Below are 57671 nucleotides of genomic sequence, written 5' to 3'. Positions count from 1 at the left end.
CAGTCCAGCGCCTGAATCTTCATGCCCGCCATCAGCTGTGCCCCTCGTAGCGGTACCTGTTGCGCCCCATGAGCAGCAGGAACAGTGGTGCGCCGAGAATCCCGGTGACGACGCCGAGCGGTATCTCCTGCGGTGCGGCCGCGACCCGGGACAACACGTCCACCCACAGGAGGAACACCGCCCCGGTCGCGGCGGCGATGGGCAGCAACCGGATGTGCAGGGAACCGACCATGAGTCGGGCCAGATGCGGGATCACGAGGCCGACGAAACCGATCCCCCCGGAGACCGCGACCATCGCCCCGACCAGGAGCGCCTGGATGAAGAACAGTGCCTGACGGAGCAGCCCCACCCGTACCCCGAGCGCGGCGGCGGTGTCCGGTCCGGCGGCGAGGGCGTCGAGCCGGGAGGACAGCGACATGAGGACCACGACACCCACGACGACGACACCGAGGGGCAGGACCACGCGGTTCCACTGGGCGCCTGCGACGGAACCGAGCATCCAGAACATCACCGACTGCGCCGCCCGGGATTCCGGGGAACGGAACACCAGGAAGCTCGCGATCGCGGAGAACGCCGACGACAGCACCACGCCGGAGAGGATCAGCCGCAGGGGCGTGATGCCGCCCTGGATCACGGTGACGGCGTACACCGTGGCGGTCGCCCCGAGCGCACCGACGAGGGCACCACCGGACAGCGCCCACACGCCGAAGGAACTGAACATCCCGAGGGTGATCACCGCGGTGGCCCCGACGCTCGCACCCGCGGACACACCCAGCAGGTAGGGGTCGGCGAGGGGGTTGCGCACGAGGGTCTGCATGGCGACCCCCGAGACCGCGAGCCCGGCGCCGACGATCAGGGCGAGGATCCCCCGGGGTGCACGGAGCTGCCAGACGACGGCGTCGACGGCCGGATCGGGTCCGACGCCTCCACCGAGATGCGCGCGGACCACGGTCCACACCTCGTCACGGCTGTACTCGACGGACCCGAAGGTCAGGGAGATGACGAAGCTGACGGCTCCGGCGGTGAGCAGGAGGACGAGAAGAACCGGCGTCTTCAGATGTACGGACACACGGCCCCCTCACCGGGGCGCCTGCGGCTGGTGTGGCGTGAAAGACCCACGACGACGCTCCTCACCCGGAGCACCCGGGCGATCGGGGTCCGCCGGATCGCGCGGCACGGACCTCTGGACTCGCTGAGCCGGCAGGTATTCGGACTCGGGGATCACGGCCCCACGGAACCGGCCTTCCCGGCGGTCCGGACCGCCAGTGACCCCGACGCCCCTTCGGGACCGTCGGTCATGTTCCGTGGAACTACCCTCTCACCGCTGCGCGCCAGTTCCGGATTCACACCGGATTCCCTCTTCGATCGCGGGCGTCACCGCCCGACCGGCTCACTGGAAGAATCCCCGAAATCCTAACAGGGGTGGCCCCTGACCGCAGCAGATTCACTTGCGTCGCCCCCGCTCGAGCGCGCACGTTCTAAGGTGTGGGGCATGGACATGACACTGAAGAAGGCCGAAGACGTCAACACAGCGGCGGTGGTCACCACCGGACTCATCGGTGGGTGGCTCACCGCCCGCGAAACCGGGATCCGCCCACTCGGAGGGGTACTGCTCGGTGCCGCCGGTATCTGGGCGGCACGCAGCTGGACCGCGAAGAAGGGCCCGCTCACGGCTGCGGCGCTCACCGCACTCTACGTCGGCGCGTTCGGCGCCTCACATCCGCTGGCCAAGAAGATCGGCTCCTGGCCTGCGGTTCTCACGGTGACCGGTGCCGCAGCGGCCACCGCGTACGCCGTGAGCGACCGGGACTAGGGGCCGTCGGCCGATTTCCCGCGGACACGAAAAGTGGGCCCGCCCCGGACACTCCGGGCGGGCCCACTTTTCGTCTGCCGGTGTAGGTTACCCGCGTCCGGCCTCGAACGCGGCGCCGACGCGGTAGAGCCGGTCATCGGCGAACGCCGGGGCCATGATCTGGAGGCCGACCGGCAATCCGGTGTCCGCGGCGGTGGCGGAGGGCAGCGACATGCCGCACACACCGGCGAGATTCAGCGGCAGCGTGCACAGGTCGAAGTTGTACATCGCCATCGGGTCGGAGACCTTCTCCCCCAGCTTGAACGCCGTGGTCGGCGTCGTCGGGGAGATCAGCACGTCGCAGCGCTCATAGGCGCGGGTGAAGTCCCGGGCGATGAGCGAGCGCACCCGCTGCGCCTGCAGATAATAGGCGTCGTAGTAGCCGACGGACAGGGCGTAGGTTCCGAGCAGGATCCTGCGCTTGACCTCGGGGCCGAATCCTGCGGCGCGGGACAGCGACATGACCTCCTCGGCGGAGCGCTGACCGTCATCGCCCTCACGGAGGCCGTAACGCATACCGTCGAAACGGGCGAGGTTGGAGGACACCTCGCACGGGAGAATCAGGTAGTAGGCTCCGAGTGCCTCATCGAAGTGCGGGCAGTCGACCTCGACGATCTCCGCCCCCTGGCTCTTCAGCTGTTCGACGGCAGCATGGAAGGAGTCGAGGACACCGGGCTGGAAGCCCTCGCGGTCGAACTGCTTGACCAGGCCGATCCGCACGCCGCTCAGATCCCCGGAGGCACCGGCGCGGGCGGCACCGACGACATCGGCGACGGGTCGGTTGACACTGGTCGCGTCGAAGGGGTCGTGTCCGGCGATGACCTCGTGCAGCAGCGCGGTGTCGAGGACGGTGCGGGCCGTCGGGCCGCCCTGGTCCAGGGAGGACGCACAGGCCACGAGCCCGTAGCGGGACACGGTGCCGTAGGTCGGCTTCACACCGACGGTGTCGGTGAGCGCCGCCGGCTGGCGGATCGAACCGCCGGTGTCGGTGCCGATGGCGAGCGGTGCCTCACCGGAGGCGAGGGCTGCGGCGCTGCCGCCACCGGAACCGCCGGCGGTACGCTCCGGGTCCCAGGGGTTGCGGGTCGGGCCGTAGGCGGAGTTCTCGGTGGAGGAACCCATGGCGAACTCGTCCATGTTGGTCTTGCCGAGGATCGGGATGCCCGCGGCACGGATCCGTCCCGTGACCGTGGCGTCGTAGGGGCTCATGTAGCCCTCGAGCATCTTAGAACCGCAGGTGGTCGGCGCGTCGGTCGTCGTGAAGACGTCCTTGAGTGCGAGCGGGACACCGGCCAGTGCGGACGCCGGTTCCTCGCCCGCGTCGAGGGCGCGGTCCACCTCGGCGGCGGCGGCCAGGGCCGCCTCCTCACCGACGTGGAGGAAGGCGTGGATCTCACCGTCGACGGCACTGATGCGGTCGAGATGGGCCCTGGTCACCTCAACGGAGGTGACCTCACGGGAGTGGATCTTCCCCGCGAGCTCAGCGGCGGACAGTGTGGTCAGTTCATCGCCGGAGGCGGTGTAGCGCAGATCGGTTGTCATCTAGTCTTCCTCCCCGAGGATGTGCGGAACCCGGAAACGCTGCTCTTCGACGGCGGGCGCCTGATCGAGCGCCTGCTCGGCGGAGAGGGTCGGCAGAACGGCGTCCTCGCGCATCGGGGTCTGGATGGCGTGCGGGTGGCTCATCGGCTCGACGTCCGAGGCGTCGACGCTCCGGACCGCACTGACGTTGGCGATGATGTCGTCGATCTGTTCGACGAAGGCGTCGAGCTCTTCGTCTGTGAGGGCCAACCGGGACAGTTTGCCGAGGTGTGCCACCTCTTCACGGGAAATCTGGGACACGTCTGTGCTTCCTCTTTTCGCGTCATTGTCACGTCGGAACGCACCTTCCCGGATCAGCCCCACCGCCGGTCGGTGACCGGACGGGGTGACGGGGTCGGTGCGTCACGTTGTCTGTGTTTCCACCACTTTAACGCACCGCACGGTGACGCCCGCCGGTCAGGCACCCGGGGGCGGGGAACGCACCACCGTCGGCCACGGTCGACCCCGGCCGGTACCGGTGCCGCCGTCCCCGGACGTCATCTTCCGGGGGCGGTGTCCCACGACGAGGCGAGTTCACGGATTGTCCGGACGACGACATCGACGGCCGGAGCGAGCGGCTCCCGTCCCCTGCTGACGAGCCGGACGTCCCGCTCCCGCCCCCTGAGGCGGAGCACCGAGACACCCGGGTCCCGGTGTGCGGCGAGAGCCAGGTCCGGGAGCAGCGCGACTCCGTGTCCGGCCGCGACGAGGGCCTGGACCGCGACGTAGTCGTCACTGGAGTACCCGGTTTCCGGGGTGAACCCGATCTCCTCGCAGAGCCCCATCAGGTGGACCCGGCAGCTCGGGCACCCGGTGTGCCACCGCCGGTCGGCGAACTCCGCGAGGTCCGCGGGAAGGATCGACGTCGTCCCGGCGGGTAGCGCCGCAGGCAGCGGGTCACCGGCGGGCAGGACGAGGTTGAGGTTCTCCCGGAACAGGACGGTACCGGGTTCGGCGGGGCCGGCACAGTAGGTGAAGGTGAGCGCGAGATCGGCGGTGCCCTCGGCGAGTGCCGTCGCGGCGGCCGGGGGTTCGGCCGCGGTGACCCCGAGGAGAAGACCCGGGAACCGCTCCGCCAACCGGGTGAGCACACCGGGGATCAGGGTCGCCGTCGCGGAGGGGAAGGACGCCAGACGGACGGTGCCGCTCTCCATCCGGTTCATCGCCGCGAGGTCCCGGTCCAGACGGTCGAGTTCCGCCAGTACACCCCGCCCCCGGCGCGCCAGCTCCTCCCCTTCGGCGGTGAGCACGAGGGTACGTCCCCGGCGGGTCACCAGGGTGGAGCCCGTCTCCGCCGCCAGACGGTGCAGATGGTGGGTGGCCGTGGGTTGGCTCATCCAGAGGGCCTTCGCCGCGCGGGTCAGTGTCCCGTGTTCGGCGAAGGCGACGAGCACCCGGAGTCTCCCGACATCGATCATCACCCCAATATAGATCTTGTCGATGCTTATCAGGTAAACAATCGTTTGGACACATGATTCACTTCCGCCGACACTGGAACCATGCTCCACTTCGACGACATCCTCACGGCACACCGGCACTACACGGACCTCCTCCCCGAGACCCCGGCGTTCAGCTACCCCACCCTCGACGCAGCCTGCGGAGGGGCGGTGACGGTCGTGGTCAAACACGAGAACACGCAGCCGACCGGCGCCTTCAAGATACGCGGGGGGATCTCCTACTTCGCCGCACAGGCGGAGAAGGGGACCCTGTCTCCCCGGGGGGTCGTCACCGCGTCGACGGGAAACCACGCGCAGTCGATCGCGTGGAGCGCCGCCCGACACGGTGTCGACGCGCTCATCGTCGTCCCCGAGTCCACCCCGGAGACGAAGGTCGCGGCGATCGGCGCCTGGGGTGCACGGGTCATCCGACACGGTGCGACGATGTCGGATTCCCTCGCCCACGCCCGTGACGACCACCCCGACAGGACGTTCATCAGCCCGGACCACCCCGACATCATCGCGGGACACGGCGGCATCTACCTGGAGCTGCTGCGGCGGCACCCGGATCTGGAGGTGATCTACGTTCCGGTCGGCAGTGGCACCGGTGCCTGCGGGGCGCTCACCGTCCGCGACGCCCTCGCACCGGGGTGCCGGATCGTCGGTGTGCAGTCGGCCCAGGCTCCGGCCGCACACCGGGCGTGGTCCACCGGTGAACCGGCGACCGTCACCCCGGCGACGCGGGCGGCGGGACTGGCCACCGGGTCCAGTTTCCGGGACACGCAGGAGATCATGCGCGGTCTGGATGACTTCATCCTCGTCGACGACAGCGGGATCGACGAGGCCCGGGCACTGCTGGCCACGACGGCCCACACGCTGGCGGAGGGGGCGGGAGCTGCGGCCCTCGCCGGACTGCTCGCCGACCAACGGGCCGGAAAACTCGTTTCCCGACGCTGTGCGGTGCCGGTGACCGGGGGAAACGCCGACCCTGATGAGCTGGCGTCACTCGTCCGCTGACACGCACGGGAACTTCGGGGGCCCCTCGGGCGTTGTCCGGGTGAACCGGTGCCCGCCGCACCGGACCACCGGCACCGTGCCGGTGTCCCCCGATTCCTCCCGGCGGCACCCTCCCCCACCGGGGAGAACGACGACAACCCGCGAAAGGTCACCTGCCGACGATGTCCTACCTCCTCCGCGTGATCCTGCCCGACATCCCGGGAAGTCTCGGCCAACTGGCGGAGGCACTCGGCCTGGTGGAGGGGAACATCCAGTCCGTCGATGTGGTGTCCACGTTCCCGGACGGAACCGCGATGGACGACATCGTCGTCTCCCTCCCCCCGACGCTGCTCCCGGACTCGTTGATCAGTGCCGCCGAGCAGGTCGAGGGGGTCCAGGTCGACTCGATCCGACCGTTCTCCGGGACGGTCGACCGACGCGGCCAGATCGAGATGCTCGCTCTGGTGGCCCGGCACCGCAGGAACGTCAACCGCGCGATGACGGAACTGGTCACCGTCCTTCCCCGGACGATGACGTCAGGCTGGGGTGTCGTGGTGGAGACGGAACCGCGACTGGACCGGATCGCCGCGTCCCAGGCGGCACCGGAGGACGACGGATCGAATCCCGTGGCCGACATCGGTGCCGCCCGGATCCTCGACCCCGACCGGGACACCTGGATCCCCGAGTCCTGGACCCTGCTGGATTCGGCTCTGGCCGCGACCCCGATCCGGGGTACGAACCTGGCGCTGGTCGTCGGGCGTCCCGGCGGCCCCGATTTCCTCGCCAGCGAGGTCGAGCACCTGGGGCACCTGGGGGACATCATCGGTTCGATCCTGAAATAGGGGGACGCGCCCCCAAGGGCTCAGTCGCCGGTGGAGACCGCCTGCGGGCCGCCCTCCAGGAGCCTGTCGAATCCGGCTTCATCGAGGATCCTCAGGCCCAGTTCCCTGGCTTTCGTCTCCTTCGACCCGGCGTTCTCCCCGACGACCACGAAATCGGTCTTCTTCGACACCGAACCGGAGGCCTTTCCTCCCCTGGAGATGATGGCCTCCTTCGCACTGTCCCGCGTGTGGTTCTCGAGTGAACCCGTGACGACGACGGTCACCCCCTCCAGCGTCTGCTCCGGAAGATCGTCCGTGGAGTCCTCCATGGTGACCCCGGCGGCCGCCCAGGCGTCCACGATGGCACGGTGCCAGTCGACCTCGAACCATCCGAGGAAACTCCGGGCGATGACCTCACCCACGCCCTCGGTTTCGGCGAGTGCGGTGACATCCGCCGCGCGCATGGCGTCGAGCGAACGGAACCGGCCTGCGAGTGCCCGCGCGGCCGTCGGTCCGACGTGCCGGATGGACAGGGCCACCAGTACGCGCCACAGCTCGACCCTTTCCGCGGCCTCCCGCAGATTGTTGAGCAGTTTCTTCCCCTGGGCGTTCACCTTCCCAGTCTTCGTGGTGTAGACCGACGATCGCGCCAGTGATCCCTCGGTGAGCGCGAAGATACCGGCCTCGTCGGTGAGGATCCCGCTGCGGATGAGATCGATCGCCCCTTTCTCCCCGAGTGCCTCGATGTCGAACGCCCCCCGGCCTGCGAGATACGTCAGCCGGGCGGACAGCTGGCCCGGGCAGCTGCGGGCGTTGGGACAGCGCCAGTCGGCGTCCTCGGCGCGGGTCGGGGCGAGCCGGGTCCCGCATTCGGGGCAGAGTGTGGGGAACACGAAGGTGCGCTCGGTTCCGTCGCGTTTCTCGACGACCGGGCCGAGGACCTCGGGGATGACCTCCCCGGCCTTCCGGATGACCACGGTGTCACCGATCAGCACCCCCTTGCGGCGTACCTCCGTCTGGTTGTGGAGGGTCGCCATGGAGACCGTGGACCCGGCGACGAAGACGGGTTCCATCACGGCGAAGGGCGTGACCCGCCCGGTGCGTCCGACACCGACCTGGATGTCGACCAGTCGGGTCGTGACCTCCTCCGGAGGGTACTTGTAGGCGATCGCCCAGCGGGGCGCACGTGAGGTGGATCCGAGGGCGCGCTGCGCGGCGAGATCATCGACCTTGATGACCACGCCGTCCATCTCGTGGGTGGCGTCGTGGCGGTGTTCCGCCCAGTACCGGACCCGCTCGTGGACCTCGGCCACGGACCCGACGGCCGTCGTGTAGGGCGAGACCGGCAGACCCCAGTCCGCGAGCGCGAGATAGGCGTCGTGCTGCGACCGTGGGGTGAACCCCTCCACCGCCCCGATACCGTGGCAGATCATCCGCAGCCGGCGTTTACGGACGTCATCGGTGTTCTTCTGCCGCAGGGAACCCGCCGCGGCGTTGCGGGGATTGGCGAAGGGCTTACCGCCTTCGGCGATCCGGCGGGCGTTCACCTCGGCGAAGTCCCCGATGGCGATGAACACCTCACCCCGCACCTCCAGGAGATCCGGGACAGGGTAGCCGGGGGTTCCGGTGAGTTCGTGCGGGATGTCGTCGATGACCCGGGCGTTGGCGGTGATGTCCTCGCCGATCCGGCCGTCGCCCCGGGTCGCGGCCCGCTCCAGGCGCCCCCGCCGGTAGACGAGATCGATGGAGAGTCCGTCGATCTTGAGCTCGGTGAGGTACCTGGTTGCGGGTGTCCGGGTCAGCCAGTCATCGAGTTCCCCGGTGTCGAAGACGTTGTCGAGGCTCAGCATCCGCTCCGGGTGCTCGACGTTGGCGAAGCTGGATGTCTCAGGTACCGGTGCCCCGACCTCCATCGTGGGACTGTCCGGCACGGCGAGTCCGGGGTGCTCGGCCTCGAGCCGCTGCAACTCCCGGAAGAGGGCGTCGAAGTCCGCGTCGGGAATGGAGGGCCGGTCGTTGTAGTAGAGGTCCCGGTGGTGGCGGACCTTCTCCGCGAGTTCGGACCACCGTCTCCGGAGCTCGGTGTCGTCACCGTCCGCCGTGGAGCCGGACCGTTCTTCGGCAATGCTGTCGCTCTGAGTCACGGCTGCCAGTCTAACGGCCCGTCGGAACTCCCCGCCGCCCCATCGGTCACGCGCTGACGGTGTCTTGTCTAGGGTTGTGGCATGACGAACTTCGATCCCTCCGCGATGCTGTCCTTCGATCTGGAGACCACATCGGCGAACCCCGTCGAGGCCCGCATCGTCACCTCCGCGATGGTGCACATCAAGGGCGGGAACGTCGATCCCGTCGAGCTGCTGGCCGACCCCGGGGTGGAGATCCCGGCGCAGGCCTCGGAGATCCACGGGATCACCACGGAATACGCCCGGGAGCACGGGCGTCCGCACGACGAGGTTCTCGCGGAGACCGTCGAACGTATCCGCAGGGGCTGGGCGGAGGGTCTGACCCTGATCGTCTTCAACGCCGCCTACGATCTGACGGTGCTGCGCACCCTCACCGGTGACTTCACCGTCACCGGTCCGGTGTTCGACCCGTACGTGATCGACCGGGCGAAGGACCCCTACCGGAAGGGCCGCCGAACGCTCGGTTCCCTGTGTGAGCACTACAAGGTCCGGCTGGACAACGCGCACGAGGCCACGTCCGATGCGGTGGCGGCGGCACGCGTCGCCTGGATGCAGGCACGGAAGTGGCCGGAACTGGTGTCGATGGACTCGGATGAGCTGATGGAGAACCAGGCCGTCTGGCACCACACCTCCCAGACCAGTCTCCGCCGCTACTTCGAGGGACGCGGACGGGACGCCTCGGACATCAGTACCTCCTGGCCGATGCGGGGCTGATCCCCGCCCGTCAGAGACGCGTCCCGATGTGGAGGGTGTCCCACACCCCCGCCAGCAGCGCACCGGCGTCGGTTGACCCGACGGCGGGTCCGGCGTCGATGACCGCGCCACAGTCACGGGCACGGTCCACGGCGGCGTCGGAGATCCTGCGGGCGTCCGCCTCCGGATAGCGGAACATGCGGGAGAACATGTCGTACGTCCCACGCCGGAGCAGGTCGGTGGTGACCCACCCGGTGAACATCGCGTCGGCCCGCATCTGGGCGCAGTCCGTTCCCCTGAGCTGCATCACGGCGTCATCGGCGCTACGCAGGCCGTGGGCGGGCGCGGTGTCTGCTGCGGCGGTACCGGTGGTGGCGGTGAACCCCACGACAGCGGCCACCGCGATCACGGGGATACGACGGAAAGCTCTCATGTTCGTCCTTCGTGTGGTGCGTCGGTTCACCCCGGACGGCCGGGGTGACGGATGCCTCCAGTCTAGGGGGTGCCCCCGGCATCTCTCCGTACCGCCCCGGCGCCGGCGTGTGGCGGGGATGAGGCCGGGGCGTCCCGCACGGACACCGGCGGAGAGTGACGGTCGGCGTCGACACCGCCACCGGTGATCCCGTTCCGCTCCCACCGTTCCGGGACACGCGGCCACCCCCATCCCCCACAAAATTATGGGTTGGCTCCGGCTTCCCCGGGTGCCACGATCAAGGGGGGATCGACGGAAACCTCCGGATCCCCGGTGCACCGACCAGACCCATCCATCCACCGACGTCGGAAAAGAGCAGTCAGGGGACACCTGACCGCCACCGTTCGACGTCCCGCACGACGGGGAAGAGACCATGACCCAGATGCTAGGCGACACCCGCGAGACCGCTTCCCCGGTACCCCGGCTGACTGGGAGGGAGATCGAGGTCGCCCGGGTCTGGTTCACGTCGCGGTCGAAGGCGGTCGCGGCTGACATCCTCACCATCCGCGAGGACACCGTCCGCAGCCACATCACCAACGTGCGGAACAAGTATCACGCGTTGGGCAGGGATGCACGGACGAAACCGGCGATGAGGGCCCGGATGTCCGAGGACGGGTTCCTGGACGTCACCGCCTAGAGGTCCCCGGCGTCCCGGTTCAGCATCGAGGACACGGTCCTCGACATCGCCAGTGCCCGCGCCGCCACGGCACCCGGCACCCGGGACAGGCCCGCCCGGGGATGGACGTCAACCACGGTGGTCAACAGATTTCGCGGAAGCCCCAGTTCATCCCAGAGCCGGGCCAGATCGACGGCGGTGTCCCGCGAGCGCTCGTTCAGGTCCGCGGAAGCAGGGAGCGCGGCCGGGTCGACCGGGACCGCACCGAGCCCCACCCTGGTGCCCTCCGACACGGCGGCCCCGAGACCGTCCAGCTGCGCGCGCCCGACGATGTGGCCGGTGTCGACGAGGACGGTGTCCGCACCGCAGACCCCCGCCACGTCCCACGGTGGCGGCGAGGCGGTGAGATTGAGCAGTACCTCCCGCACACCGGAGTCCCGCAGTGAATCGGCCAATTCACGCAGACGTTCCCCGGCCTCGGGGGCCGGGACGGGACGGATGATCTCGTAGTCCGAGGTTCCCGGGAGGTCGCCCCCGCACACCGCACCGATCAGTGGTTCATCCACCTGCACCGCGACCTCCGAACCGAACCGCCCACGGATGTCCGCGACATGACCGAGAACACCGTGGAGCAGCGCCCCGGAGATGTCCCGCAGCGCACCCCGGTCCGTGATCGCCCGGTGTCCGTCGGGCAGCTCGATGGCCGCAGCCAGTGTCCACGGACCCGCGACCTGGATCTTCAGTTCCCCCGTCCCCCGCCCGGACCACATCTCACCGCACACGTCCAGATCGGACTCGATACCGTCCACGGCACGTCGTGTGAGCAGCTGGGGTCGGGCGCACAGTCGCCAGCCGCGCGGCCCCGGCTCGATGTTCAGCCCCTCGAGGAGTGCCCCGGTCCGACCGATCGCGTCGGCGCCGACCCCACGGCACGGCAGCTCGGGGAACGCCGGGAAATCCCCGGTCTCCCCCATCACGATCTCGGCCGCCGCGGCGATGTCCGTACCGGGCATGGGACCGAGTCCGAACCCCCGACCGCCGGTCATCCGGCCGACTCCGTCCGGCAGATCGTGCCCGAGCCGATGACGATGTCCCCACCGGGGTCCGGGAGGTAGAGCACGGCCGCCTGCCCGCGCGCCACACCGGACAGCGGGGTACGCAGCGTGAGTTCCATGCCGTCGCCCGCGACATCGACGCGGGCACGACAGGGCACGACCCCACCGTGTGCCCGCACCTGCACCTCGCAGTCGAATTCCCCGGTCATGCCGGGGTGCAGGACCTTCAGCCGGTCGGCGTGGATCACCGAGACCGCGAGCTTCTCCCGGGGGCCGACCGTCACGGTCCCGGTCGCGGCATCGATGTCGGTGACGTATCTCGGGCGGCCGTCCGCCGCGGGTTCACCGAGCTTGAGTCCCTTACGCTGACCGATCGTGAACCCGTGGACCCCCTCATGGTCACGGAGTTCCCGCCCGGTCTCGTCCACGACCATGCCCGGCCGCAGTCCGATGTGGCGTCCGAGGAAGGCCTGTGTGTCACCGTCGGGGATGAAGCAGATGTCGTAGGAGTCAGGCTTCTTCGCCACCGCGAACCCCATCTCGGCGGCCTCGGCCCGGATCTCCGGTTTGACGGTGTCCCCCACCGGGAACATGCAGCGGCTGATCTCCCCGGCCCCGAGGACACCGAGGACGTAGGACTGGTCCTTGTTCGGGTCGACCGCCCGCCGCAGATAACCGTCCCCGCCGTCGCACGGTTGGGTCAGTCTGGCGTAGTGCCCCGTCGCCACCGCATCGAAACCGAGCGCGACACCACGTTCCAGCAGGGCGGTGAACTTGATCTTCTCGTTGCACCGGAGGCAGGGGTTCGGGGTCTCACCGTGTGCGTAGGAGTCGATGAAGTCGTCGATGACCTCGGCGCGGAACCGCTCGGAGAAGTCCCAGACGTAGAAGGGGATGCCGAGTGCGTCACAGACGCGCCGGGCGTCGGCGGAGTCCTCCAGCGAGCAGCAGCCGCGGGCGGACTCTCGGACGGTCTGCGGATCCCGGGACAGGGCGAGGTGAACTCCGGTGACGTCGTGCCCGGCGGCCTTCGCCCGCGCCGCGGCGACGGCGGAATCGACGCCGCCGCTCATCGCCGCAAGTACTCGCATCGTCACAGTCCTCCAGTGCTTCCCGGTTTCCGTTCACGGCCCTCGGCCACGCTCCCCGCGTGGCGAACCGTGCCCCAGGGTAGCGGGCGGTGGGGGGATCATCCCAACCGGGTGAGACTCACCGACCGCAGGACGGTTCCACCGTCCCCTGGACCGTCGCGGCGAGCACGGTGGTGTCCCCGGGGAGCACGACCGTACCGAGTTCCACGGCGCATTCCGGGTCCGTCGGATCGAACATCGTCGCCGTCACGGGGGCACCGGCGGACACCCCGTCCGACCACGCCACGCCGACGGGTCGGGTCACACCACCACCGGTGACCGTCGCACCGGCGATACCGGTGAAGCCGGCGGTCGCGGTGTGGAACCCGGGCTCCGGGGTGAAGGTGTAGCTCTCGACGAGCCCGTCCCCGCTGATGCCGTAGACCGCCCCGTCGGAGGTGGTGCCCTCCCCGACGTTGACGTCCGGGCCCTCTGCCGCGGGCCTGGGGGTGTCGATGGTCGTCCGGCTCGCCTCACCGCCTTCGACGGTCACGGCGGTGCCGTCACCGGCGACCCAGCTGACCGTGTCTCCGCACCCGGCGTGCCCCCACACCGGTGCCGGGCCGGCGGGCAGGACGTCCGCTTCCGGACCCGTCGACGCCGAGGCGTTGATCCTCGACACCGCGACGTCGACCCCCAGTTCGCCACCGTCGAAACTGGCGGCGGGTGATTTGGCCTCCAACCAGGAGACGTGTCCGTCGTCGCACCTCGTCAGCCCGACCGGAACCGAGTTCGAGAACGTGCTGGAGGTCTCCCCGTCGACGGTGACATCGACGATGAGGTGCCGGTCCGGGTGTTCACCGTCACCGACCGCGTAGGCGAAGGTGGCGCCGCGGCCGTCCGGGGAGCTGACCGCGTGTGTGATGAAACCCGTGGCGTCCCCCTCGGCGTGTGCCGTGTCGCGGAGGTCGGGACCGAAGACCGTGACCCCGGAGGAGTCTCCGACCGCGACCGAACCGTCGGCCAGCCTGACGACCGCGGGCCGGACGGACCCCGGGGCGGAGGCCAGGGTGGTGACGGTTCCGTCGGGGCCGACGACCCCGGTCTCGGTCGAGTTCCCCGTCCCGGTGACCAGGATCAGCCGGGAATCATCCGCACCCGGTTCCCCGGATCCGTCACCGGGTGCAGCTGCGGAGGTGTCCACCGTCGTGGTGTCCGTCCGGGATGCACCGGTGTCGACGTCTCCCGTGGAGCACGCAGCCACGAATGCCAGTGGCAGGGTGGCTGTCGTGAGGAGTCGGAGGAGGTTTCGTCTGCTGCTCGGGACTGACACTGGTGGTCTCCGTTCGTCGGGGTGTTGAACGGGACCATGCTACAACCACGGCCGGCGCCACTCACGCCATTCCGGCGATCCGCGCCCGGGAGACGACGTCGGTGATGACCTCCAGCACCCGGTCGACGTCGGCGTCCGTGGTCGTCGGGCCGAGCGTGAAACGGACGGCACCACGGGCGTCATGCTCACTGACGCCCATCGCCAGCAGCACGTCGCTCGCCCGGTTGACCCCGGCGGAACAGGCGGAACCGGTGGAACACGCTATTCCGGCGTTGTCGAGCAGCATGATGAGACTGTCGCCCTCCGCACCGGGGAACGAGAGATGGAGGTGTCCGGGCAGGCGGTGTGCGTCCGCACCGTGCACCAGGACGTCATCGACACGGTCGAGGATCCCGGCCTGCAGTCGGTCACGCAGGTCGGTGATCCGGGGGGTGGACCCCGGTATCTCGGCGACCGCCTCGGTGAGGGCTGCGGCCGTCGCGACCGCCCCGGCGACGTTCGCGGTTCCCGGCCGGATGCCGCGTTCCTGGCCCCCGCCGAACAGGACGGGAGTGGGGGCGGGTGAACGTTTCGCGATGAGCAGCCCCACGCCCCGGGGGCCACCGAACTTGTGGGCACCGGCGGCGAGGGTGGTCGCTCCGAGCGCGACGAAGTCCACGGGCAGATGGCCGACGACCTGGGTCGCGTCCACGTGCACCGGGGTCCCGGCGGTCGCTGCACGGGCGCAGATCCCGGCCACGGGCTGGATCGCGCCGGTTTCGTTGTTCGCCCACATGCAGGTGACCAGGGAGGCCCTGGCGTCGAGGACGGGGCCCGGGACGGTCACGCCGTCGGCGCCGACGGGGAGCAGGTCGATTTCCGCACCGGCGGCGGCCAGGGCGGTGACGGTCTCGGCGACGGCGGGGTGCTCGATCGGGGTGGAGATGATCCGCCCCCGACCACCGGCGCGCCAGAGTCCCTGCACGGCGATGTTGCAGCTCTCCGTGCCGGAACCGGTGAAGATGACCTCCACCGGTTCACAGCCGAGCGCTGCGGCGATCTGTTCCCTCGCTTCCTCGAGGGCCGCCCGCGCGAGACGCCCGGAGGCGTACTGTCCACCGGGGTTGAGCAGCCGGGCGGTGTCCGCCCAGGCGTCGACGGCGCACCGGCGGATCGGTGCGGTCGCCGCGTGGTCGAGGTAGTGCGGGGATTCCGGCACGGATCAGCCCCTCCTGCGGCGCGCGATCTCCTCGGTGAGTGCCGGGGCGATCGTGAACAGGTCGCCGACGACGCCGAGATCGGCGATCTCGAACAGGGGTGCGTCCTCGTCGTTGTTGACGACGACGATGGTCTTCGATGTCTGCATGCCGGCCTTGTGCTGGATCGCACCGGAGATACCGAGGCCGATGTAGAGGTCCGGGGAGACGGACACACCCGTCTGGCCGATCTGGTACTGGCCGCCGTACCAGTCGTGGTCGATGGCGTCACGCGTGGCACCGACGGCTCCGCCGAACGCGTCGGCGAGGGGTTCGACGATGTCGGTGAAGCCCTCGGCGGATCCGACGCCACGACCACCTGCGACGACGATCTTCGCCTGGGCGAGGGCGGGCCGCTCGCCACGTTCGGCGGGGGTGAATCCGGTGACACGGACGTCCTTCTCCCCCGCCCCGGGGAGTTCGAGGCTCACGAGTTCACCAGCACCGGGACGCGGTTCCGCGTCGACGGCTCCGGCACGCACGGCGTAGACGGGGCATTCGCCGCCGACTGCGGCGGTGACGGAGATCGTGTCACCGAAGATGGACTGCTGTGCGGTGCGGTCGGCGTTCACCCCGACGACGTCGCACAGGACCCCGGAACCCAGGCGTACGGCGAGGCGGGCGGCGATCTCGTCACCGGCGGGTGACGAGGGGACGAGGACGGGGGCGGGGTTCGAGGAGGCGAGGATGGACAGAGCGTCGACCGCGGGCAGGACGAGACGCTCACCGACATCCGCCCCCTCGGCGGCGACGATCTGATCGGCTCCGGCGGCGGCCAGCGCCTCGGCGAGTGGCGCCGAGGTTCCCGGGGCACCGACGACGACGGCACTCACGGCGCCGAACGCCCGGGCTGCGGTGATGAGTTCTGCGGTGACTTCATCGAGCACGCCGTCGGTGTGCTCGACCAGTACGTATGCGTGGGACATTGCGGGTTCTACTCCTGGGTTGCGTGGATCTGCGTGGCGGCGTGCGACTAGATGAGGTTGCGGGACTCGAGGAAGTCGGCGATGGCGACGGCGGCCCGGCCGTTGTCGCGGATGATCTCGCCCTGCCCGCGCTCGGGACGTTCGGTGGCGGCGGTGACGGCGGTCGCCGCGTGGGAGCCCCCCACCTGTTCCGGGGAGGCTGCGGTGTCCGCCAGGGACAGGCGGGTGATCTGAGCCTTCTTCGCGGCCATGATGCCCTTGAAGTTGGGGAACCTCGGTCGGTCCGCCTGATCGGTGACGGAGATGACCGCCGGCAGCGCGGCGGCGAGCTCGAACTCGCCCTTCGGGGTCTCCCGGACACCGGTGACGGTCCCCTCGGCGGCGTTGACCGTGGCGCTGCGCAGGTGGGTGAGCGCCGGGATGGTGCGGTACTCGGAGAGGATGCCCGCCATGCCCCCCATCAGTCCGTCGGAGGAACGGTTGCCGGTGACGATCAGCTTGAGTTCGTCCAGTCCGAGGGCGGACATCGCGGCGTCGATTCCGCAGGTGAGCGACCAGGCGGTCCCGGGCAGGTCCGAGCCCGCGATCCCCTCGTCGGACAGCAGCACCGCGTCATCCACCCCCATGGCGAGAGCCTTGCGCAGCGCCTCCTCCGCCCGACCGGTACCCGCGGTGAGGGCGACGACCCGCCAGCCGGCCTCGGCGTCGGTTTCACGGATCTTCAGGGCCTGTTCGACGGCGTACTCGTTGATCTCGTCGATGACCTCGTCGACGTTGTCGCGGTCGAGGGTGAAGTCCCCGGACAGTTTCTTCTGTGACCAGGTGTCGGGGACGTGCTTGACCAGTACCACGATCGTGGGCATGCGGTGTGGGCCTTCCTTGTTGGCGGCTGTGACGGACTCATGGTCGCCCGTGGGTCACCCCTCCGGTGGTGGCGGGGGCATCACGGACTCCAGGCTGGCCGCCAGTCTAGCCTTCCGCGGCACCTCCGTCGCCACCGGGCGAACACTGTGTCAGCTGCGGTCAACACCATCGGTGCGGGGTCCGCAGACCAGGGCGACGCCGGCGGAACCGATCCGGGTGACGACCACGGTCATCGGCCGTTCACCGGCCTGTTTGAGGTCACGGCGGAGTCTGTCCGGGTCGATGTCGACACCCCGTACGAGTATCTCCAGAGACCCGCACCCGTGTTTCCGGAGAGCTGCCTTCAGCTTCTTCAGCGGCACCTTTTCGATGAATCGAAATCCTGTTGTCCCGACCGGGACACGGTCCCCGGTGAGGTGCGCGATCCGGTCATCGAGCATCCAGAGCCCCTCGCGGAGCGCGTAGTGCCGGACCAGTCCCGCCCGGACCACGGCCCCGTCGGGATCGATGATGTAGCGGCCGGGTGGCCCGGCGATGCTCTCCTCCCCCGCGCCGCCGCCGTCCCGGTCCGTGATCCGGTCGATCCGGGGGCCACCGCGACCGGTGGTGGAGATCATCACCGCTTCTCGTCGTTCGCCGGCACCGAGTTCCGGCGAGTAGAGACAGGCCTCCTTGACACCGCCGTCGACGCTGACGAGACTGACCGGCCCCTCCCAGTCGCTGAAGTCCAGGCCCGGAGCACATTTCACGGCGACGGGCGTACCTTCGTGCGCACCGATGAGATCCGGTAGCGGCGGGAGCAGCCGGTCGGGACGGGTGATGCGGCGCCCTCCGGCACGACGCGCGGGATCCGCGACGACGACATCGACGGCGCCGGGTCTCAGGGGTGGCGTGAGAGCGTCGGCGACCGCCACCGCCGCTCCGGTGTTGATGCGCGCCATCCGCGCCCGGACGGGGTCGAGGTCGGAGCCGGTGACGGTGAGCCCGGCGTCGGCGAGTACCGGGAGTTCGGTACCGATGGAGCAGGTCACGTCGTGGACGTGTGCGCCGGTGCCGAGGTGTGAGGCGATGCGGTGCGCACGGACCTCGGCGACGGCGGGTGCGGTCGCCTGTTGTGCCGAATCCCCGCACATGAGCCAGTCCGACGGGAGCTTGCCGACGCTCGCCCGGCGTGCGGCGGCGAGTTCGGAGACGGCCCGTGCGTGGTCACCGAACTGTTTCCGCAGTGCCTGTGTGTCGGCGATGAGACTGGTCCGGGTCAGTGCGAGTCCCGCGGTCGCCCCGGCGATCTCCGCGCGGTGGTCCCGGAGGAAATCGACCTCCCCTCGTGTGTACGCCATCTACCTGCGGTGGCTCCCCCGCCCGGCGCGGGGTGCCCGCCGGGCGAAGTAGCGGCCGTCGATCCGGTCGATCCGGATGGGCTGGTGGAAGGCGCGGGTGAGATTCTCGCTCGTCAGCACGTCGTCGATGAGGCCCTGGGCCACGACGGACCCTTCGTCGAGGAGCATGGCGTGGGTGAAGCCGTCGGGGATCTCCTCGACGTGGTGGGTGATCATGACGATGGCGGGTGCGTCGGGGTCGAGGGCCAGCCGGCCCAGGTGGCCGACGAGATCCTCCCGACCACCGAGGTCCAACCCGGCCCCGGGCTCGTCCAGGAGCAGGAGTTCGGGGTTCGTCATGAGCGCGCGGGCGATGAGGACACGCTTGCGCTCCCCTTCGGAGAGGGTTCCCCAGGTCCGCCCCTGGAGGTGGTAGGCACCGACCTGTTCGAGGATGTCCCGCGCCTGATCGAGGTCGGTTTCGTCGTATTCCTCCCGCCACCGACCGAGGATGGCGTAGCCGGCGGAGACCACGAGGTCCCCGACCTCCTCGTTCGCGGGGATACGGCTGCCGAGAGCCGCGGAGGACACCCCGATCATGGCCCGCAGATCGCGCATGTCGGTGCGCCCGATCCGTTCACCCATGATGAACGCCGTACCACCGGAGGGGTACTCCTCTGCGGCGGCCATGCGGATGAGGGTGGTCTTACCGGCGCCGTTGGGGCCGATGATGACCCACCGTTCATCCAGTTCGACCTGCCAGTTGACGCCGCCGACGAGCGTCGCCCCGTCACGGACGAAGGACACGTCGCGGAAGTCGATGAGGAGGTCCGGGTCGGTTTCGGTCTCATTCACAGTCACCCCTCCATCATGACCCATCGACCGCCGCGGTGGTGACTGCCACGGCGGTGGCGGCCGATCCGCCCCGTGCCCTTCCCGGTGTCGGGGCGACCGTGGCCCCCTTTCCCGGTGAACGACCGGGATTCGGTGGCCGGGAGCCCGGTGTGCCGGGGTTTCCTCCGTTAGAGTGGGGGCTGTACGGGTGCCGTTCCCGGATCAGGGGACGCCACCGTCCAGCACCGGACAGGACCGACCGGAAACACGAATGAGGAAACAGTGACGAATCGCCTTGGCCTAGATGATGTCCGCCCCGTGATCTCCGGGGGACGCCACCCCACGAAGGCTGTGGTGGGTGAGGTGGTGCCGATCTCGGGCCTGGCGTGGCGCGAGGGACACGACGCACTCTCCGCCACCCTCAATGTCCGTGGGCCGGAGGACTCCCCCGCGTTCCGGCGCACCGTCAAGATTCCCATGCGCCGCAGCCCGCATGACGAGGACCAGGTCAACGGGGTCGTCATCCCGGATGCCCCGGGCCTGTGGACGTTCCGCATCGATGTCTGGTCGGACCCGGTCGCCACGTGGCGTCATGCCGTGACCTCCAAGATCGACGCCGGGCAGACCCGGGCGGAACTCGCCAACGATCTCGAGACCGGTGCCCGGCTCTTCCTGCGTGCGGCCGAGGGGGTGCCGAAGAAACACCGCCCCGAGGTGGCGTCCGTGGCGGAGAGTCTCCGCCGGGAGGATCTCGGCCCCGCGGAGGCGGTCGCCCCGGCGTTCACCGCCGACATCGTCGCACTGCTCGACGAGCACCCGGTACGGGAACTGCTCACCCGGGGCATTCCCCGCAAGATCAGGGTGGAGCGGCCCAGAGCGCTGTTCAGTTCCTGGTACGAGTTCTTCCCCCGTTCGACCGGTGGCGTCGACACGGACGGCCGCCCGGTGCACGGCACCTTCGCCACCGCGACCGCCGAACTGGACCGCGTCGCCGCCATGGGCTTCGACACCGTCTATTTCCCGCCCATCCATCCGATCGGTGAGATCAACCGCAAGGGACGCAACAACACCCTGACCCCCGGGCCGGAGGACGTCGGTTCACCGTGGGCGATCGGGTCCACCGCCGGAGGCCACGACGCGGTGCACCCCGCACTGGGAACCATCGATGACTTCGACGCGCTCGTGTCCCGCGCGGGTGAACTCGGGCTCGAGATCGCACTCGATCTCGCCCTCCAGTGCGCACCCGACCACCCCTGGGCCGCCGAACACCCCGAGTGGTTCACCGTGCTGCCCGACGGCACGATCGCCTACGCCGAGAACCCGCCGAAGAAGTACCAGGACATCTACCCCCTCAACTTCGACAATGACCCCGAGGGACTCTACAACGAGATTCTCCGTGTCGTGTTGTTCTGGGTGGACCACGGCATCACCACGTTCCGTGTGGACAACCCGCACACCAAGCCCGCGAACTTCTGGGAGTGGCTCATCGGCACCGTCCACGAGAAACACCCGGACGTCATCTTCCTCGCGGAGGCCTTCACCCGTCGCCCCCGCCTGTACGGTCTCGCCAAAGCCGGATTCAGCCAGTCGTACACCTACTTCACCTGGCAGACCACCAAACACGAGCTCACCGAGTTCGGTCGGGAAATCTCCCGGATGGCGGACGTCTGCCGCCCCAATCTCTTCGTCAACACGCCGGACATCCTGCACGCGTCCCTGCAGTACGGCGGACGCGGAATGTTCGCGCTGCGCGCCGTACTCGCATCGACCATGTCCCCGCTGTGGGGCGTGTACTCGGGATACGAACTCTACGAGCACCGGGCGCTCAAGCCCGGCAGCGAGGAGTACCTCGACAGCGAGAAGTTCGAGCTCCGTCCCCGGGACTACGCCGCGGCCGACGCCAGCGGCGACTCCCTCTCCGTGTTCCTCGGGACCCTCAACCGGGTCCGCCGCGAACACCCGGCCCTGCAGCAGCTGCGGGTCCTCGATTTCCACACCACCGACTCGGACCAGGTGATCGCCTACTCCAAGGTGGACCCGACGACCGGTGACACGGTGCTGGTCGTCGTCAACCTCGACCCGTACAACGCCGTCGAGACGACGGTCCACCTGGACCTCGAACGGCTCGGCATGGACCCGGGCGCGATGTTCGACGTCCACGACGAGATCAGCGGCGCCGACTACCTCTGGGGCGAACACAACTACGTCCGTCTCGAACCGTGGAACAACGTCGCGCACATCCTCATCCTGCCGACGGTGACCCCCGGGCGCCGGGAACAACTCGCCTGGCGCCGGATCGACCGCTACCGGGCTTAACCCCAACCCCGGGACACGCGCCCCGCACCGACGACGACGGCGGCCGTGCCCCGGGGCGACGACACGCAGACCCGCGCCACAGTCAACCCCACGAAGGACACCACCATGAACTCCCCGAACGTCCCCGAACGACTCCTCATCGCCGACGGCGACTGGCGGCTCCTCGCCGCCTGCCGCCACCACGACCCGCACGGGATCTACGGCTGGCACCACACCGAGTCGGGGTCGGTGGTCCGGACCCGCCAGATCGGTGCCGACCGGGTCCAGCTGCACGTGGAGGGACGCCAGCCCGTCGACATGCAACCCGTCGGCGACGACGTCTACGTGGCCGCACTCCCCGACACCAGCTCCGTCGCCTACGAACTGATCATCACCTGGCCCGGGGGAACCACGGTGACCAGGGCCGACGGCTACTGCTTCCTCCCCACCCTCGGCGAGACCGACATACACCTGATCAACGAAGGGCGCCACGAACGCCTCTGGGAGGTCCTCGGTGCGCGGGTCCGCCGCTACGACACCGTCCTCGGCACCGTCACCGGCACGTCCTTCGCGGTGTGGGCCCCGAACGCGGCCGGCGTCGCCGTCATCGGCGACTTCAACGGCTGGAATCCCTCCCAGACCCCGATGCGCGCCCTCGGGTCCTCCGGGGTGTGGGAGGTCTTCGTCCCGGGGGTGTGCGCCGGCGAAGTGTACAAGTTCGCGATCCACACCCACGACGGCACGCGCCTCGACAAGGCCGACCCGATGGCACGCCTCACCGAGGCGCCACCCGCCACCGGTTCCATCGTCGCCGAATCCGACTACCGGTGGCGGGACACCGACTGGCTGGCCCACCGTGACCGCACCGACTGGAACGCCTCCCCGATGAGCATCTACGAGGTTCATCTGGGGTCCTGGAAGTACGGACTGACCTACGCCGAACTCGCCGATGAGCTCGTCGACTACGTCGCCGACATGGGCTACACCCACGTCGAGTTCATGCCCGTCGCCGAGCACCCCTTCGGTGGTTCCTGGGGCTACCAGGTCACCGGCTACTACGCCCCCTCCTCACGCTGGGGTACGGCGGACGAGTTCCGCGCACTCGTCGACGCCTTCCACGCCCGCGGCATCGGGGTCCTCGTCGACTGGGTCCCCGCCCACTTCCCCAAGGACGAATGGGCCCTCGCCCGATTCGACGGCCAGCCGCTCTACGAACACCCCGACTGGCGTCGCGGTGAACAACTCGACTGGGGCACCTGTGTCTTCGACTTCGGCCGCCCCGAGGTCCGCAACTTCCTGGTGGCCAACGCCCTCTACTGGCTCGAGGAATTCCACATCGACGGCCTGCGGGTCGACGCCGTCGCCTCGATGCTCTACCTCGACTACTCCCGTAAGGAGGGCGAGTGGCTGCCGAACGTCCACGGCGGACGCGAACACCTCGAGGCCGTGCAGTTCCTCCAGGAGATGAACGCGACGGTGCACCGCCACCACCCGGGTGCACTGACCATCGCCGAGGAGTCGACCTCCTGGCCGGGGGTGACCGCCCCCACCACCGAGGGCGGGCTCGGGTTCTCCATGAAATGGAACATGGGCTGGATGAACGACACCCTGCGCTACTTCGGGGAGGACCCGATCAACCGCAGCTGGCACCACAACGAGATCACGTTCTCCCTGGTGTACGCCTTCTCCGAGAAGTTCATCCTGCCGATCAGCCACGACGAGGTCGTCCACGGCAAGGGCTCCCTGTGGGAGCGGATGCCCGGTGATTCCTGGAACAAGGCCGCCGGCGCCCGGACGCTGCTCGCCTACATGTGGGCGCACCCGGGTAAGCAGCTGCTGTTCCAGGGACTCGAATGGGCACAGACCTCCGAGTGGTCCGAGAGCCGCTCCCTCGACTGGGGCGATCTCTTCGGGTGGGAGGGCGAGTACCACACCGGTGTCCGTGACCTCGTGCGGGACATGAATCACCGCTACGTCGACGAGCCGGCCCTCTACACCCGGGACTTCACCGGCGACGGGTTCGACTGGGTCAAGGCCGACGACGCGGAGAACAACATTCTCGCGTTCCTCCGTCACGGTGCGGGCGGGGAGAAACTGCTCTGCGTCAGCAATCTCGGGGGCGGCAGTCAGCCGTCCTACACCTTCGGTCTGCCCCTCGGCGGTGCCTGGGAACTCGTCCTCAACACCGATTCCGGTGACTACGCCGGTGCCGGCAATGATCTTCAGCGTGTCGTGCACGCCGACGACTACGGGTGGGACGGTCAGCCGCACTCCGTACGCCTGCACGTCCCGGCGATGTCGACCCAGTGGTACCGCCACCGCGACTGATCAACCGGCTCCACCACATGACGCGGTGCCCCGTGCGGTCCCCTGATGACAGGGGTCGCACGGGGCACCGTTTCGTTGACCGGCCGGTCAGAACAGGGCGCTGGCCATTCGGCCCCGCGCGGCGATCACCCGGGGATCGTCGGTGGCGAACAGGGCGAAGAGCTCCAGCAGTCTCTCCTTCACCGCGGCCCTCCGGTCGCCCTGGCTCGACGCGAGCAGTGTGATGAGCCGGTTGAAGGCCGGCTCCGGGTCCCCTGCCGCAACCGCCGCGTCCGCAGCGGCGAAAGCCTTGTCGACGTCCGTGGGATCTGCGTCGGCCTCGGCGACCGCGTCCACTGCGGGATCCGCCTCCGACAGCCGCTTGAGGAGGCGGGCGTTGTCGCGGGCGAGCTTCGCGTCGGTGTTGGCGGGTTCCCTCGCGAGGATGCCGTCGTAGACGGCGATGGCCGCATCGAAGTCACCCTCCGCCATGGCATCCTCGGCGGGGGCGAAGCGGGGATCCCCGGGAACCTCATCCCCGGGTTCCCCGGAATCGGCCTGCTGCGGCAGTCCCTGGAGCTTCCCCGCGCAGGCCCCCACCACGGCCGCGGTCCACTCCTGCAAAGCGGACTGTGGCTGCCCGCCCTGGAAGTCCGCGAGTGGTCGTCCACCGGCGAGAGCGACCACGGTCGGCAGCGCCGTCACACCGAAGATCTGCGCCAGTTCGGGGGCTGACTGTGCGTCGACGTACCCGAACAACCAGTCGTGGCCGGCGGCGGCCGCGAGGTCCGTCAGATCGCTTCGGAGCTGACGGGATGACTCAACCTCGTCCGAGCCGATGAGCAGGACGACCGGGACCTGCATGGACCGTTCAATGACCTCGGACTCGATGTTCGACCGGGTGACGGTGAAGGAGGTGGGTACCCCTCCCCCGGCGTTCCCTCCCCGGGACTGCGCCTGCGCCCGGGCTTCCGCCCGGGCCTTGATCTCGCCCAGATCCACGGCTCCGGCGGTGAAACGTTCGGGAGTGGTCATAGTCCGTTCTCCTTTTCCTCGGCTGCGGCCAGGCGCCGGTTGACGGCGTCGACCTTGGCGGTCAGCTGCCCAGTGTAGCCGGGCCGGATGTCGGCCTTGAGAACCAGCCCGACCCGCGGAGAGACGGCGACGACGGCCTCGGTGGCGCGCTTGACCACGTCCATGACTTCGTCCCACTCACCCTCGATGAGGGTGAACATGGCGTTGGTCTCGTTGGGCAGGCCGGAGGCGCGGACGACGCGGACGGCCTCGGCGACGGCGTCGGCCATCTCGGCGTTGGCACCGGGGGTCTCGGTGGGGGCGACTGAGAATGCGACGATCATGCAACACAGACTACCGAAAGACGTTCGGCGTTCCGTTCAACCCGCTCCCGCCCGCGGTTGGCGGGGTAAAATCAGTGAGCATGAACCACTCCATCGACATTCCCCACGAATACGTCACCTGCCTCGACCACGTCGGCATCGCGGTCCCCGATCTCGATGCGGCCGTCGAGTTCTACCGGAGTGCCTTCGGCTGGGTGAACCTCCACCAGGAGACGAACGAGGAGCAGGGCGTCGTCGAGGCGATGGTCGGCCCCGCCGACACCGACGCCACCGCCCCGACGGCCGGGGTGATCCAGCTGCTCGCGCCCCTGAACGAAGACTCGACCATCGCGACGTTCCTGGAGAAGAAGGGGCCGGGGCTCCAGCAGATGTGTCTGCGCACCGACAACATGGACGCGCTGTGTGAACATCTCCGGGGTCTCGGGGTCCGTCTCCTCTACCCGGAGCCGAAACGCGGCACCGGTGGAGCCAGGATCAATTTCGTGCACCCCAGGGACGCCGGTGGTGTCCTGCTCGAACTGACGGAGCCCGTCGCGGCGGACTAGCGCCTGTCCCAGCAGTGACGGTGCCAGTGCCTCCGGTCATCGGCACCCCGTCCGAAGTCTTTCGGCCATGCGACGATGTGGGCGACGCCCGGAGGAATGTTCTGGTTGCACCCGGGGCACACGTAGAACTTCGTGGCGCGTCCCGCCCCGATCCTCCGCACGAGGTGCGGGGCACCACCGGTGTACGACGGTCCGGGCATCTCCTGGGTGCCGTAGTAGACCGCGCCGTCGCGGGGCAGAGGGGCCACCGTCGGTTCACTCCGCCGCCCACCGGAACGGCGACCGCCTCTGGAACGGTTGCGGCGCGGCATCAGAACAGACGGAGTTCAGCTGACTCCGTGCCCCGGAGCGCCTGATAGTCGAGGACGACACACCTGATCCCCCGGTCCTCGGCCAGGGTACGTGCCTGGGGTTTGATCTGCTGTGCGGCGAAGACCCCCTGAACCGGGGCGAGAAGCTCATCCCGGTTCAACAGGTCGAGGTATCGTGTCAGCTGCTCGACGCCGTCGATCTCCCCCCGTCGTTTGATCTCCACGGCGACGGCGGCCCCGTCGGCGTCACGGCACAGGATGTCGACCGGTCCGATCGCGGTGGGGTACTCCCTGCGGACGAGTGTGTAGCCGTCACCGAGAGTGGTGATCTGTTCGGCGAGAAGTTCCTGGAGATGCGCCTCGACACCGTCCTTGATCAACCCCGGATCCTGACCGAACTCATGGGTGACGTCGGAATGGATCTTCTCGATGGTGATCCGGAGTTGCTCCCCCTTGGAGTTCTCCACGATCCAGAGGGTGTTGCGGGGTGCGTCAGCCTCGGGGTCCACCTCCCCACCGCCACCGGTGCCGCCCTCGATCTCCACCTCCACGTTCTCCTCGCGGAGGGTGCAGGGTGGCGTCATCCAGTTCAGGGGCTTGTAGGCGCGGTCGTCGGCGTGCACCGACACGGAACCGTCGGCCTTGACGAGCAGCAGCCTGTCGGCGGACGGGAGGTGCGCCTCCAGCCGTCCGACGTAATCAACGGAACAACGGGCAATGACAAGTCGCATTCCACGAAGTCTAGCGTGTCCGTCCCCGGTGACCGGACGGTACCCGTCTAGCGGTCGAGCGGCCGGAAACGCCGTTCCTGCCGGGCGCTGGGCGCGGATTCGATCCAGGCGGTCAGCGCGGTCTCGCTCTGGGCGTCGAGCGCGAGTTCGTAGCGCCGGTCCCTGACGGCCAGTTCCACGATCCGGACGCCCGCCGGCATGAAGGCCGTTTCCGCGGCACCGGGTTCCCTGCGACCCGTGACCTCCGCACCGGTACGCGGGAAACGGAGATCCGGGGCCGGAGCGACGGACCTGAGCTTGTAGAACTCGATGCCGTCCCCCGAGTAGCGCAGCGCCCCGTGCCGCCAGCCGTGCGCACCGTCGGCGGGCAGGCGTCTGAGGAGAATCCCGGATCCGGTGGCCCGTACGCGCAGAAAGCGCCAGCCCGCGAGCACGACGAACACACACAATGACGTGGACAGTCCGTACCAGAGAAACTCCACCGATCACTCCCTCATCATCAAGGTACGGCGGCGCGTCGTCGGTTCAGGCCAGCGACGCTGACACCCGGCGCACCGCTTTTCTGTGATCCTACTCCTGGCACGTCTGATCAACGAACTTATTGCAACGGGGGTCCCCAACTCCGCGAAACTGCTGGTGAGCGGGGCTGAATTGGTGCTTCGTCCGGCTCAGCCACCGTGGTCTGGGTGATACGACAGCAAAATGGATCGCCGATGCCCGTGACGACGACGTGCCCCGAGAGGAAACCGTGGTGGTTCCTCCCGGGGCACGTCGTCGTGGGGAGATGAGCCGGTGGCTCGGAGCCTCCCGGGCTCAGCCTTCCTGACTCCGTCGGACGGCGCGCAGTCCGGCTTCAGCGCGTGCCCTGGAGTCCCGGTCGCCCTCGTTGAGGGCGGCCTCCGCGGCGGCGGTGTCGACCTCGGACGCCCATTCGGCGTGGTCCGCGAGGATGGTGACCTTGTCCTTGGACACGGAGATGAATCCACCCTGGACGGCGGCGACCAGACGGTCCCCCTCGGCCGGGCGGATGGTCACGACACCGTTCTCGATCAGCTGACCGAGCATCGGCTCGTGACCGGCGAGTACGCCGATCTCACCCTCGGTGGTCTGGGCCGTGACGATCGTGGCGTTGCCGGACCACAACTTACGTTCCACGGCGACCAGTTCAGCGGCGATTTCAGCCATGAGACCCGCCCTTCTACTTTTCGTTCATCTTCTGGTACGCGGCCTCGACGTCGTCCAGCCCGCCCAGGCCGTTGAACGCCTGCTCCGGGTAGTGGTCGAAGTCGCCCCGGCAGATGCGCTCGAAGGCCACGATGGTGTCCTCCAGCGGCACGTAGGAACCGGGGATACCGGTGAACTTCTCCGCGACGAAGAAGTTCTGGCCGAGGAAGCGTTCCAGACGACGGGCGCGCTGGACGGTGATCTTGTCCTCCTCGGACAGCTCGTCCATACCGAGGATGGCGATGATGTCCTGGAGTTCCTTGTTCTTCTGCAGGATGTTGATCACGCGCTGCGCGACGTTGTAGTGGCGCTCACCGACGATACCGGGCTCGAGGATCCGTGACGTGGAGGTCAGCGGGTTCACGGCCGGGTAGATGCCCTTCGAGGCGATCGAGCGGTCGAGCTCGGTGGTCGCGTCGAGGTGGGCGAAGGTGGTCGCCGGAGCCGGGTCGGTGTAGTCGTCCGCGGGCACGTAGACGGCCTGCAGGGACGTGATCGAGCGGCCCTTCGTCGAGGTGATGCGCTCCTGGAGCACACCCATCTCGTCAGCCAGGGTGGGCTGGTAGCCCACGGCGGAGGGCATACGACCCAGCAGGGTCGAGACCTCGGAACCGGCCTGGGTGAAACGGAAGATGTTGTCGATGAACAGCAGCACGTCCTGGTGCTGGACGTCACGGAAGTACTCCGCCATCGTCAGACCGGACAGCGCGACGCGCATGCGGACTCCCGGCGGCTCGTCCATCTGGCCGAAGACGAGTGCGGTGTCCTGGAGAACCCCCATCTCCTCCATCTCGAGGAAGAGGTCGGTGCCCTCACGGGTACGCTCACCGACACCCGCGAACACGGACGTACCGGAGAACTCACGCGCGATACGGGTGATCATCTCCTGGATGAGAACGGTCTTACCGACACCGGCGCCGCCGAACAGGCCGATCTTTCCGCCCTTGACGTACGGGGTCAGCAGGTCGATGACCTTGATGCCGGTCTCGAGGATCTCGGTCTTGCCCTCGAGCTGGTCGAAGGGCGGCGGGTCGCGGTGGATGCCCCACTGCTCGCCGTCACGGCCGAGGCCGGGCTCGTCGAGGCAGTCGCCGAGGGCGTTGAAGACGTGGCCCTTGACGACGTCGCCGACGGGCACGGAGATCGGACGACCGAGGTCGGTGACCTCCTGGCCACGGACGAGACCGTCCGTGGGAGCCATCGAGATGGTGCGCAGGAGGTTGTCACCCAGGTACTGGGCGACCTCGAGCGTGATGGTCTTGGCGACTGCCTCGAGCTTGATCTCGACAGTCAGTGCGTTGTACAGGGCCGGAAGCTCGCCGCGCGGGAATTCCACGTCGACGACCGGACCGATGACGCGCACGACACGGCCGGCGGTGGACGCCTGCTGTGTGTTCTGCTCCTGGAGAGCTGTAGTCATAATCTAGTCACTTTCTCCGCTTTCGGCGAGCGCTCCCGCGCCACCGACGATCTCTGTGATTTCCTGGGTGATCTGTGCCTGACGGGCCTGGTTGGCCACGCGCGAGAGGTCCTTGACCAGCTCGTTGGCGTTGTCGGTCGCAGACTTCATCGCGGTACGTCGGGACGCGGACTCACTGGCCGCGGCTTCGAGGAGCATGGCGTAGAGGCCACGCGACACGTACTGCGGAAGCAGGGCGTCGAGCAGTTCCTCCGCACTGGGCTCGAAGTCGTAGTCCGCCTCGATATCGTTGGACGACGAGGCGAGCATGTCTTCCCCGGTCTCGATCTGGTCGAGCTCGATGATCGGCTCGATCGGAAGGAGCTGGTGCGCCCGGGCGTTCTGGGTCAGCATGGACTCGAACTCGGTGTACACGACGTGCAACTGGTCGAAGCCCCGGATGGGTTCACCCTCCGGCGTCGCCAGTCCCTCACGCCACTTCGCGGTACCGGTGGATCCTGCGACGAAACCGTCGATCAGGTGCCTGCGCATACCGTGGGTCTCCTTGTATCCCGGGTCCTGGGAGAACCCGGTCCACGCGCCGGCGATGTCCTCGCCGCGGAAACGGTAGTAGCTCAGTCCCTTGTTGCCGGAGACGTACAGGACCACTTCGTAGCCCTTGTCCTCGAGCATGCCGCGCAGTTCGGCGGTTTTCTTGAAGACGTTGTAGTTGTAGCCGCCGCACATGCCACGGTCACTGGTCACCACGAGAATCGCGGCCCGACGTCCGTTCTCACGTTCACGGAGCATCGCGTGGTCGAGTTCGGTGGCGGACGCGAGGCGTTCGATCACACGGTGGATCTCCTCGGCGTACGGCATCGAAGCCTCGACCCGCTGCTGGGCCTTCGTGATTCGCGAGGTGGCGATGAGCTCCTGGGCCTTGGTGATCTTCTTGGTCGAGTTCACCGACTTGATGCGGGAACGTAGTTCTCGAAGATTGGCCATGATCTATCGCCTCCCTTCTTTTCCTAGGACGGTCATGGTGCGTGTCACGACCCTACTTCTTGGCTGACTTGCGGGAGACCGTGATCTTGTTCTTCTTCAGATCGCCCTCCGCCATTGCCTCGACCTCGGGTTCGTTGATCACCGGGGTGCCGTCCGTGGTCTGGAAGGTGCGCTTGAAGTCCTCCGTCGCGGACACCAGGATCTCCTTCGACTCGTCGGAGAACGCTGCACCACCGGCGATCTGGTCGTAGACCTCGCTGGCGTTGCCGTGCAGGTACTCGTGGAGTTCGGTCTCGAAGCGACGGACATCCTCGACGGGAACGTTGTCGAGGTGGCCTTCGCCCGCGAGCCAGATGGACACCATCTGATCTTCGACCGCCATCGGGTTGTTCTCGGACTGCTTGAGCAGCTCGACGAGACGCTGACCGCGTTCCAGCTGACGCTTGGACGCCGGATCCAGATCGGACGCGAAGGCCGCGAAGGCCTCCAGGTCACGGTAGGAGGCGAGGTCCAGACGCAGTGAACCGGACACCTTCTTCATGCCCTTGGTCTGTGCGGCACCACCGACACGGGAGACGGAGACACCGACGTTGATGGCGGGGCGAACGCCCTGGTTGAACAGATCGGACTCCAGGAAGACCTGGCCGTCGGTGATGGAGATGACGTTGGTCGGGATGAAGGCCGAGACGTCGTTGGCCTTGGTCTCGATGATCGGCAGAGCGGTCATCGAACCGGCACCCATGTCATCGGACAGCTTCGCGGCACGCTCCAGCAGACGGGAGTGCAGGTAGAAGACGTCACCCGGGTAGGCCTCGCGGCCCGGCGGGCGGCGCAGCAGCAGGGAGATGGCACGGTATGCCTCAGCCTGCTTGGTCAGGTCATCGTAGATGACCAGGACGTGCTTGTTCTTGTACATCCAGTGCTGTCCCAGGGCGGCACCGGCGAAGGGTGCGAGCCACTTGAAACCGGCGGAGTCGGATGCGGGAGCCGCGACGATCGTCGTGTACTCCAGGGCACCGTGCTCCTCCAGGGTCTTCCGGATTCCGGCGATGGTGGAACCCTTCTGTCCGATGGCGACGTAGATGCAGCGGACCTGCTTCTTCTCGTCGCCGGACCCCCAGTTGGCCTTCTGGTTCAGGATCGTGTCCAGGCAGACCGCGGTCTTGCCGGTCTTACGGTCACCGATGATCAGCTGACGCTGACCACGGCCGATCGGGGTCATCGCATCAATGGCCTTGATGCCGGTCTGGAGGGGCTCCTCGACGGGCTGACGCTGCAGCACGGAGGGGGCCTGAAGCTCGAGGACACGGTCCTCTTCTGCTTCGATGGCACCCATGCCGTCGATGGGCTCACCCAGGGGGTTGATAACGCGGCCGAGGAACTTGTCGCCGACCGGGATGGACAGGACCTCTCCGGTCCGCTTAACTTCGTCGCCCTCTTTGAGACTTTCGTAGTTACCCAGGACAACCACGCCGACGCGGTCGGTGTCGAGGTTCTGTGCGACGCCGATGACGCCGCCCGGGAACTCGAGCAGCTCATTCGTCATCACTGACGGGAGGCCCGAAACCTGGGCGATACCGTCAGCCGCCGAAATGACCACGCCGACCTCCTCACGGGAGGCCTCCGGGGAGTAGCTCGAGGTGTAATTCTCAATCGCGCTACGGATCTCGTCGGAGGAGATCGTCAGCTCCGCCATGTTCTTCCTGCTCTCGGTTGTTTCTTCCAGCATTATTTGTCTAGTTCTCCTGGTCGTAGTCGGCGCCGGTCACGGCAGTTTCGACCGCAGGCGCTGAAGCTTGCCTGAAGTGGAACCGTCGATGACTTCCGAACCGACGCGGACGACCACACCACCGAGGAGGCTGGGGTCAACCTCAGAGTGGATGGACATCTCACGACCGTAGATCGTGCCCAACTTGTCCTTCAGACCCTGCTCCTGCTCCGCAGTGAGCCGGGTCGCGGCGACCACGTGGGCGACCGTCCGGTTCTGCATGTCGGCGGCCAGCGCGCTCAGTGCCGCGATGTCCTGGACGGGACCGTGGTCACGTCGGGTGATCGCCTGCAGCGCGAGTGCCTCGGTCACCGGGGTGACCTTGCCGTACAGAACACCCGCCAGCAGTCCCCGCTTCGCGTCGGCTGTCGCCGTACGGTCGTCGAGGAGCTGGGTGAGCCGGGGCTGATCGGTCAGGATGCGGGACAGCCGGAAAAGCTCGTCCTCCACCTGCTCCAACTGCCCCTGGCTCCGGGCGGCCTCCAGCAGTGCGCGACGGCCCAGTTCGACAAGGCCCTCCCGCATCTCACGGGGGGTGGACCAGTTCAGTTCAACCGCATCTCCGAGGACCTTGAGGGTGGTGTCGGAGACCTTGCCGCCGAACACCTCCCGAACCAGGCCCACGCGCTGCTCAGCGGGGTTCGAGACCTCCGCGGCAGCGACACGCAGGGCGCGGTCTCCGTCGAGGATCTCCACGACGTCGAAAAGCTCGGTTCCGGTCTGTGCGGCGGTGGCCACGGCGTTACCCTGGCCGGACAGGATCGTGTCCAGATTGCGCGTCGCCTTCGCCAATGCCTCGCGGCTCGCTGCGTGCATGTCGCTCACTTTCCTGCCGGGGCCACGGTGTCGAGATCGGAGAGGAACGCGTCGATCGTCCCGGAGCGCTTGACGTTGTCGCCGAGCTGCTCACCGAGCAGACGCTCGGCCAGGTTGATCGAGTTCTGTCCCATCTCGCGGCGCAGCTCGGTGATGACCTGCTCACGCTGAGCCATCAGCTGCTTCTCACCGGACTCGATGATTCGGTTGCTTTCTTCGGTGGCCTGGGTCTTCATGTCTTCGATGATCTGCTTGCCCTTGGTGCGCGCATCCTCACGGATCTGCGCCGCTTCAGCACGTGCCTCAGCGAGCTGGGCGTTGTACTTCTCGAGGGCGGCCTTGGCTTCCGCCTGCGCGGCCTCGGCGCGCTGGATGCCGCCCTTGATGCGGTCCTCGCGCTCGACGAGCACTTCGCGGGCCTTCGGAAGAACGAACTTCCAGAAGCCGATCAGGATGACAATGAAGCACAGCGCCGACCAGACCATGTCGTAGGTGAACGGGAGCAGCGGCGAAATCTGGCCGCTCAGCGGCAGATTACCGTGCTCCGCGCCACCTTCGGCAAGGTGGTAAAGGTGGTTAGTCATAGGTCCTCACAGCTTTCGTTGTCGGCGTGGTTCTTCGCTGTTCAGTGGATCAGAACAAGAAGCCGGCGACGAGGCCGATGAGGGCGAGGGCCTCCACGAAGGCGATACCCAGGAACATGGTGGTACGCAGCTGGCCGGCCATCTCGGGCTGGCGGGCCATGCCCTCGAGGGTCTTGCCGACCAGGATGCCGATGCCGATGCCGGGGCCGATCGCGGCGAGGCCGTAGCCGATGGCGCCGAAACCGGAGAAGGAGGTGGCGGCGGCTTCCTGCGCGAGGATGATCTCGTTCATTGGTGTGTCGTTCCCTTTCTTGAGCCCGGAAGGTTCATGTTCTTCCGGGCGAGGTGATGATTGTGGGGTATTCAGTTGACCGTTTTTTCGCCCCGGCCTGGGCCGGTGCCGGTCCGTCGTGCCGGATACCCGGAACCACGGACCACCCGCCGCCCGAGGGCGGCGGGATTGTCAGTGTTCGTCCGCGTGCAACGACAGTTCGATGTAGACGGCACAGAGGAGCGCGAAGATGTACGCCTGCAGGAAGATGACCAGCAGCTCGAACAACGTGAAAGCGACTCCGGCAAGGAGGGTCACACCACTCAGGACGGTCCAGCCGTTCAGCTGCCAGAAGAAGAAGTTCGTGGCGGAGAACAGCAGAACCAGAATGAGGTGACCAGCGAGCATGTTGGCCATGAGACGCAGTGTCAGCGTGGCCGGCCGCATGACGAACGTCGAGAAGAACTCGATCGGGATCGTCAGTGCGTGGAGTAACGGCGGAAGATTAGGAACCACCGTCGAGCACTTCACGTACTTGAAGAAGCCGTAACGCTTCACACCGGCGTAGATGAACGCGATGTAGCCGACGATCGCCAGCGTCAGCGGCATACCGATTCGAGCATTCGGAGAGATGTTCAGACCCGGGACCACCGACGGGAGGTTCATCGCGAAGACGGTGAAGAAGATGGCCGTCAGCAACGGCAGAAAGCGACGGCCCTCCCGCTTACCGAGGATCTCCTCGGCGATGTGGATCCGGACGAAATCAAGGCCCATCTCCCCCACGCTCTGCAGCCGGGACGGAATCAGCTTGGGATTCCGCATGGCAACCGCGAAGAAGACGACGAGCAGGACCGCCATGAGCAGGCGGACGAACATCAGACGGTCGAGTGCGAATGCGCCGTTGAGGAAGTCGTGGAACCAGAGGTTCACGACGTCCCCGTGCTCATTCACGTACCCCGGGAAAAATTCTTGGTCCAGGTCGGGTTTGTGGAACTCACCCTTCATGGACAGTGTCATAACGCTCAGCGTTCTCTCCCGTGTTCGGGCCGCACCCGACGTTTCTGCCTCTGGGTGCGGTGCGATGGACGTCTGAAAAGTACCTGGATCGACCGCGGACTCCGTCGCACATCATCGCGGTGATCACTGGGGCCCGCGTCAGTGGACACGCCGCCCGGAGAGCGGCGCGACCGTGCGGACGAAAGCATGTCGGCACAGTGGCTCCGTGGACCCGGGGATCAGACTATCAGGTGCCGGGTACGTTTACCGAAGAATGCCCCGGGGGTGCCCACCACACCCGCGAAACAGCGGCAGCAGACACCCGTTCAACGGGGAAAATACTCACCTGTAAGCTCTGTCACATGACCGCTGCGGAAGGCTGACGGGGGTACCTGACGCCGCGCCACGATGTGACGTACGGTACCCGTTCGGACGGACCCGCTTCCCCCGATCGCGAACCCCTCCACGGGTGGAACGGACCGGAGCGGAACACCGTCCGGGCAGCCGTGGGGTGTACCGGGCCGGTCAGGAGACGTACGTCGTCCGGCTCCGCACTATTCCCCAGGTCTCCGAGCCGATCACCGCGATGATCGCCACGACGATCATCGCGAACAGTGCACGCCGGGAATAGAAGTCCAGGTCCCGCAGGACAAACAGCACCACGAGGAGGACCACGAGCTTCAGCAGCCAACTCCCGAGCACCACGGCGACCGTCGTCGACGGCGAGGTGCCGCTCGTGACCAGGACGCTGACGACGGTCATCAGCAGGAACCCACCCCCGACAACGGCACCGAGCAGAACACCCCACACACCGGGGGTTCCGTCGACCACGCCCCACAGTGCCGCGAACAGAAACGTGGTCCCGGTCAGAGCCGCCGCCCCCAGTCTCGCGGCCCGGACGAGCGGGGCGCGCTGGTCGTCGTACTGCGATTCGGGGGACACCTTCTTTTCACTCACGGACCGAATCCTACGCCACCCGGGACGGCGGTTCAGTCGTGACATCCCGGTCCCGCTGACGTTTGTCCAGGACGGGTGCCACCGTCGCGATGAACGCCAGGGTCAGCGCGAAGAGGAAACCGATGACCGCGTCCCGCACCGGGAACACGGTGAACGCAACCGCCCCGAAGGCCACCGCGAACGTCCACAGATAGATCGCCAGCGCGACCTGCCGCGGAGTGTGCCCGTGCCGCATCAGCTGGTGATGCAGATGGTTCTTGTCCGGCACAGCCATGGACTGGCCGGTCAGCAGTCGCCGGAACACGGTGATGCTGAGTTCCGCGAGCGGGACCCCGACGCAACCGGCCGCGACGATCACCGGTGCCATGACGGCGAACACGTCGGCGACACCGTACAACGAGAGATTGATCTTGCCCGAGGCCGAGGTCGAGGCGGCGGCCAGCAGCAGACCGATCAACATGCTCCCGGTGTCCCCCATGAAGATCCGGGCCGGTGCGAAGTTGTGGGGGAGGAATCCGAGACACATGCCCACGAGTCCGGCCCCGATGATCGCGGGCGGGTAGGCGGACACCGCGCCACCCTGATCGTGGAGAATGGTCAGGGCGAACGTGAGGATCGCACCACCTGTGATGAGTCCGACCCCAGCCGCCAGACCGTCGCTGCCGTCGACGAAATTCAACGCGTTGATCAACGACACCGTGACGAAAGCCGTCAGTACCGTGGACAGCACCTGATCGAGCACGACGGTGGTTCCGCCACCGAACGGAAGATAGATGAGTGTCCAGGTGAGGCCCATCAGACTCATCACGACCGCCCCCAGGGTCTGACCGATGAGCTTCGTCAGGGCGTCGAGTTCCAGGAAGTCATCGAGGATTCCCACCATCACGATGACGAATCCCGCGCAGACCACCGCCCCCATCTCCGGGGTGATCGGCTGGAACCCCCGGTTGAGGGCGGGCAGCTGCTGCGCGACGAACACCGCCGCCAGAAAACCCGAGAACATGGCGATACCGCCCATCTGGGGCGTGGGATGCTTGTGCACGTCCCGGTCCCGGACCGGATCCACCTTGCCCGCGCGGACGAGGACATGCCGGATGACCCCCGTCGTCAGGTACGTCACCGCGCAGGCGACCAGCAGAACCAGACCGAGTTCACGCAGGGGTACGCCCGCCCCTCCGGACCCCATGTCAGCTGAGACTCTCCGGAGCGACACCCAGTGCGTCCGCGATCCGGGCGGCGGGGACCGCCCCCTCACGGAGCAACCGGGGCCGATGCCCCGAGAGGTCGACGATGCTCGACGGCTGACCGGAGGGACAGGTTCCACCGTCGAGATACACCGAGACGGTGGTGCCCAGCTGTCGTCGCGCCTCCTCCGCCGTCGTGGCCGGGGCCTGTCCCGAGATGTTCGCGCTCGACACGGCCATCGGTCCGGTCTCCCGGAGAAGTTCGATCGCGACAGGGTGCAGCGGCATGCGGAGCATCACCGTCCCCCTGGTGTCCCCGAGGTTCCACGGCAGGCTCGGTGCCTGTGCGACGACGATCGACAGCCCACCGGGCCAGAACGCCTCGATCAGGGTCCGGGCGGCCGGCTGATTGTCCCGCACGAGTCCGTGGACCGTGTCCCAGCTGCCGACCAGGACCGGGACCGGCATGTCCGGACCCCGGTGTTTCGCCCGGAGCAGGTCGGCCACGGCGCGGTTGTCGAAGGCGTCGCATCCGATTCCGTAGAGGGTGTCCGTCGGTAACACGACGAGACCACCACCCTTGACCGAACTCACGGCCGCGGTCAGGCCGTGGACTCGGTCATCGGGATTCAGGCAGTTGTAGATCCGGCTCACTGGTCTGTTCTCTCTTTCCGGGTGGAACCTCGTTCAGCTCTGATCGAGTCTACCCGCGGTGGTGAACCGCTCCCGACCGGCCAGGTCCCGGTGTGTACGGATGTCTCCGAAACCACCGTGACCGGCGAGGGCTTCCCGCACGGTACCGCCCGTGGAATCGTCGTGCTCGATTCCGCAGCGTCCACCGGTGCGCAGCAGTACGTGCACGGTGTCCAGCATAGGGACGATGACGGACATTCCGTCCGCTCCCCCGAACACGGCGTGGTGGGGATCGTGTTCCACCTCAGGCGGGACGGTGCCGGCCCCGTTCTCCGGCACATAGGGCGGATTCGACAGAACCAGGTCCACCCTGCCGTGGAGATCGGGGAGGATGTCGGGGTCGGTGGCGTCACCCTCGACGAGCTGCACCCGGGGTGCGTACGTGGCGATGTTGCGCCGCGTCCACCTCAGTGCCGCCGGATCGATCTCCACGGCCGTGACCTCTGCGTCCGGTATCGAGGTGGCGACGGAGAGCGCCAGGGTTCCGGATCCGGCGCAGAGATCGACGACGACGGGACGGGACAGGTCGGCGAGCACACCCGTCCCCCACTCCGCGAGCAGTTCGGTCTCCGGACGGGGGATGAACACCCCGGGACCGACCGCGAGGTCGAGGGCGCCGACGGGTGCGGTGCCGGTGAGATACTGGAGCGGTTCCCGCCGTGCCCGCCGTACGACGAGATCGTCGAAGCCGTCCGGTACCGGGTCGTCACCCCGGAGAAAGAGATCCATGCGCCCACAGCCGAGCAGGTGCGCCGCGATGAGCTGCGCATCGACGAGCGGGGTCTCGACGCCTGATGCGGCGAGGACCGCCGCAGCGTCCCGCACTGCGACGGTCACCGTTCTCCGCACCTCGAGGTCCTCTACTCAGCTTCCAGACGGGCGTTGCGTTCCGCGGTCTGGAGCGCGGTGAACAGGTCCTCGAGATCACCGTTGAGGACGGTGTCGAGGTTGTTGGACTTGTACCCGATCCGGTGATCGCTGATCCGGTTCTCCGGCCAGTTGTAGGTGCGGATCCGCTCCGAGCGGTCCATGGTGCGGATCTGCGCGGCGCGCCCCTCGGCGGCTTCCGCGTCAGCGGCCTCCTCCATCTGCTGCTGCAGACGGGCGGCGAGGACCTGCATGGCACGGGCCTTGTTCTGGATCTGGGAGCGTTCCTTCTGACACGTCACCACGATGCCGGTGGGCAGGTGGGTGATGCGGACGGCGGAGTCGGTGGTGTTGACGCCCTGCCCGCCCTTGCCCGAGGAGCGGTAGACGTCGACGCGGAGGTCCTTGTCGTCGATCTCGACGGCCTCCACCTCGTCCGGTTCCGGGTAGACCAGGACACCGGCCGCCGAGGTCTGGATGCGCCCCTGGGATTCGGTGACGGGGACACGCTGGACACGGTGGACACCGCCCTCGAACTTGAACACGCTCCACGCGCCGTCCGCGGAAGGCTGCTTCGACTTGATGGACAAGGTCATGTCCTTGACTCCGCCCAGGTCGGACTCACTGAGTCCGAGGATCTCGGTGACGAAGCCGTGCTTCTCGGCGTAGCGCTGGTACATCCTGGCGAGCTCGCCGGCGAAGAGGGCCGCTTCCTCACCGCCTGCACCGGACTTGATCTCCATGACGATGTCATCGGCGTCGTGGGGGTCACGGGGTGCGAGGAGATCGGCGAGCTTCTCCTCGAGTTCAACCTGACGCTCCGCGAGCCGCTCAGCCTCGGCGGCGAACTCGGAGTCCTCGTGCGCCATCTCACGCGCGGCCTCCAGGTCACCCCGGACGGCGGACAGTTCATCGTGGACCCGGATGATCGGCTGCAGCTGGGAATAGCGCTTGCCGACCCTGCGGGCGGCCGACGGATCGTTGTGGAGCTCAGGGTCGGCGAGCTGAGCCTCGAGGCCCTGGTACTCGGACAGAATGTCGTCGACGGCGGAAATCTGGTTCGACATCTTAGGAGTACTCCTCCTCGCCGTCGGACGCCATCGGCGCCGAGGAGGCGATCTGCATCATGAACTCCGCGTTGGACTTCGTCTTCTTCAACTGCTTGATCAGCAGGTCGATGGCCTGCTGATTGTCCAGGGCCGACAGGATCCGACGCAGTTTGTGCATCAGACGTGCCTCTTCCGGGGCGAGCAGCAGCTCATCCTTACGGGTGCCGGACGGGTTGACGTCCACCGCCGGGAACACCCGACGCTCGGAGATCTTCCGGTCCAGTTTGAGCTCGGCGTTGCCCGTGCCCTTGAACTCCTCGAAGATGACGGTATCGCCGGCGGAACCGGTCTCGACCATGGCGGTCGCGATGATCGTGAGCGATCCACCCTGTTCGATGTTCCGCGCCGCACCGAGGAAACGCTTCGGCGGGTAGAGCGCGTTCGAATCGACGCCACCGGAGAGGATGCGCCCGGACGCCGGGGAGCTGTTGTTGTAGGCACGCCCCAGTCGGGTGATCGAGTCGAGCAGGACGACGACGTCCTTGCCTTCCTCGACGAGCCGCTTCGCACGCTCGATGGCGAGCTCCGCGACGGCGGTGTGCTCGCTCGGCGGGCGGTCGAAGGTGGAGGCGATGACCTCACCCTTCACCGAACGCTGCATGTCGGTGACCTCCTCGGGCCGCTCGTCGACGAGGACGATCATGCAGTGGCATTCCGGGTTGTTGGTCGCGATCGCGTTGGCGATGTTCTGCATGATCGTCGTCTTACCGGCCTTCGGCGGGGAGACGATCAGCGCACGCTGCCCCTTGCCGATGGGCATGATCAGGTCGATCAGACGCGTGGTCAGGATCTTCGGATCCGTCTCGAGGCGCAGTCGCTTGTTCGGGTAGAGCGGGGTGAGCTTGTAGAAGTCGGGGCGCTTGCGGGCCTCCTCGGGGCTCATCTGGTTGACGGTGTCGACCCGGACGAGCGAGTTGTACTTCTGTCGGTTCCGACCGCCACCGCTGTGCTGGTTGGCGGGCTGACCGTCGGCACGCATCTTCACCTGGCCGGTGATCGCGTCACCGGCACGCAGGCCGAACTTGCGCACCATCTGCTGCGGGACGAAGACGTCCGCCGGGCCCGCGTGGTAGCCGGTCGTCCGGACGAAGGCGAGGTTGTTGTCGACGATGTCCAGGATCCCGCCGACGGGTGAGAACACGTCGTCGTCCCGGGAATCGTCGTTGCCGTGGTTGTGACCGTGATTGTCGTTGTTGCCGCGGTTGCGGTCCCGACGGTTGCGGCGGTTGCGGCGGTTGCCCCGACCACCCCCGTCACTGTCGTCCCGGTTGCGGTCCCGACGGTTGCCGGTCCCGCCCTGGTTGTCGGAGTCACGGTCGTCGTTGTTTCCGCCGTTGCCGCGGTTGCGGTCCCGACGGTTGCCGCCACGACCGTTGCCGTTGTCGGAGTCCCGGTCGTCATTGTTTCCGCGCCGGTTGTTACGGCCGTTGCCGTTGTCACCGTCCCGGTCGTCGTGGCCGTTGTTTCGACGGTTGCCGCCACGACCGCCGTCATCGTCGTCATGCTGCTGGGAACCGTCACCGTTGTTGTCACGGCCCCCCTTGCGCTGCTGGCGGGCACGGTTGCGCCGTGCCCGACGGGCTGCGGCACGTGACTCGTAGTGCCCGTCATCGTCACCGTCCCCGCCGTTGTCCCCGGAAGCCTCGTCCCCGCGTCCGGTGTCCCGGGAACGGGCCCGGTCATCCTGACCGCGCGCATCCTGCTCCGGGGTGTTTCCCCCCTGCTCCGCCGACTCCGCCGTGGTGTCCCCGGGAGTTATCGTCGGGGTCGTGACCCGACGGCGGCGACGGGCGCCCTCGGACGCCTCCGGGCTCTCCTCCCCCTGTTCGACGGCCGGTGCGGCCGCCACCGGGGCCCGGTTCTGTCCACCCGCGCCACGGATGGCCTCGATGAGGTCCCCCTTGCGCTTGCCGGAGATACCCCGGATACCGAGTTTCTGGGCCATCTGGCGCAACTCGGTCAGTTTGAACGAGGCGAGATCCTTGTTGGCGTTGTCCGTATCGGTCACGAAAGTCCTTTCAATCGCTGTACCGGCACAGGTCAGGTGGTGTCACACACCACTGGGCAGAAGTTGCTGCCGGCAGCTTTTCACGGAAAATGTCAGTCCTCGCAGAACCGGCGACGGCCCCGGGCACCGAACGGGATGCCCGCGGACACACCGGGAACGGATGAAGCTCTGCTTCGGACTTGTCTGGGTGCTTCGCCCGGATTGCCCCGCGTGCGTGCCGCCGGGCCCCGTCATGGAAGCTGTGTTACCGGGCCCGGATCACTGTTCCGGCCCCATGAGTGTGCGGCCCTGGGAGGGAGTGCGGAGAAGCAGTTGTCTCAACCGACGATTCTGCTCTGTTCCCCGTCAACTCGTTGACCCTGGCGGTCACACTTCTCTAACCTGTCGGTTCAATCCACCACTTTAGCGCATCCGGCGCAGATACGCCCACACCGGCCACCGCACCCGTCGTTCCGGTCGTCGCGATGACGCCGGGGTGGTCTCCCCCTCCCCGCGCACACCGTGCGCCCCCCGCCGCACGTCGGCCCCGGTTAAGGTGGTGACCATGCTGAGTACGATGCACGACATCCCGATGTCGCTGGCCAGGATCCTGCGGTACGGTTCCACCGTCCACGGCTCGTCGACGGTGACGAGCTGGGACAACGGTGAACCCACCTCGGTGACGTTCCGCGACATCGGTGCCCGGTCCGCGGCGCTCGCCAACGCCCTCCGCGACGAGATCGGCATCGATTCGGACCAGCGCATCGGCACATTCATGTACAACTGCGCGGAGCACCTCGAGTCGCTGTTCGCGGTCAGCTGCATGGGAGCGGTCTTCAATCCGCTGAACAAGCAGCTGATGGAGGACCAGATCGCGCACATCATCAATCACGCCGATGACCGGGTCATCATCTCCGACCCCCGGCTCATCCCCAAACTGGGCCGGATCCTGGCCGACTGTCCCCGGGTGACCGACGTCATCGTGACCGGACTCCAGGACACCGACCCCCTCGCACGGCATCTCCCCGGTCACATACGGCTCCACTCCTACGAGTCACTCATCGACGGACGCCCGACGTTCTTCGACTGGCCGGTGCTCGATGAGCACACCGCCGCGGCGATCTGCTACTCGACGGGGACGACCGGGGCACCGAAGGGCGTCGTCTACTCGCACAGGTCCATCTACCTGCATTCCATGAGCCTGCGGACCACCGACAGCTTCGCGGTCAGCCACGGTATCCCCTTCCTCTGCTGTGTCCCCATCTACCACGTGCTGTCCTGGGGGGTCCCGGTCTCCGCGTTCATGTCGGGGGCCCCGATGATCCTCCCGGGGCCGGATCTCTCGGCCCCGACCCTCGCGAAGATCATCTCGACCACGCACCCGCGCGCCGCATCCGGTGTCCCCACGCTGTGGATCTCACTCATGGTGCACTATCTCTCCAATCCCCCGGAGCGCATGAGTCTCCAGGAGATCTTCGCCGGCGGTTCCCCCGTCCCGCCCATCCTCATCAAGATGTGGGAGGAACGCTACGGTGTCGACGTCATCCACATCTGGGGCATGACCGAGACCTCCCCCATCGGGACCGTCGCCCGCCCGCCCATGGGCGCCTCGGGCCAGGCCAGGTGGACCTACCGGATCAGTCAGGGCAGATTTCCCGCCTCCCTCGAGTACCGGGTGGTCAGTGACGGCCGTGAGGTCACGGGAACCGACCGTAACCAGGGCGAGATCCAGGTTCGCGGTAACTGGGTCACCGCCTCCTACTACCATTCACCCGAGGAGGACCGGGGCGGTCTCGCACAGAGTTTCCGTGGTGCGGACGTCGGCCACGCCGCCGACAAGTTCACCGATGACGGATGGCTCCGCACCGGCGACGTCGGATCGGTCACGAAGGACGGGTTCCTGACCATCGAGGACCGGGCCCGGGACGTGATCCGGTCGGGCGGGGAATGGATCTACTCCGTTCAGCTCGAGAACATGGTCATGGAGTCGGAGGAGGTCGTCGAGGCCGCCGTCATCGGATACCCGGACGACAAGTGGGGGGAACGTCCCCTGGCGGTCACCGTGCTGTACCCGGGGGTCACCCCGGACAGGGGCACCGCCGAACGCCTCCGGGACACCCTCCGCGAGAAACTGCCCGCGTGGATGCTCCCCGAGTACTGGACGTTCGTCGAACAGATCGACCGCACCAGCGTGGACAAGTTCGACAAGAAGGATCTGCGGAAACACCTCGCGGACGGCGACTTCGAGGTCATCCGGCTCAGGGGCCCGGGCGAGAACTGACGTCGGAACCTCGCGCCCCCGACACGCCCGGCCGTCACCGGCGCACAGCACACCGGTGGCGGCCGGGCGACCCGGGGTTACCATACGTGGTGGGACACACGCAGCTCCACGGGAAGGACCACGATGCACCCAAGGGAAGAACTACCCCTCACGGAGAAAACCGGCTCCTGCGGCTGCGGTGACGGGGACGTCCCAGTCCCGGAGCTCGACGCCGCAGCGATCCCCCACGCCATCCGCCACGGAGCGATCCACGGTGCACTGGGGACCCTCGCGGTCGGAGGCGCCCTGATCCTCGTCGCCCCGCACAATCCCGTTCCCCTGCTCAACGAGATCGCCGCGCGGGAGGAGTCCTTCGACATGAGGTTCCTCCGGCAGGGACCGGACGAATGGCGGATCAGGTTCACCCGCGTGTCCTGATCCCGGTACCCCCGGTACCACCGGGTCACACCTGTACACATCCCCGTACGGACAGGCCTGTGGCATCATGAGGTGATCCGCACGACACCGTGCGGTCGGTGCATCCCCGGTCACACTGCCGGGGCGGTACTCCACTCGGATCGTCCGGCACGTACCTGCCGGTGGAGGGATTGAGAACCATGGCTACAGTGACCTTCGACAAGGCCAGTCGCATCTACCCGGGGGCCGACCATCCGGCGGTCGACGGGCTTGATCTGCACATCGAGGACGGTGAGTTCCTCGTTCTCGTCGGCCCGTCCGGCTGCGGGAAATCCACGTCGCTGCGGATGCTGGCGGGGCTGGAGGAGGTGAATTCCGGCCGTATCCTCATCGGCGACCGCGATGTCACGTCGGTACTGCCGAAGGACCGGGACATCGCGATGGTGTTCCAGAACTACGCGCTCTATCCGCACATGACCGTCCGGGAGAACATGGGGTTCGCCCTGAAGATCTCCAAGACCCCGAAGGACGAGATCGCCCGACGGGTGAACGAGGCCGCCGGGATCCTCGGTCTGGAACCGTTTTTGGACCGGAAGCCGAAGGCGCTGTCCGGTGGGCAGCGGCAGCGGGTGGCCATGGGGCGGGCCATCGTCCGGAAACCCCAGGTCTTCCTGATGGACGAACCACTGTCCAACCTCGACGCCAAACTCCGTGTACAGACCCGTACCCAGATCGCGTCGCTGCAACGCAATCTCGGTGTCACCACCGTGTACGTGACGCACGACCAGACCGAGGCACTGACGATGGGTGACCGGATCGCCGTGCTGAAGGATGGTGTCCTCCAGCAGTGCGGGACGCCGCAGGAGATGTACGACCGCCCGGCCAACCGGTTCGTCGCCGGGTTCATCGGATCGCCGGCGATGAACCTCGGGACCTTCCGAGTCGACGGCGACGAGGTGATTCTCGGTTCAGCTTCGGTGCGGCTGCCCCGGACGACGGTCGCGGCGATCACCGGGGCGGATGAGGGCCGGATCACCGTCGGTTTCCGGCCGGAGAGCCTCGAGGTCGTCGCCGAGCGGCCGGGCAGCACCATTCCCGTCGTCGTGGATCTGGTGGAGGAACTGGGATCGGACGCCTACGTCTACGGTCACCTCGCGGGAGCCGCTGATCCGGCGGTCGGGGCCGGAGGGGAATCCGCAGACTCCCCCATCATCGTCCGGATCCCCCCGCGTACCGCCCCCAACCGGGGCGAGACGATCCATGTCCGGATCCGGGAGGACCAGCAGCACTGCTTCAGCGCGGCAACCGGCGAACGCATCGGCTGACGGTGGCCGGTCCCACCGGCCCGGAAAACGGGTGGGGCGAAGAGACACCGTCTCTTCGCCCCACCCGTTTCTTCTCCCCGGACGGTCGCCCGATCAGTCGACCGTCACCTCGACGGGACCGGCGACCTCGAGTTCATGGACGACCAGTCCATCGGCTCTGGCCTGATCGAGGATCGCGGGGTCGACCGGTTCCGTCGACAGCACCATCACGGTGGGACCCGCGCCGGAGAGGTAGGCCGCCCAACCACGGTTGCGGAGCCGGTTGACCCACTCCGCCGTCACCGGGAGGACATCCGCCCGGTAGGGCTGGTGCAGCCGGTCCCGGGTCCCCTCCCAGAGGAGTTCCGGGTGATGCTGGATGGCGACGGTCATCACCGCGCACCGGGAGACGTTGAACCGTGCGTCCATGTGCGTCACATCGCTGGGGAGCACCTGTCGGACGGCCTGCGTCGACGCCCGGAAGTCCGGAACCAGTGCGGTGGCCCGGATCCGCGCGTCAGCGGGGATACGGACAGCCCGGTACTGGGGCTTCGTCGTTCCGTCGACGGGCACCTCTGTCCAGCCGACTATCGCGCTGCCGAGAACACTGGCCGCGGCGTTGTCGGGATGCCCCTCGAAGTCACTGGCGAGTTGGACGACGGTGGCGTCATCCAGGACGAAACCCGCGAGGCCGTTCGCTGCGGCGACACCGGCGACGGCCGCGGAAGCGGAGGAACCGAGCCCCCGCGACTGCGGAATGGAGTTGCGGCAGGTCACCCTGAGACCGGGGGCCGTGACCCCCGCGGCGTCGAGACCGGCACGAACCGCCCGCACGACGAGGTGCCGTTCATCGAGGGGGACCTCCCCCGCCCCCTGTCCCTCGACGGTGACCTCGAGTCCGGAGTCGGTGACCTCGACGTCGACGTGGTCGTAGAGAGCCACCGCGAGTCCGAGGGTGTCGAATCCCGGCCCCAGGTTGGCGGAGGACGCCGGGACGGTGACGTGTGCGGTCCTGCCGACGGGAAGTGCGGTGCCCACAGGGATCACGCCCTCAGACCGAGCGCCTCGACCACGGCGGCGGGGTCGACGTCGATGGGGGTCGGCTCCGGCATCTGGAGCAGCGCGGTCGTGGGATCCTTGAGGCCGTTGCCGGTGACGGTGCAGACGACGGTCTGACCGGGCTCGAGCCACCCCTCCTCGTGCGCGGCGAGAACACCTGCGGCGGAGGAGGCGGAGGCGGGTTCGACGAAGACGCCTTCTTTTCCGGCGATGAGGCGGTAGGCCTCGAGGATCTTCTCGTCGGTGGCGGACCGGAACACTCCGTCGGACTCGTCGCGGGCGGCGACGGCCGAGTGCCAGGACGCCGGGTTGCCGATCCGGATGGCGGTCGCGATGGTCTCCGGGTTGGTGACGGGCTCACCGTTGACCAGCGGTGCGGCACCGGCGGCCTGGACCCCGAGCATCCGGGGACGGCGGGTGGTCACTCCGTCGTTGAAGTACTCGGTGTAGCCCTTCCAGTAGGCGGTGATGTTGCCGGCGTTGCCGACGGGCAGGGCGTGGATGTGCGGCGCGTCGCCGAGGACGTCGGCGATCTCGAAGGCCGCGGTCTTCTGTCCCTCGATGCGCATGGGGTTGACGGAGTTGACCAGGGCGATCTCGGGGTACTCGGTGGTGGTCTTCTGGACGAGTTCGAGGCAGTCGTCGAAGTTTCCGCGCACCTGGATGATCTCCGCACCGTGCATGACCGCCTGGGCGAGCTTGCCCTGGGCGATCTTGCCCTCGGGGATGAGCACGGAGCACTTGATGCCCGCGCGGGTGGCGTAGGCGGCCGCGGAGGCGGAGGTGTTTCCGGTGGAGGCGCACATGAGCACCTTCTTGCCGTTGGCCACGGCGTCGGTGACGGCGACGGTCATGCCGCGGTCCTTGAACGAACCCGTCGGGTTGAGTCCCTCGACCTTGAGGTAGACGTCACAGCCGGTGATCTCCGAGATGTGGTGGGCCTTCAGCAGCGGGGTGCCGCCCTCCTGGAGGGTGACCGCCTTCCACTCCGGGGCCACCGGCATGCGGTCGCGGTACGCCTCGATCAGGCCGGGCCAACCACGGTGGACAGGATTGTTGGAGCTCATTGGATCATTCACCTTCCAGTCTAAGAACACTGTTGACGGTTTTCACTGCGTCGAGCTTCTTGAGCGTCTCGACTGTTTCGGACAGATCGGCCTCGCGCGCGGAGTGCGTCACGACGACGAGGCGGGCCGCGTCCCCGCTCTCCTCCTGCCGGACCGTACGCAGGGAGATCCCCGCGTCGGAGAAGACCCGTGAGACATCGGCGAGCACACCGACACGGTCCTCGACCTCCATGTCGACGTGGTACCTGGTGGTCACCTCGCCGAACTGCGCGACGGGGAGGTTCGCGTAGGTGGACTCACCCGGTGCACGTCCACCGTGGACCTTGTTCCGGGCCGCACCGACGAGATCGCCGAGTACGGCGGACGCGGTCGGGGAACCCCCCGCACCGTTGCCGTAGAACATCAGTCGCCCGGCGGCCTCCGCCTCGACGAACACGGCGTTGAAGCTCTTGGTGACACTCGCCAGCGGATGATCCCGGGGTACGAGGGTGGGGTGGACACGCGCGGACACCTTCGTGGTGCCGCCGTCGCCGGTGATCCGCTCGCAGATCGCCAGCAGCTTGATCGTGTAACCGGCGGAGCGGGCGGCCTCGATGTCACGGGCGGTGATCGACGAGATCCCCTCGCAGTGGACGTCCTCGTAGGTGACCCGGGTGTGGAAGGCCAGGGACGCCAGGATGGCGGCCTTGGACGCCGCGTCGTGCCCCTCGACGTCGGCGGTGGGGTCAGCCTCCGCGTAGCCGAGCCTGGTGGCCTCCGCGAGCATGTCATCGTAGGAGGCACCGGTGGAATCCATGGCGTCCAGGATGAAGTTCGTGGTGCCGTTGACGATTCCGGCGACGGATTCGACCCGGTCACCGGCGAGGGAACGCCGGAGCGGTCCGACGACGGGGATCGCGGCGGCGACCGCAGCCTCGAAGTAGAGGTCGACGCCCGCCGCATCGGCGGCTTCCGCGAGTTCCGCGGAATGCGCCGCGACGAGCGCCTTGTTCGCGGTGACCACCGATTTTCCGGCCTTGAGCGCAGCCAGGACGAGTTCACGCGGGTAGTCGATGCCACCGATCACCTCGACGACGATATCGACGTCATCCCGCTGAATCAGGCCCATGGCGTCTGTGGTGAGCAGTTCCTCGCCGACCGAATCGCGGTGCTTGTCGAGGTCGCCGACCGCGACGCCCTTGATCTCGAGTGGGCCGCCGACCCGGTGGGTGAACTCGTCCGAGTTGTCCCGGAGAAGCCGGAACACCTCGCTACCGACGGTTCCGTGGCCGAGGAGAGCCACGCCCACCGGGCTGCCCTCCCCCTTGCCTGGGTTGTAGCTTGGCTGATCTTTGACGGTCATGGTGCTCCATGTGGGTTCTCGTGAGTGTGCTGTGCCGGCACCCTACCGACGCACTCTTTTCGGTCCGCCGGGAGAGAACGCTCCCGGCGGACCGGGACGCGTCAAGGCGTACCCCGCCATCATAGACAGACCCCACCGGGCCATTCACCGCCGGACCACCGTCACCCCGCCCCCACCATTCAGATGATCTTTCGGTTGGGCCCGTCTACGTCACCGACCCCTGAAGCGGGCACACCGCCGGCCGGACACCCGACCACGCCACCCGTTCTCCGGAAAAATCACCGTACCTGAAATCCGGAGAGCCCGGAACCACACCCGAACGTGTGCCATAAGTTCCTATGGTTATGCGCTCAAAATAGGTGCCGAATCAGCACATGAGACCTTAATTAAACCACTCCGACCTGCATTTATTCCAAAAAGGGAAAAGAATGAAAAAGTCGGCCACGAAGAACCACGGAACATCGCCTATTTTCCGTGTCAAAACCCGTTAAAATGCGAAATACCCGTACATCACCCAGTGGATCACCTGTTTTCCGCCCTGTCCCTCCGGATACACGTGCACACCCACCGGACATGTTTCTGCGGGCCCCGTTCCGACGGGGACACACCGGTCAACACCCTGAATCGAGGAGTCTCTCATGAATGCAAACCGTCTCCGCCGTGGCATCATCGCGACCGCCACGTCTCTCGCCCTGATCACCGGCGGCACCTCGGTGGCGGCCGCTGACGCCAACACCAGCGCCGAAACGAGCACCATCGGTGCCCTGACCAGTGCCGCAACCAATCCTGAAGCCGCAGGCTCGGCCCTCCAGGGTTCGGCCGTCGGGGCCGGCCTCATCGGAACCGTCATCCACGTCGCCATCTGGGGCGCGGTCATCGCCGGCGTCTACAACTTCGCGGTCTCCCAGAATCTCATCCAGGGACAGCCGATCACACTGCCCGCTCCCCGCTGATCCACGGCACCCCGCAGGGCCCGGCTCCGGAACACGAGAGTGTCGTCCCGGAGCCGGGCCCTTCCGTGTCCCCGTCCCGGGGGAGCGGGAACCAGCTTGCATCAGGGACGGCACGTCACCTGGTATTTCGGGGATTTTTTCGAGAAAATCCGGATTTTTCCCCGGTTCACGTAATACTCCCGCCGTTCGACCGATAGTCTCCCTGTACGTGCTGCAACTGTTCTTTTTCCGGTTGTTCGCCGACACCCGTCCGGCCATCCAGCCGGTACCGCACTTTCGTATCCGTCGGGTCCACCCGCCGGGTCTGATGCACCCGAAACTTCTACAGGAGATTTTCTTCATGATGAACCGTCGCTTCACCTCCGCTGCCGTCGCAGCCGCCGCCTCCCTAGCACTGCTCGCAGGCACCGGTTCCGCCGTCGCCGCCGAAGCCGATGCCAACGTCAATGCCACCACCAACAGCAGCGGATCCTCCGTGAAGGCTGACGCCGAGGTTGAGGGCGGCAACAAGTCCGGCTCCTCCGTCGACGACATCACCGCCAAGATCAAGGATGCCCTGGGCTCCTCCAAGGACGAGGACGGCACGTCCGGTTCCTCCGTCAAGGGTGGACTCGACAAGGCCAAGGGCGCCTTCGGTTCCTCCGCGACCGCCGGCGAGCCCGCCGACGGTGACGCCGAGCAGCCCGCACACGAGGGTTCCTCCGTCGACGACATCACCGCCAAGATCAAGAAGACCTTCGGTTCCTCCGAGGGCAACACCGGTTCCAGCGTGAAGGGTGACAACAACTCCTCCAAGGACATGAAGTCTTCCGACAGCAAGAACAGCTCCGACGCCAACGCACAGGGCGGCTTCAAGCTGGTTCTGGGCCTCGGTGCTCTCGCCATGGTCTTCAGCTTCGCCTACAACTGGGCCGTTCAGAACCACCTGATCGCTCCCCTGTTCCGCTAGGAAACAGACGGGCACCCGCCATCGGGCGGGTGCCGTGACACGAAGCTCACGGCAAGGACCGTCCCCGCACCTGATGATGTGCGGGGACGGTCCTTTTTCCGTCGGGTCCAGAGTCTGCCGGTACAGGGCCCACGAGACCCGTCCCGGGCACTTCCCCCGGTCTCCCCGGGGGACAGGTCGCCGCCGGTGACCTGTCCGTTGCATCCGGGAGAATCCGGGACCGGTGTCCGTGCCGGACACGCAGAAACCCGGGCGGGAACCGGTGAAAGGTTCCGCCCGGGTTTCTGTGTGACACCGCCCCGGCCGTCAGATCTGGTTTCCGACCGGGGATGGCACCTCCCGCGGCACTCAGTTCGTGGACGTCGTGGCGTTCTCTTCCTCGAAGATCTCGTTTCCGATCTTCTCGATGCACTCATCGCGCTCCTCGGCGGTCGGGAGGGCGTTGCACTCCTGGATCCGCTGGAGGTTCTCCTCACCGACGAATTCCTCGGCCGCCTTGAAGACGAGCATTCCGAGAACGATGCTCGCGACGATGGCCACGACGGAGATCACGACGGCCGCGATGGACATGCCCTTCCCGTTCTTGGCGCTGACGATCTTCCCGGCCTTGACGATGCCGATGACGCCCAGCACGATGCCCGCGAGTGCCAGGAGCCAGTTGAGCAGCGGAACCCAGCAGAGCACGATGGCGAAGATGGAGACCCCCAGAGCCCACGGTGCGATGGCGTTCTTCGCGGGGGCGGAGGAAGCTGCGGGGTATCCGCCGTAGGCTGCGCCCTGCTGCGGGTAGCCGTCACCGGAGGGGACGTTGTTTCCGGGGTTGTTCGGTGTCGTCATGGAGATAACCACTTTCTTCTGTTTCCGTGGACTATGTACTAAATCTATCCGCACAAACCGCTCCGTATCCGCGGTCGGCCGGTTCACGGAGGACAATCTCCCCCGGAAAACAACGGCGGTGCCCGGTCAGTTTACGTAACCGCCCTCCCGCGGACAACAACGGAAGGTGCGTCAGAACTGCCCGTCCTCGAGGGACAGCAGGTCGTCGAGGGTCTCCCGGCGCAGCATGAGTCGGGTTCGCCCCGCGCGGACCGTGACGACGGCCGGGCGGGTGAACATGTTGTACCGGGAACTCATCGCGTAGCAGTACGCACCGGTTCCGGCGATCGCGAGCAGATCCCCGGCGGTGATGTCGTCCGGGTAGATGACGTCACTGAGGAGGATGTCCCCGGATTCACAGTGGGAACCGACGACCCTGGTCGAGATGCCCTCACCGTCGACGAAACGGTTGACCACCCGCCCCTCGTATTCCGCCTGGTAGAGCGCGGGACGGATGTTGTCGCTCATTCCCCCGTCGACGGAGAGGTAGCGACGGGTGGAGTCCTGGGCGGTGTGGACGTCCTTGACGGTACCGACCGTGTAGACGGTCACCGTTGACGGGCCGGCGATCGCACGACCGGGTTCGACGAGCAGCTCCGGAGGGGTGAGTCCCAGGGACTCGGCGTGCGTGGTGACCTCCCGCAGCAGGGTCGCGGCGACCTCCGGGACGTCGAGCGGGTCCTGTCCCTCCGTGTAGGCGATGCCGTATCCGCCGCCGAGGTCGAGGATCGACACCGCCGCGGATGCGTCCTCCGGATCGAGGTCGCGCTTCAGCTCCCCCATCAGACCGAGCAGGCGCTCCGCGGCGAGGGAGAACCCCTGGGCGTCGAAGACCTGTGAACCGACATGGCAGTGGAGCCCGACCAGTTTCAGGTTTTCCGCGTCGACGGCGGCGAGGCATGCGGCGTGCGCGGAGCCGGAGGCCAGGGAGAACCCGAACTTCTGGTCCTCGTGGCTGGTCGCGATGAATTCGTGGGTGTGCGCCTCGATACCCGGCTTGACCCGGACGAGGACCTCCTGGACGACACCCTCCTCCACCGCGATGGCGGAGAGTCGGCCGATCTCCTCGGCGCAGTCGAGGACGACGTGTCCGACACCGGCTGTGACACTCGCTCGGAGGAGCGTGTCGGTCTTGTTGTTGCCGTGCACGGTGATGCGGGACGCCGGGAACCCGGCGGCCAGTGCCACCTGCAGTTCCCCCAGGGACGCGACGTCGAGGGAGAGCCCCTCTTCATCGATCCAACGGGCGATCGTGCGGGTGAGGAACGCCTTGGAGGCGTAGTGGACGTTGTGCCCGCCGCCGAAGGCCTCGGCCATGTCGCGGCACCGGGAACGGAAGTCGTCCTCGTCGACGACGAACACGGGCGTACCGTAGGTTTCCGCGATCTCCGGGAGTGGGACGCCCGCGACGGTCACGACACCGTCATCCTGGCGTCGGGCGTTCCGCGGCCAGACGTGTCCGGGTAACCCGTTGAAGCTGTCGGCGAGCGCGGAGGTGGCGGGGGTCGACGATGCCGATGCCGCGGCACGCTTCTCGACGGAGTCGAATCCGCCGTCGGAGATTCCCGCGATGGCGCGGCGTTCGAGCGAAGGTTCGGTCCGGCGGTTCATCTACATCCGCTCCGGTGCCGTGACGCCGACGAGCCGCAGTGCGTTGGCGACGGTCTGACGGGTGGCGGCGGCGAGTGCGAGTCGGGCGGCATGCACGGGCTCCGTCTCCTCTCCACCACGCGGCAGGATCTGGCAGGTGTCGTAGAAACGGTGGAAGGTTCCCGCGAGCTGCTCCGCGTAGCGGGCGACGCGGTGGGGTTCACGGAGTTCCGCCGCAGCGGTGACCACGGCCGGGAACTCCCCGAGGGTACGGATCAGGTCACCTTCCCGGGGTTCGGTCAGCAGGGAGAGATCGGCTCCGGTGTACCCGACGCCGAGCTCCGCGGCCTTCCTCGCGATGGAGCAGAGTCGGGCGTGTCCGTACTGGACGTAGTAGACGGGATTGTCGCTCGACTGGGACGACCAGAGGTCCATGTCGATGTCGAGGGTGGAATCGACGGAGGAACGGATCAGGGCGTAGCGGGCGGCGTCGACGCCGATGGCCTCGACGAGATCGTCGAGGGTGATGACGGTGCCCGCGCGTTTGGACATCTTCTTCACCTCGCCGTCCTTGACCAGGCTGACCATCTGGCCGATCATCACCTCGACACTGTCCGGATCGTATCCGAGTGCCGCCGCGGAGGCCTTGAGCCGGGCGATGTACCCGTGGTGGTCGGCGCCCAGCATGTAGATGCACAGATCGTGTCCGCGCTCGATCTTGTCCACCACGTAGGCGATGTCACCGGCGATGTAGGCGGCGTCACCGTCCGATTTGATGACGACGCGGTCCTTGTCGTCCCCGAAGGCGGAGGACCTGAGCCACCAGGCACCGTCCGCCTCGTAGAGGTTGCCGTTCTCCTTGAGCATCTCGACGGCCCGTGACACGGCACCGGAGTCGAACAGGGAGTTCTCGTGGAAGAAAACGTCGAAGTCGGTGCCGAACTCGTGGAGCGAGCTCTTGATGTGGGCGAACATCATCTCCACTCCGTGGGCGCGGAAGGTCTCCTGCACGGTGGCGGGATCCTGTTCGAGGATTCCCGGGACCTCCTTCTTCACGGCGTCCGCGATCTCGGTGATGTAGGCACCGCCGTATCCGTCCTCGGGGGTGGGTTCCCCCTTGGCCGCGGCGACGAGGGAACGGGCGAAGCGGTCGATCTGGGTGCCGTGGTCATTGAAGTAGTACTCGCGGGTGACGGTGGCGCCACAGGCCGTGAGGACCCTCCCCAGTGAGTCTCCGACCGCGGCCCAGCGGGTACCACCGAGGTGAATGGGGCCGGTCGGGTTGGCGGAGACGAATTCGAGGTTGATGCGACGCCCGGCGACGATGTCGCCGTTACCGTAGTTCTCCCCCGCGGCGAGGATCTCCTCGACGATCCTGCCCTGCGCGTCAGCGGCGAGACGGATGTTGATGAAGCCGGGGCCCGCGACGTCGGCTTCATCGATCGCGTCCGACTCGACGAGCGCGGCGACGAGCCAGGTGGCGAACTCCCGCGGGTTCGTCCCCACCTTCTTCGCCGTCTGCATCGCCACGTTCGTGGCGTAATCACCGTGCTCGGGATTGCGCGGACGCTCGACGGTGATCTGCTCGGGAAGCAGTGAGGAGTCGAGGCCACGGGCGTCCAGCACGTCGGTGGCCGTGGTCTTTATGAGGGCGGCGAGATCTGATGGAGTCACGGTCAGTCATGCTATCAGTCCACTCCGCACCATCGACGCACCATCATCCACCCACCACCGGAGCCACCGGAAGGGGAACCGGACGCCGGAGACCGCCGGAGGGGCGGGGAACGGGGCCGCGCGTCCGGGCGGCGCAACGGCCGACGCACCGGCGACGCAACGGCACACAGCTGTCACCTGACGCACCCACAGGGGGTGTCAAAACAACGACAAACGACCGACAGGTCCGTCACCGGACGCGAAAAAGGCGGTTTAACACCCCCTAAAAAGAGGTGTCGAGGGCGGAATATTCACAGCTTTCACACACGCTGAGTACACGTTAAGCACCCGTTATCACCCCCGTGCAACCGGCAAACTCCACGAGTGTAACGCAGTTAACTTCAAGCCCTCCCCGGAAGGTACTTTCATCCAACCCGCTCCCGACCCCGGGCCGGGACCGGCCGGACACACCGACGACCGGACCCCACCCCTTTCATTAGACCGCCAAAAAGATGCACGTCATCGCTCCACCCACCCAAATCACCCCCGGGGGTTCACGGTCGCGCACACTCCCCCGCCTCCGAAGCAGGGCACGCGAACACGCTTCGATAAGTGATCTCAGTGCACAGATGCAGCACCGGGCGCCGCGACACTCCCCCGACACAGACATCAGAGGGAAGGAGAATTTCTGATTCGACACAATTTTCCCTCCGATTCCCCGGAATCGACGGGAGCACCCCCATAAGATTCGAAATGAACACACCGTGACGGAGCCCCGCTCCACGGGCTTGATCGATTCCGCATCCCGGCCCGTCACGTAACCACGACGACAACAAGGAGGTCCCGATGAGGGATTTCACCATCCTGACCAATGCGGTGGGAGGAAGCCTCGGCCTCTCGGCGGCCGTCGCGACCATTCCGCTCCTGACGTTCTTCGCGATGCTGATATTCGTCAAGGCCCGGGCCCACAACGCCGCACTCGTCGCCCTGGCGGCCTCACTGCTCGTCGCGGTCCTCGGATTCAAGATGCCGGTGCTCCTGGCCGTGGCCTCCGCGTTCCGGGGCGGCGTTTTCGGCCTCTTCCCGATCGTCTGGGTCATCGTCATGGCCCTGTGGTTCTACGAGGTCACGGTCGTCTCCGGGCGATTCGAGGATCTCCGGAGGACATTCGACCGCCTGGGGTCGGGTGACATCCGGATCCAGGCGATACTCATCGCGTTCTGCTTCGGTGGACTCCTCGAGGCACTGGCGGGCTTCGGGGCCCCCGTGGCGATCACCGCGACCATGATCCTCGCCCTCGGCGTGAAACCGCTGAAAGCGGCGGTCGTCGTCCTTCTCGCCAACACCGCACCGGTCGCCTTCGGTGCCGTCGCGATCCCGATCACCACCGCCGGAGCGGTCGCGGGGAGGACCACCGAACAGACGGAGAACATCGCCGCGATCGTCGGTCACCAGGCACCGTTCCTGGCGTTCTTCGTGCCGCTCATCCTCCTGTTCATCCTCGACGGCGTCCGGGGCATCCGTGACGCCTGGCTCCCCGCCATCATCATCGGTTTCTCCTTCGGCATCGCCCAGTGGGCGACGTCCAATTTCTTCGCCTACCAGCTCACGGACATCGTCGCGTGCATCTTCTCCCTCGGTGTCGCCGTCGCGTTCCTCCGCTTCTGGACCCCGCGCGGGGTGCCCGCCATGCGGGAACGTCTCGGTGTCGGCGAAGTCCGTGCCGCCGAGGAGCTGCCCGCCCGGCGCGTCTGGATGGCACTCATGCCCTACGCCGTCGTGACGTTGATCTTCGGTGTCGCGAACCTCGGCCGGACCATCCCCGACGCACTGAGCTCCGCCTCGGTCACCATCGACTGGCCGCTGCTCTCCGACAGGCTCGTCACCGCGGACGGTTCACCGGTGAAGTCCGCCTACACCTTCGCCTGGCTCTCCAACCCGGGCACACTTCTGTTGATCTCCGGACTCGTCGTCACCCTCCTGTACTCGATCTTCAACGAGAACGGCAGGTACCGGATCACGTTCGCCGGGGCCTTCGCGGCGATGGGTCACTGCATGGTGAAGATGCGGTGGGCCGCCCTGACCATCGCCGCCGTCCTGGCGCTGGCCTACGTGATGAACTTCTCCGGACAGACCGTCGCGATCGGTCAGTTCGTCGCCTCCCTCGGTGCCGTCTACGGGTTCCTGGCACCGACTCTCGGCTGGGTCGGCACCGCGGTGACGGGTTCCGACACCTCAGCCAACGCCCTGTTCGGAAAGATGCAGGTCACCGCCACTGAAGGCGCAGGTTACAACCCTGACCTCATGCTGGCCGCCAACACCACCGGCGGCGTCGTGGGCAAGATGATCTCGCCGCAGTCCCTCGCCATCGCGGCGACGGCGGTGTCGATCGACGGTGACGAAGCCGCCAGCCCCAAGGAATCCGACATCTTCAAGGCGGTCGTCCCCTGGTCGATCATCATGCTCTTCGTCGTCTGCTGCCTGGTGTTCCTCCAGACGAACGTGCTG

The 57671-nt window shown here is 67.3% G+C and carries 54 protein-coding genes and 1 riboswitch (2 of these 55 only partly in view); of the genes, 14 read left to right on the top strand and 40 right to left on the bottom strand.

The window, feature by feature from the left end:
• Both JIM94_RS08065 and JIM94_RS08060 read right to left on the bottom strand, forming a co-directional pair.
• On the bottom strand, window positions 1-32 hold the start of the coding sequence (locus JIM94_RS08065) for an ABC transporter ATP-binding protein (protein WP_200251663.1). It extends 736 nt beyond the left edge of the window; only the first 32 of its 768 coding nucleotides appear in the window; it begins with the start codon at window positions 30-32; its stop codon lies off the left edge, out of view.
• Window positions 32-1069: an iron chelate uptake ABC transporter family permease subunit gene (locus JIM94_RS08060; RefSeq protein WP_200251660.1), complete on the bottom strand. Its 1038-nt coding sequence runs from the start codon at window positions 1067-1069 to the stop codon at window positions 32-34. Before JIM94_RS08060 ends, JIM94_RS08065 begins: the two co-directional genes overlap by 1 nt.
• Before the next feature lie 113 nt (window positions 1070-1182).
• Window positions 1183-1405: riboswitch (cobalamin riboswitch) on the bottom strand.
• A gap of 87 nt (window positions 1406-1492) precedes the next feature.
• Between JIM94_RS08060 and JIM94_RS08055 the strand changes: the two genes are divergently transcribed.
• Window positions 1493-1813, top strand: coding sequence for a hypothetical protein (locus JIM94_RS08055; RefSeq protein ID WP_200251650.1), 321 nt, complete (start codon window positions 1493-1495; stop codon window positions 1811-1813).
• 87 nt (window positions 1814-1900) lie between these two features.
• On the opposite strand, the gene gatA is transcribed toward JIM94_RS08055, so the two are convergent.
• From gatA to JIM94_RS08040, 3 genes are all read right to left on the bottom strand, one after another.
• Window positions 1901-3394 carry an Asp-tRNA(Asn)/Glu-tRNA(Gln) amidotransferase subunit GatA gene (gene gatA, locus JIM94_RS08050; RefSeq protein WP_200251648.1) on the bottom strand — a complete coding sequence of 498 codons (1494 nt, stop codon included), beginning with the start codon at window positions 3392-3394 and terminating at the stop codon, window positions 1901-1903.
• Entirely contained in the window at window positions 3395-3694 is a 300-nt protein-coding gene (gene gatC / locus JIM94_RS08045) for an Asp-tRNA(Asn)/Glu-tRNA(Gln) amidotransferase subunit GatC (RefSeq protein ID WP_200251646.1), read from the bottom strand.
• A 236-nt stretch (window positions 3695-3930) separates the two neighbouring features.
• The gene (locus JIM94_RS08040) at window positions 3931-4851 is read right to left on the bottom strand and encodes a LysR family transcriptional regulator (protein WP_200251644.1); all 921 of its coding nucleotides are present in this window, start codon (window positions 4849-4851) and stop codon (window positions 3931-3933) included.
• Window positions 4852-4932: 81 nt separating this feature from the next.
• Here JIM94_RS08040 and JIM94_RS08035 point away from each other — a divergent pair, with 81 nt between their 5' ends.
• A complete protein-coding gene (locus JIM94_RS08035; RefSeq protein WP_200251642.1) occupies window positions 4933-5886 on the top strand; it encodes a threonine ammonia-lyase in 954 nt (317 codons plus the stop codon).
• Between the two features lie 161 nt (window positions 5887-6047).
• The gene (locus JIM94_RS08030) at window positions 6048-6707 is read left to right on the top strand and encodes an ACT domain-containing protein (protein ID WP_200251640.1); all 660 of its coding nucleotides are present in this window, start codon (window positions 6048-6050) and stop codon (window positions 6705-6707) included.
• A 20-nt stretch (window positions 6708-6727) separates the two neighbouring features.
• Here the strand turns inward: JIM94_RS08030 and ligA are convergent, their stop codons facing one another.
• A complete protein-coding gene (gene ligA / locus JIM94_RS08025) occupies window positions 6728-8812 on the bottom strand; it encodes an NAD-dependent DNA ligase LigA (protein WP_200252172.1) in 2085 nt (694 codons plus the stop codon).
• A gap of 99 nt (window positions 8813-8911) precedes the next feature.
• Between ligA and JIM94_RS08020 the strand changes: the two genes are divergently transcribed.
• Window positions 8912-9583, top strand: coding sequence for a 3'-5' exonuclease (locus JIM94_RS08020; protein ID WP_200251638.1), 672 nt, complete (start codon window positions 8912-8914; stop codon window positions 9581-9583).
• A gap of 10 nt (window positions 9584-9593) precedes the next feature.
• Here the strand turns inward: JIM94_RS08020 and JIM94_RS08015 are convergent, their stop codons facing one another.
• Window positions 9594-9995, bottom strand: a complete 402-nt coding sequence (locus JIM94_RS08015; RefSeq protein WP_200251636.1) for a hypothetical protein — start codon at window positions 9993-9995, stop codon at window positions 9594-9596.
• A gap of 412 nt (window positions 9996-10407) precedes the next feature.
• On the opposite strand from JIM94_RS08015, the gene JIM94_RS08010 reads away from it, so the two are divergent.
• On the top strand, window positions 10408-10671 hold the full coding sequence (locus tag JIM94_RS08010) for a LuxR C-terminal-related transcriptional regulator (RefSeq protein ID WP_200251628.1): 264 nt from the start codon (window positions 10408-10410) through the stop codon (window positions 10669-10671).
• Here JIM94_RS08010 and JIM94_RS08005 read toward each other — a convergent pair.
• From JIM94_RS08005 to JIM94_RS07970, 8 genes are all read right to left on the bottom strand, one after another.
• Window positions 10668-11696 carry a uroporphyrinogen decarboxylase/cobalamine-independent methonine synthase family protein gene (locus tag JIM94_RS08005; protein ID WP_200251626.1) on the bottom strand — a complete coding sequence of 343 codons (1029 nt, stop codon included), beginning with the start codon at window positions 11694-11696 and terminating at the stop codon, window positions 10668-10670. The two genes, JIM94_RS08010 and JIM94_RS08005, sit on opposite strands and share 4 nt — an antisense overlap.
• Window positions 11693-12796 carry a tRNA 2-thiouridine(34) synthase MnmA gene (gene mnmA / locus JIM94_RS08000; RefSeq protein WP_200251623.1) on the bottom strand — a complete coding sequence of 368 codons (1104 nt, stop codon included), beginning with the start codon at window positions 12794-12796 and terminating at the stop codon, window positions 11693-11695. Before mnmA ends, JIM94_RS08005 begins: the two co-directional genes overlap by 4 nt.
• 118 nt (window positions 12797-12914) lie before the next feature.
• Window positions 12915-14108: a hypothetical protein gene (locus JIM94_RS07995; protein ID WP_200251620.1), complete on the bottom strand. Its 1194-nt coding sequence runs from the start codon at window positions 14106-14108 to the stop codon at window positions 12915-12917.
• A 61-nt stretch (window positions 14109-14169) separates the two neighbouring features.
• A complete protein-coding gene (locus JIM94_RS07990) occupies window positions 14170-15306 on the bottom strand; it encodes an aminotransferase class V-fold PLP-dependent enzyme (RefSeq protein WP_200251618.1) in 1137 nt (378 codons plus the stop codon).
• Window positions 15307-15309: 3 nt separating this feature from the next.
• Entirely contained in the window at window positions 15310-16269 is a 960-nt protein-coding gene (locus JIM94_RS07985) for an electron transfer flavoprotein subunit alpha/FixB family protein (RefSeq protein ID WP_200251616.1), read from the bottom strand.
• A 47-nt stretch (window positions 16270-16316) separates the two neighbouring features.
• Entirely contained in the window at window positions 16317-17132 is an 816-nt protein-coding gene (locus JIM94_RS07980) for an electron transfer flavoprotein subunit beta/FixA family protein (RefSeq protein WP_200251613.1), read from the bottom strand.
• A gap of 150 nt (window positions 17133-17282) precedes the next feature.
• Window positions 17283-18473 carry a class I SAM-dependent methyltransferase gene (locus JIM94_RS07975; protein ID WP_200251610.1) on the bottom strand — a complete coding sequence of 397 codons (1191 nt, stop codon included), beginning with the start codon at window positions 18471-18473 and terminating at the stop codon, window positions 17283-17285.
• Window positions 18474-19331 carry an ABC transporter ATP-binding protein gene (locus tag JIM94_RS07970; RefSeq protein ID WP_200251607.1) on the bottom strand — a complete coding sequence of 286 codons (858 nt, stop codon included), beginning with the start codon at window positions 19329-19331 and terminating at the stop codon, window positions 18474-18476. It abuts the gene before it with no gap.
• Between the two features lie 237 nt (window positions 19332-19568).
• Between JIM94_RS07970 and JIM94_RS07965 the strand changes: the two genes are divergently transcribed.
• On the top strand, window positions 19569-21602 hold the full coding sequence (locus tag JIM94_RS07965; protein ID WP_200251603.1) for a maltotransferase domain-containing protein: 2034 nt from the start codon (window positions 19569-19571) through the stop codon (window positions 21600-21602).
• A 105-nt stretch (window positions 21603-21707) separates the two neighbouring features.
• Window positions 21708-23909 carry a 1,4-alpha-glucan branching protein GlgB gene (gene glgB, locus JIM94_RS07960; protein ID WP_200251600.1) on the top strand — a complete coding sequence of 734 codons (2202 nt, stop codon included), beginning with the start codon at window positions 21708-21710 and terminating at the stop codon, window positions 23907-23909.
• A gap of 87 nt (window positions 23910-23996) precedes the next feature.
• On the opposite strand, the gene JIM94_RS07955 is transcribed toward glgB, so the two are convergent.
• Both JIM94_RS07955 and JIM94_RS07950 read right to left on the bottom strand, forming a co-directional pair.
• Complete coding sequence (locus JIM94_RS07955) at window positions 23997-24923, bottom strand: tetratricopeptide repeat protein (protein ID WP_200251598.1); 927 nt, start codon at window positions 24921-24923, stop codon at window positions 23997-23999.
• The gene (locus tag JIM94_RS07950) at window positions 24920-25246 is read right to left on the bottom strand and encodes a thiamine-binding protein (protein ID WP_200251595.1); all 327 of its coding nucleotides are present in this window, start codon (window positions 25244-25246) and stop codon (window positions 24920-24922) included. The genes JIM94_RS07955 and JIM94_RS07950 overlap by 4 nt, the downstream gene beginning before the upstream one ends.
• 80 nt (window positions 25247-25326) lie before the next feature.
• Here JIM94_RS07950 and mce point away from each other — a divergent pair, with 80 nt between their 5' ends.
• Window positions 25327-25791, top strand: coding sequence for a methylmalonyl-CoA epimerase (gene mce / locus JIM94_RS07945; RefSeq protein ID WP_200251592.1), 465 nt, complete (start codon window positions 25327-25329; stop codon window positions 25789-25791).
• Here mce and JIM94_RS07940 read toward each other — a convergent pair.
• The 17 genes from JIM94_RS07940 to rho all read right to left on the bottom strand — a co-directional run bounded on the left by JIM94_RS07940 (window position 25788) and on the right by rho (window position 41714).
• Entirely contained in the window at window positions 25788-26102 is a 315-nt protein-coding gene (locus JIM94_RS07940; RefSeq protein WP_248703004.1) for a hypothetical protein, read from the bottom strand. The two genes, mce and JIM94_RS07940, sit on opposite strands and share 4 nt — an antisense overlap.
• The gene (nucS, locus tag JIM94_RS07935) at window positions 26102-26833 is read right to left on the bottom strand and encodes an endonuclease NucS (RefSeq protein ID WP_200251581.1); all 732 of its coding nucleotides are present in this window, start codon (window positions 26831-26833) and stop codon (window positions 26102-26104) included. Before nucS ends, JIM94_RS07940 begins: the two co-directional genes overlap by 1 nt.
• Before the next feature lie 47 nt (window positions 26834-26880).
• Window positions 26881-27315 carry a DUF2550 family protein gene (locus JIM94_RS07930; protein ID WP_200251580.1) on the bottom strand — a complete coding sequence of 145 codons (435 nt, stop codon included), beginning with the start codon at window positions 27313-27315 and terminating at the stop codon, window positions 26881-26883.
• 331 nt (window positions 27316-27646) lie between these two features.
• A complete protein-coding gene (locus JIM94_RS07925; protein WP_200251578.1) occupies window positions 27647-28018 on the bottom strand; it encodes a F0F1 ATP synthase subunit epsilon in 372 nt (123 codons plus the stop codon).
• Window positions 28019-28031: 13 nt separating this feature from the next.
• Window positions 28032-29477 carry a F0F1 ATP synthase subunit beta gene (gene atpD / locus JIM94_RS07920; protein ID WP_198735648.1) on the bottom strand — a complete coding sequence of 482 codons (1446 nt, stop codon included), beginning with the start codon at window positions 29475-29477 and terminating at the stop codon, window positions 28032-28034.
• Window positions 29478-29480: 3 nt separating this feature from the next.
• A complete protein-coding gene (locus tag JIM94_RS07915; RefSeq protein WP_200251577.1) occupies window positions 29481-30461 on the bottom strand; it encodes a F0F1 ATP synthase subunit gamma in 981 nt (326 codons plus the stop codon).
• A 52-nt stretch (window positions 30462-30513) separates the two neighbouring features.
• The gene (gene atpA / locus JIM94_RS07910; protein WP_200252170.1) at window positions 30514-32157 is read right to left on the bottom strand and encodes a F0F1 ATP synthase subunit alpha; all 1644 of its coding nucleotides are present in this window, start codon (window positions 32155-32157) and stop codon (window positions 30514-30516) included.
• Between the two features lie 69 nt (window positions 32158-32226).
• Window positions 32227-33045: a F0F1 ATP synthase subunit delta gene (locus JIM94_RS07905; RefSeq protein ID WP_200251574.1), complete on the bottom strand. Its 819-nt coding sequence runs from the start codon at window positions 33043-33045 to the stop codon at window positions 32227-32229.
• A gap of 5 nt (window positions 33046-33050) precedes the next feature.
• The gene (locus JIM94_RS07900) at window positions 33051-33629 is read right to left on the bottom strand and encodes a F0F1 ATP synthase subunit B (RefSeq protein ID WP_200251571.1); all 579 of its coding nucleotides are present in this window, start codon (window positions 33627-33629) and stop codon (window positions 33051-33053) included.
• Window positions 33630-33678: 49 nt separating this feature from the next.
• A complete protein-coding gene (locus JIM94_RS07895; protein WP_198735644.1) occupies window positions 33679-33921 on the bottom strand; it encodes an ATP synthase F0 subunit C in 243 nt (80 codons plus the stop codon).
• A 171-nt stretch (window positions 33922-34092) separates the two neighbouring features.
• On the bottom strand, window positions 34093-34905 hold the full coding sequence (gene atpB / locus JIM94_RS07890; RefSeq protein WP_200252168.1) for a F0F1 ATP synthase subunit A: 813 nt from the start codon (window positions 34903-34905) through the stop codon (window positions 34093-34095).
• Between the two features lie 516 nt (window positions 34906-35421).
• Window positions 35422-35853, bottom strand: coding sequence for a Cg1360 family ATP-synthase-associated protein (locus tag JIM94_RS07885; RefSeq protein ID WP_200251568.1), 432 nt, complete (start codon window positions 35851-35853; stop codon window positions 35422-35424).
• Window positions 35854-35863: 10 nt separating this feature from the next.
• Entirely contained in the window at window positions 35864-37039 is a 1176-nt protein-coding gene (locus JIM94_RS07880) for a glycosyltransferase family 4 protein (protein WP_200251565.1), read from the bottom strand.
• 1 nt (window position 37040) lies between these two features.
• Window positions 37041-37691, bottom strand: a complete 651-nt coding sequence (locus tag JIM94_RS07875; RefSeq protein WP_200251562.1) for an L-threonylcarbamoyladenylate synthase — start codon at window positions 37689-37691, stop codon at window positions 37041-37043.
• Window positions 37692-37724: 33 nt separating this feature from the next.
• Window positions 37725-38567, bottom strand: coding sequence for a peptide chain release factor N(5)-glutamine methyltransferase (gene prmC / locus JIM94_RS07870; RefSeq protein ID WP_248703003.1), 843 nt, complete (start codon window positions 38565-38567; stop codon window positions 37725-37727).
• A 23-nt stretch (window positions 38568-38590) separates the two neighbouring features.
• Entirely contained in the window at window positions 38591-39664 is a 1074-nt protein-coding gene (prfA, locus tag JIM94_RS07865; protein ID WP_200251549.1) for a peptide chain release factor 1, read from the bottom strand.
• A gap of 1 nt (window position 39665) precedes the next feature.
• Window positions 39666-41714, bottom strand: a complete 2049-nt coding sequence (gene rho / locus JIM94_RS07860; RefSeq protein WP_200251546.1) for a transcription termination factor Rho — start codon at window positions 41712-41714, stop codon at window positions 39666-39668.
• Between the two features lie 544 nt (window positions 41715-42258).
• Between rho and JIM94_RS07855 the strand changes: the two genes are divergently transcribed.
• The 3 genes from JIM94_RS07855 to JIM94_RS07845 all read left to right on the top strand — a co-directional run bounded on the left by JIM94_RS07855 (window position 42259) and on the right by JIM94_RS07845 (window position 45695).
• A complete protein-coding gene (locus JIM94_RS07855) occupies window positions 42259-43974 on the top strand; it encodes a long-chain fatty-acid--CoA ligase (RefSeq protein WP_200251544.1) in 1716 nt (571 codons plus the stop codon).
• Between the two features lie 123 nt (window positions 43975-44097).
• A complete protein-coding gene (locus JIM94_RS07850) occupies window positions 44098-44391 on the top strand; it encodes a DUF2249 domain-containing protein (protein WP_200251541.1) in 294 nt (97 codons plus the stop codon).
• A 179-nt stretch (window positions 44392-44570) separates the two neighbouring features.
• Window positions 44571-45695, top strand: coding sequence for an ABC transporter ATP-binding protein (locus JIM94_RS07845; protein WP_200251537.1), 1125 nt, complete (start codon window positions 44571-44573; stop codon window positions 45693-45695).
• A gap of 93 nt (window positions 45696-45788) precedes the next feature.
• On the opposite strand, the gene thrB is transcribed toward JIM94_RS07845, so the two are convergent.
• From thrB to JIM94_RS07830, 3 genes are read right to left on the bottom strand one after another with little or no spacing between them, the layout of a single operon-like run.
• Window positions 45789-46712: a homoserine kinase gene (thrB, locus tag JIM94_RS07840; protein WP_200251534.1), complete on the bottom strand. Its 924-nt coding sequence runs from the start codon at window positions 46710-46712 to the stop codon at window positions 45789-45791.
• A 5-nt stretch (window positions 46713-46717) separates the two neighbouring features.
• Window positions 46718-47800 (bottom strand): threonine synthase, encoded by a 1083-nt coding sequence (thrC, locus tag JIM94_RS07835; protein WP_200251531.1) that lies wholly within the window; start codon window positions 47798-47800, stop codon window positions 46718-46720.
• A gap of 4 nt (window positions 47801-47804) precedes the next feature.
• On the bottom strand, window positions 47805-49142 hold the full coding sequence (locus JIM94_RS07830; protein ID WP_200251529.1) for a homoserine dehydrogenase: 1338 nt from the start codon (window positions 49140-49142) through the stop codon (window positions 47805-47807).
• A gap of 638 nt (window positions 49143-49780) precedes the next feature.
• On the opposite strand from JIM94_RS07830, the gene JIM94_RS07825 reads away from it, so the two are divergent.
• Window positions 49781-50095, top strand: coding sequence for a hypothetical protein (locus JIM94_RS07825; RefSeq protein WP_200251526.1), 315 nt, complete (start codon window positions 49781-49783; stop codon window positions 50093-50095).
• 340 nt (window positions 50096-50435) lie between these two features.
• On the top strand, window positions 50436-51044 hold the full coding sequence (locus JIM94_RS07820) for a hypothetical protein (protein ID WP_200251523.1): 609 nt from the start codon (window positions 50436-50438) through the stop codon (window positions 51042-51044).
• A 348-nt stretch (window positions 51045-51392) separates the two neighbouring features.
• Here the strand turns inward: JIM94_RS07820 and JIM94_RS07815 are convergent, their stop codons facing one another.
• The 3 genes from JIM94_RS07815 to argS all read right to left on the bottom strand — a co-directional run bounded on the left by JIM94_RS07815 (window position 51393) and on the right by argS (window position 55184).
• Entirely contained in the window at window positions 51393-51881 is a 489-nt protein-coding gene (locus tag JIM94_RS07815; protein ID WP_200251522.1) for a hypothetical protein, read from the bottom strand.
• A gap of 171 nt (window positions 51882-52052) precedes the next feature.
• On the bottom strand, window positions 52053-53531 hold the full coding sequence (lysA, locus tag JIM94_RS07810; RefSeq protein ID WP_200251520.1) for a diaminopimelate decarboxylase: 1479 nt from the start codon (window positions 53529-53531) through the stop codon (window positions 52053-52055).
• Window positions 53532-55184, bottom strand: a complete 1653-nt coding sequence (argS, locus tag JIM94_RS07805; RefSeq protein ID WP_200251518.1) for an arginine--tRNA ligase — start codon at window positions 55182-55184, stop codon at window positions 53532-53534.
• A gap of 825 nt (window positions 55185-56009) precedes the next feature.
• Here argS and JIM94_RS07800 point away from each other — a divergent pair.
• Window positions 56010-57671: the 5' portion of an L-lactate permease gene (locus tag JIM94_RS07800; RefSeq protein ID WP_200251516.1), read on the top strand. 27 nt of this gene lie beyond the right edge of the window; only the first 1662 of its 1689 coding nucleotides appear in the window; its start codon is at window positions 56010-56012; the stop codon falls past the right edge of the window.

The sequence above is a fragment of the Corynebacterium pygosceleis genome, from assembly GCF_016595275.2.
In the GTDB taxonomy this organism is placed as follows: domain Bacteria; phylum Actinomycetota; class Actinomycetes; order Mycobacteriales; family Mycobacteriaceae; genus Corynebacterium; species Corynebacterium pygosceleis.
The sequence above is the reverse complement of the archived record's forward strand: the minus strand, read 5'-3'. Positions and strand labels throughout refer to the sequence as shown.

Bases quoted from the DNA above. Each gene is read 5' to 3' on its own strand.
- JIM94_RS08055 (WP_200251650.1), top strand. From the start codon at position 1,493: ATGGACATGACACTGAAGAAGGCCGAAGACGTCAACACAGCGGCGGTG.
- gatA (WP_200251648.1), bottom strand. From the start codon at position 3,394: ATGACAACCGATCTGCGCTACACCGCCTCCGGCGATGAACTGACCACA.
- JIM94_RS08040 (WP_200251644.1), bottom strand. From the start codon at position 4,851: ATGATCGATGTCGGGAGACTCCGGGTGCTCGTCGCCTTCGCCGAACAC.
- JIM94_RS08035 (WP_200251642.1), top strand. From the start codon at position 4,933: ATGCTCCACTTCGACGACATCCTCACGGCACACCGGCACTACACGGAC.
- JIM94_RS08030 (WP_200251640.1), top strand. From the start codon at position 6,048: ATGTCCTACCTCCTCCGCGTGATCCTGCCCGACATCCCGGGAAGTCTC.
- JIM94_RS08020 (WP_200251638.1), top strand. From the start codon at position 8,912: ATGACGAACTTCGATCCCTCCGCGATGCTGTCCTTCGATCTGGAGACC.
- JIM94_RS08015 (WP_200251636.1), bottom strand. From the start codon at position 9,995: ATGAGAGCTTTCCGTCGTATCCCCGTGATCGCGGTGGCCGCTGTCGTG.
- JIM94_RS08010 (WP_200251628.1), top strand. From the start codon at position 10,408: ATGACCCAGATGCTAGGCGACACCCGCGAGACCGCTTCCCCGGTACCC.
- JIM94_RS08005 (WP_200251626.1), bottom strand. From the start codon at position 11,696: ATGACCGGCGGTCGGGGGTTCGGACTCGGTCCCATGCCCGGTACGGAC.
- mnmA (WP_200251623.1), bottom strand. From the start codon at position 12,796: ATGCGAGTACTTGCGGCGATGAGCGGCGGCGTCGATTCCGCCGTCGCC.
- JIM94_RS07985 (WP_200251616.1), bottom strand. From the start codon at position 16,269: ATGTCCCACGCATACGTACTGGTCGAGCACACCGACGGCGTGCTCGAT.
- JIM94_RS07980 (WP_200251613.1), bottom strand. From the start codon at position 17,132: ATGCCCACGATCGTGGTACTGGTCAAGCACGTCCCCGACACCTGGTCA.
- JIM94_RS07975 (WP_200251610.1), bottom strand. From the start codon at position 18,473: ATGGCGTACACACGAGGGGAGGTCGATTTCCTCCGGGACCACCGCGCG.
- JIM94_RS07970 (WP_200251607.1), bottom strand. From the start codon at position 19,331: ATGGGTCATGATGGAGGGGTGACTGTGAATGAGACCGAAACCGACCCG.
- glgB (WP_200251600.1), top strand. From the start codon at position 21,708: ATGAACTCCCCGAACGTCCCCGAACGACTCCTCATCGCCGACGGCGAC.
- JIM94_RS07955 (WP_200251598.1), bottom strand. From the start codon at position 24,923: ATGACCACTCCCGAACGTTTCACCGCCGGAGCCGTGGATCTGGGCGAG.
- JIM94_RS07950 (WP_200251595.1), bottom strand. From the start codon at position 25,246: ATGATCGTCGCATTCTCAGTCGCCCCCACCGAGACCCCCGGTGCCAAC.
- mce (WP_200251592.1), top strand. From the start codon at position 25,327: ATGAACCACTCCATCGACATTCCCCACGAATACGTCACCTGCCTCGAC.
- JIM94_RS07940 (WP_248703004.1), bottom strand. From the start codon at position 26,102: ATGCCGCGCCGCAACCGTTCCAGAGGCGGTCGCCGTTCCGGTGGGCGG.
- nucS (WP_200251581.1), bottom strand. From the start codon at position 26,833: ATGCGACTTGTCATTGCCCGTTGTTCCGTTGATTACGTCGGACGGCTG.
- JIM94_RS07925 (WP_200251578.1), bottom strand. From the start codon at position 28,018: ATGGCTGAAATCGCCGCTGAACTGGTCGCCGTGGAACGTAAGTTGTGG.
- atpD (WP_198735648.1), bottom strand. From the start codon at position 29,477: ATGACTACAGCTCTCCAGGAGCAGAACACACAGCAGGCGTCCACCGCC.
- JIM94_RS07915 (WP_200251577.1), bottom strand. From the start codon at position 30,461: ATGGCCAATCTTCGAGAACTACGTTCCCGCATCAAGTCGGTGAACTCG.
- atpA (WP_200252170.1), bottom strand. From the start codon at position 32,157: ATGGCGGAGCTGACGATCTCCTCCGACGAGATCCGTAGCGCGATTGAG.
- JIM94_RS07905 (WP_200251574.1), bottom strand. From the start codon at position 33,045: ATGCACGCAGCGAGCCGCGAGGCATTGGCGAAGGCGACGCGCAATCTG.
- JIM94_RS07900 (WP_200251571.1), bottom strand. From the start codon at position 33,629: ATGACTAACCACCTTTACCACCTTGCCGAAGGTGGCGCGGAGCACGGT.
- JIM94_RS07895 (WP_198735644.1), bottom strand. From the start codon at position 33,921: ATGAACGAGATCATCCTCGCGCAGGAAGCCGCCGCCACCTCCTTCTCC.
- atpB (WP_200252168.1), bottom strand. From the start codon at position 34,905: ATGAAGGGTGAGTTCCACAAACCCGACCTGGACCAAGAATTTTTCCCG.
- JIM94_RS07880 (WP_200251565.1), bottom strand. From the start codon at position 37,039: ATGGGGTCCGGAGGGGCGGGCGTACCCCTGCGTGAACTCGGTCTGGTT.
- prfA (WP_200251549.1), bottom strand. From the start codon at position 39,664: ATGTCGAACCAGATTTCCGCCGTCGACGACATTCTGTCCGAGTACCAG.
- JIM94_RS07855 (WP_200251544.1), top strand. From the start codon at position 42,259: ATGCTGAGTACGATGCACGACATCCCGATGTCGCTGGCCAGGATCCTG.
- JIM94_RS07850 (WP_200251541.1), top strand. From the start codon at position 44,098: ATGCACCCAAGGGAAGAACTACCCCTCACGGAGAAAACCGGCTCCTGC.
- JIM94_RS07845 (WP_200251537.1), top strand. From the start codon at position 44,571: ATGGCTACAGTGACCTTCGACAAGGCCAGTCGCATCTACCCGGGGGCC.
- thrC (WP_200251531.1), bottom strand. From the start codon at position 47,800: ATGAGCTCCAACAATCCTGTCCACCGTGGTTGGCCCGGCCTGATCGAG.
- JIM94_RS07830 (WP_200251529.1), bottom strand. From the start codon at position 49,142: ATGACCGTCAAAGATCAGCCAAGCTACAACCCAGGCAAGGGGGAGGGC.
- JIM94_RS07825 (WP_200251526.1), top strand. From the start codon at position 49,781: ATGAATGCAAACCGTCTCCGCCGTGGCATCATCGCGACCGCCACGTCT.
- JIM94_RS07820 (WP_200251523.1), top strand. From the start codon at position 50,436: ATGATGAACCGTCGCTTCACCTCCGCTGCCGTCGCAGCCGCCGCCTCC.
- JIM94_RS07815 (WP_200251522.1), bottom strand. From the start codon at position 51,881: ATGACGACACCGAACAACCCCGGAAACAACGTCCCCTCCGGTGACGGC.
- lysA (WP_200251520.1), bottom strand. From the start codon at position 53,531: ATGAACCGCCGGACCGAACCTTCGCTCGAACGCCGCGCCATCGCGGGA.